Consider the following 57,671-nt stretch of genomic DNA (forward strand, 5'->3'; position numbering starts at 1 on the left):
CCAGAGCCAGAGCCAGAGCCAGAGCCAGAGCCAGAGCCAGAGCCAGAGCCAGAGCCAGAGCCAGAGCCAGAGCCAGAGCCAGAGCCAGAGCCAGAAGAAACGAAACAGGTCGAAGAGCCTGTTCAGGAGGTCATTACTGCGATCCCACGGCCTGCGCCGCCGCGGCCTGAGAAGGTTGTGCGCAAACAGCCAGCGCAGCAAGCCAAGCGGGCAGGTGCGGAGGTGAGTTCGCGACGTGGCGCCGCGACCCAGCAACACACGGGCCCTTCGAGCAGTTCATCAGGCAAGGCCTCTGCGAGTTCGGAGGCCGGAAATGCTGCACGGGACAACTACTTGGGGCGTGTGCGCCGCGAGTTAAACCGCGCTGCGCAGCGCAGTTATCCGTCGTCTGCACGGCGGCGGCGCATCGAAGGCCGGCCGCTTGTTTCGTTTGTGATTAACAAGAATGGTGGGATTTCTGGTTTGCGCTTGCTGAAAAGCAGCGGCCATAAAGCGCTGGATGAAGCTGCATTGAAGGCTGTACGCCGCGCAGCACCGTTTCCAGACTTGCCGTCTGCCTTTGGGGCTACAAGTCTGCCGTTGCGTGTGCCGATCGTCTTTCGAATCTGACCGTCAAACGCGGGAAGCTGCTCATACGTGAGCAGCTTCTCCCGATTTTACGTTGGCCTTGGAAGAGGCGAGTGGAATGTCTTCCATTTGCAACAGATACCGAATGTTGGCACGATTTTCCGCCAGTTCGGCAATGGTGCATTTGTCCAGAACGGCAAGAAACGCCTGAAGTGCTTCTGTCAGCACGCTGTTAAAGCCGCAGTGGTTCACAAGCGGGCAGTCCTGCCGCCCACTATCGAAACATTCCGCCAACAGGAATGATTCTTCGGTTGCACGTACAACCTGCCCAACCGTGATCTCGGAGGCTGGTCGAGGCAAAACAATGCCGCCATTTCGGCCGCGGATGGTTTTCATCAAATCCGCGTCAACAAGTACCTTCATGATCTTGAACAGATGCGTCTCCGACATGGAAAAGGCGGCAGCGATATCGGCCACCTTGCTTGGCTTATCCGGATTGGCGGCGCAGTACATCAAGGTACGTACGGCGTAATTGGTCTGTTGGGTTAGTCTCATAGTAGAATCTATGTGTCCTGGATGAGGTGGCGTCAACATAAAATATGCGGATTAAACTCAAGAATAAATCATTCCTAGTTTAGAGTCATTAAAAAAATGAGCCGTATCCACCTGGGCAGGTTTAAGAAGGTGGCATGGGGGGCAACGTCTCGTCGGTGGTGTGGGTCTTGCTGTAACTGGCCGAAAGCCATGAGACGTTTGCGGCGGGGCCGTCAGCTATACGGGTGGGTTTGCGTTTGTTGAATGTTTGTCAGCCTTTCAGCACTTTGGACAGGGTGTCACGGGCTGGATATTGTACGCCAAGCGGAAGCGGAAGAAGTAGCCTATCCGCCGAATTCAATCGACAACGCAATAGCTTGCGGTACGTCTTGATGTGTTTTGAGAAATATCAGCCTGCATTTCGATTTGTGTCCCGAGAACGCTTCTTGATTGAAGAAAGTTTGTGTGCGGTGCCTTGTCGCAGAGATCTGTTTCGGTTCGTATTGCTCCCTATAATCATTCTTAAAAACGCATGGTCCGTGACGTGATCTGACCTGAAACCGCCACCAAGAAGCGGAGGGATCACGTCCTAAACAAAGTTTTTGAGGATAGATCATGGACGCCCTCATCCTGTCCCGCATTCAGTTTGGTGCGAACATCTCGTTTCACATACTCTTTCCCACCATCACCATTGCGCTGGGTTGGTTGCTGCTGTTCTTCAAGCTGCGGTTCAACGCTACGGGCGATGAAAAGTGGATGGATGCCTACCGCTACTGGGTCAAGGTCTTTGCTCTGACATTTGCGCTTGGCGTGGTGTCCGGCATTACCATGTCGTTTCAGTTCGGCACGAACTGGCCGGGCTTCATGGAGGCCGTGGGCAACATCGCTGGACCCTTGCTGGCCTACGAAATCTTGACAGCGTTCTTTCTGGAAGCCGTGTTTCTGGGCATCATGCTGTTCGGGTTTTCCAAGGTTCCAAACTGGTTGCACACCACTGCAACGGTGCTGGTGGCCTTCGGCACGACCATGTCCGCCTTCTGGATCTTGGTATTGAACAGCTGGATGCACACGCCTGCCGGGTTTGAAATGCGCGATGGTGTTGCTCATGCAACGGATTGGTTGGCCATCATTTTCAACCCGTCCATGCCATATCGGTTGGGGCACACGTTGCTGGCATCCGGTCTGACCGTCGCCTTCCTCGTTGCTGGTGTTTCGGCCTTCCGCCTGCTTATTGGTGACAAGGGCCGCAGTGTGCGCGCTACCTTCGCCACCGGTGTTGGTTTGGCGGCCCTGCTGATCCCGGCGCAAATCCTGATGGGTGACATGCATGGTCTCAATACCCTTGAGCATCAACCGCAAAAGGTTGCCGCGATGGAAGGGAACTGGGAAACCCGTTCAAATGTACCACTGGTGTTGTTTGCCATTCCGGATGAGGAGGCGCGTGAAAACAAGTGGGCTGTCACCATTCCCAATGGCGCATCCCTCATTTTGAAGCATTCTGCCGATGGCGTCGTACCCGGCTTGAATGATTTTGTCGCAGAGGATGGGACAGCATTGCACCCGCCCGTGGCGCCGGTGTTCTTCAGCTTCCGCATCATGGTTGGTATTGGCTTTGCCATGCTGGCATTGAGCTGGGCGGCAACGGTCATGATGGTGCGCAAGCGCCGTGGTGTTGAAGGCGTGCCCCGTCTGGTGCTGTGGGCCTTCCTCGGCATGACCTTCTCCGGTTGGGTCGCGACCCTTGCGGGATGGTACACAACCGAGATTGGCCGCCAGCCGTGGCTGGTTGATGGTATTCTCACCACCGCTCAGGCTGTCGGCGATGTTGCGCCCGGCATGGTGATGAGCTCGCTGATTGGGTACCTCGTTGTCTATGCCGTCCTGCTGGTGGCCTATATCGGCGTCATCTTCTATCTGGCTCGCAAAGCGTCCAATCGCATGAACGAGACCTTGTGGGCTGGCTTGCGAGGCGGCGTCAACAACAAGACTGCGGAGCAAGCATCATGACATTTCTCGGCGACCCAAGCGTATCGCTGCCCATCATCTTTGCGGTGCTGCTCGGCGTTTCCATCTTGATCTATGTGGTTCTGGATGGATTTGATCTGGGAGTGGGGCTCTTGAGCCCCCTCGCAACTGACGGTCATCGCGATCGCATGGTGGCGTCCATTGGCCCGTTCTGGGATGCAAATGAAACGTGGTTGGTGTTGGCGGTTGGCTTGTTGCTGGTCGCCTTTCCGGCCGCGCACGGCGCCATTCTGACCGCCCTTTACCTGCCGGTGTTTGTACTTCTGATCGGGTTGATCCTGCGCGGTGTGGCTTTCGAGTTTCGGGCAAAGGCTCCCGTTGACAAGAAAGCCGCGTGGGACTTTGCCTTCTTTCTCGGCAGCTTGATGGCCGCAGTCTCTCAAGGGTTCATGCTTGGCCTATATATCATGGGCTTGCAGTTCACCGGTGTTGCTCTGGCGTTTGCTGCGCTCACTGCCGCCTTCCTGCCCGTCGGCTACAGCTTCATCGGAGCCTGCTGGTTGATCATGAAAACGTCGGGCGAATTGCAGGCCAAGGCTTTGCGCTGGGCACGCAAGAGCTTGTGGGGCGTGGGCTTTGGTCTTCTGTTAATCTCGTTTGCCACACCCATGGCCAGTCTGCGCATATTTGATAAGTGGTTGTCGTTCCCGGAAGCTATCCTGTTGGCGCCGCTGCCCTTGTTGTCACTGGCAATTCTGGTGCTGCTGTGGTTGGCGCTGCAGCGTCTGCCCACCAGAAATGACAGCTGGGCCTGGGCCCCGTTCGCATTTGCGACCGTTCTGTTCTTTCTGGCGTTCTGTGGGTTGGCCTATTCGTTCTACCCCTATGTGGTTCCGGAGCAATTGACGATTTATGAGGCCGCGGCCGCGCCAGAAAGCCTCTTCATCATACTGGTCGGCGCGTGCGTGGTTCTGCCCATCATTCTTGCGTACTCTGCCCTGTCGTTTTTTGTTTTCCGCGGCAAGGCAACCGAATTGCGCTACGACTGACGGAAAAAGGCGCGAGGTGGTTTGCCCCGCGCCTTCAACTCTCACGCCTGCGGTTCGGGTAGTTCAGTCTGAGTCACCGAACTTTTGATAGGTATGTTGGCCCGCAACGCGCATGGCTTCCATGCCGTCTTCAAAGCTCATCAGCGGGGTGCATTCAAACGCGCGCAACCCACCTCCAGCCATACACATCATTTCAAAGGCTTTCATGGTTACGTTGTCGGGCATCTCGATGATGGCGGTTGAATTGAACCTGCCAAAGCTCAACCACGACCCGACGAAGCGGCCACCCATCTGCTCCACCAGTGGGATCATGGTGGAAAGACGGTTTTCGGGCTTTTCGACCAACGCCTTGATGGAGTCCGCAGTAAATGCCACTTGAATGAGATAATGAGCCATCATTCAGCTCCGTTTCCGGCGTCGCGGCGCAAGGTCAGCGTGATTTCAGCATTCAGGGTATTGCTGACCGTGCACATTTCCTTGGCAAGTTTCAGAAGGCTCTGCGCCACGTCATCGTCTTCAATACCCTCCAGACCAACGGCCACGTTGAAACGGCCAAACCGGCTTGGCAGATCTTCGGCCTTGGCGGCGGTCACTGTCATGTCCACCTTGCCAAGTGTCAGTTTTTTCTGCGCAGCAGCCATTTCAAGCGAAATGCCAACACAGGAGCCAAGGGCAGCCATGATCAGATCGTAAGGTGCACTCACGTCAGGCGACGCTGGTGCCCCGCTCAGGGAAACGTGACCGGCATCCGTCGTTGTAGTGAAAGTGCCATCACCATTGGCTGTTAAAGTGAGCGGTCCAAAAGACTTTGGTTTGATTTTTATTGCCATGTGGCTTGAAGCCTCCGGTTAGAAAAAGTGCGCGGGCAAAACCAGCACGATCTGGGGAAAGAGGGTCAGAATGACCAGCGCCATCAGAAAGATCAGCCAGTACGGAATGGCGGAAAGGGCCGCGGAACCAAGCGGGACCTCGTTTTTGGTCAAAGACGACAAGACAGACAGGTTCAGCCCGACTGGAGGGGTGATCTGCCCGATTTCGATCATGATGGTGATCATCACACCGAGCCAGATCGGATGAAATCCAAGTCCCGTCAGAAGCGGAAACACAATGGGCAGTGTCATGATCATCAAGGACAGACCATCGAAGATACAGCCGAGCAGCAAATAGACCAGAACCACAAGGATCAGAATGCCATAGCGATTCAGGCCGCTGCTTGTCGCCAGTTCAAGAATATCTTGAGGTATGCCGAGCAAGGCCACGGACTGCGCGAGAATGGTAGCGCCAATGAGGACAAGGCCAATGGCAGCGTAAAGTTGAACGGCGCGATAAAACGCCTCCCAGAGCTTGCCAAATGAAAAGTCGCCCCATACGAAGGCAATAACCACCGCAGCCCCAACACCCACAGCCGCAGCTTCGGTTGGCGTTGCCCAGCCGAACGTGATGCTGCCCATGATGGCGAAGATGAGTAGCAGAATAGGCCAGATACGGAATGCACCGAGGATGATCTGCAATGGTGACTGCGTCAGGGCTTCCCGAGGATAGAGCGAGGGATCATGAAGGCAGCGCAGCAAGATGTAGCCCATGAACATGAGCGCCACCAACAAGCCAGGCAGAATGCCCGCGACGAACAATTGACCGATGGATGTTTCGGTCAGGGCACCGAAAATCAGGAACGAAAGGCTTGGCGGGATGAGCAGCCCCAATGTGCCGCCCCCGGCGAGGCTGCCAACCACCATATGCTTGTTGTAGCCGCGCCCGGTCATCTCCGGATAGGCAACGGAGCCGATTGCGGCCGCTGTTGAGAGGCTGGAGCCACTTACCGCCCCGAAAAGCGTGCATACAGCGATGTTGGTGTGCAGCAAGCCGCCCGGCACCTTTGTAAATGCGGGGCTGAGAGCGGAATAGACACGCTCGCTCAATCCGCTGCGCAGCAGTATTTCGCCAAGCACGATGAACAGCGGAATGGCACTGAGCGTGAAGGAGTTGAAGACGTTCCACACCGCATCAAGCGCCAAGGAGGTCGCCCCGCCCACGAAGAAGTGCAAGATGATGAGGCCCGTCAGACCCAGCGCTGCACCCAATGCCGCCCCGGTCGCCGCGCTGAGGGTCAGGGCCGAAAACAGAGTTGTCCAGAACATGCGTTTTGGTTTCGTCTCTCTGGAGACGCCTTTATTGTAGCTGCGGTTTTGAAAGGCTTTTTGCCAGCAAATGCAAAAACTGAACTGCCAGGATCAGTGCGGTAAGGCTGAAGGATATCGGAACCACCATCATCCACGGCACCATGGGAATTTGGGTGGCCTCCGTCTTCAGATTCAGACGCATGGCAAATTCCATCCATGGAATGGCTTCCCAGATCAGCCAGCAGAAAAAGCTGAGGGCCACCAACGCAGACAAGGCGCCCATGATGGCCTGACCGCGCGCTGCCAGACGGTTCACCACGAGTGTGACCTGTATGTGGCTGTTGCGTAACGTAACCAGCGGCAATGCGCACATCATGGTGACGCAAAGCAGCAAACCCACCAGCTCTTCGGCGAAGAACAGCGGCGAGTTGGCAACCCTGCGCATGATCACACTGACGCAGATGACACTGGTGATTGCGGCCGCAGAAATAGCGGAAATACAAGCAAGAAAGCGGGCCAGATAATCCAGCCCGCATTCCAGCTTTTCAAGCATTTTGACGATCACGAGGATCTAGCCCCTTAATCTCGGTTTACTCGCGGCCCAGTGCTTCCAGGACGCGTTCACGATACTCGGGAGCCTTCCCACCGGCTTCCTCGGTTATTTCCTTCCAGGTCTCGGAAACCGTCTCAAGGAACAGCGCCCGATCTTCCTCAGGGAAATCTTCAAGGAAGGTGACACCCTGTTGGCCCAGCTTTTCGCGTGCAGCAAGTTCACGTTCATAGTCGCTGGAGTACTCGTTGGTGCGTTCCCAAAGCGCATCTGCAGCTTGGGTCAAGGCAGCCTTTTCGTCTTCCGGCAGCGCATTCCACTTGGTGGTGGCCATGCCCAGCGTATAAGGACCAGCGGCGATCGGGTAGAGGTAGGCCGCATACTTGGCCGTTTCCTGCAGCGATGCTGTATGGGCATAAAGGGCCGGATACAGAGCGCAGTCCACCACACCAGTCTTCATGGAGATATACATCTCGTCTTGGTTGATGATCTGTGCCGATACACCCAGTTTGGTGAAGGTCATCACCTGATCACGGGTCCAAACACGCAACTTCTTGGTGCGCAGGTCATCCAGCGTTCGAACCGGCTCATCACGGCAGAAAACCGAAGCGTAAAGCATTGGAATGGCAAGGTTACCAACTGTCTTCACGCCCCATTCGTCGAACTCGGACTCGAAAATGTCGCGCACTACAGGAAGTGCGGCGGTCAATTCGTCAACGTTGCCAATGGAGCCTTGAACCAATACCGCACTCAGGGCAGGTGCGTCGCGGCCAAGATAGTTCGCCCACAGCAGGCTCATATCAACAACGCCCTTGGGCAGGGTGCGCAGCAGGTCGGCGTTTTCCAGAGTCATCGACCCGCCGTTGAAAAGCCGGATGGACAGCTCGCCATTGGAGTTTTCCTCCACGTCCTTGGCGAATTGGATCAGTTCCTGCGTTTCCGGGCGGCTCTCCGGCAGCGGATTGTTGAAACGAAGCTCTTTGGCATTTGCCGAAAAAGCGATGAGACCCGCTGCAGCAGCGGCGAAAAGATGCCTACGTACACTCATTTTTGATTTGAACTCCAACCCCTGTAATACCCCTGTTGGCCGAGGGATAACTTCCTGACGAAAAAGCGCATTCACGCTCACATCGGAAGTTGACCAACGCTTTGAAGTGTCTTTCGTATATTTTTTTTCATCTATTGGGCACGTATACTGTTCTAAATAGGAGGCGATTCCTAGTTTATTTTTCTGTTATGCTTGTGTTTGGGGAAACGTGTTGTCTATAGGCGCGACTTAAAGGGACGGTTTTCTAGAATTGTCTCGACTGAGGCCGGAAAAATAGGAAAATCTTCTGTCTCACACGTGCTGGCCGGCCGCATGGCCGGACGACCATGCCCATTGAAAATTGAAGCCGCCCAGGTGGCCTGTAATGTCTACCACCTCACCGATGAAGAACAGGCCTGGAACATCTTTCGCCTCCATTGTTTTGGAGGATAGGTTCGTGGTGTCGACGCCCCCAAGTGTAACCTCGGCTGTCCGGTAGCCTTCTGTACCAATTGGTTTGACCCGCCAGTTGTGAACGGCCTCGGCGGCACGGGTAAACACCTTGTCCGACTGATCTGCAAGGCGTCCCTGCAACTTGTGTTGTTCGCTCAAGAACGTGGCCAGCCTTTTGGGCAAGATTTCCGAGAGGCAAGTGCGCAGGTCCTGTCGGGGTGACGTGGTTCGCGCCTCTTTCAAAACAGATAGCAACTGCTGATCTGGCAACATGTTGACAGCTATGTCGTGTCCTTCGCGCCAGTACGATGAAATCTGCAGGATAGAGGGGCCAGATAGGCCGCGATGGGTAAACAGCATACCTTCTCGGAACTTGGTTTTGCCATAGGAAACAATGGCATCAACCGCAATTCCCGCAAGTTCGCTGGTACGTTGTTTCAGGGCGTCGTCAAAGGTAAGGGGCACAAGGGCCGCTCTGGGGGGTACGACCGGCAACCCAAACCGTTTGGCCACTTCATATCCGAAACCGGTTGCGCCCATTTTGGGAATTGAAGGACCTCCAGTCGCCACTACGAGCGATGTACACCGAAGTGCGCCCTTGTCGGTCGCAACACTGAAGCGTTCATCCGGTTTGTTGATATCACCAATTTTCGTGGCGAGCTGCACCTTCACGTTGGCGCGTTCGCATTCGCGCAGCAACATGGCAATGATGTCGTTGGCGCTCGTGTCGCAAAACAGCTGGCCTAGGGTTTTTTCGTGCCAAGGAATTCTATGGGAATCGACAAGCCCTATGAAATCATGCTGCGTATAGCGTTTTAAGGCGGATACGCAGAACCGAGGGTTTTCGCCCAGGAAGTTTGCTGGCGAGGCATGCAGGTTGGTAAAATTGCATCGTCCGCCACCGGAGATGCGAATTTTCTCCGCCGGTTTGGCTGAATGGTCCAGCACCAGCGTCTTGCGCCCGCGTTTGCCAGCTTCGATCGCACACATCAAACCGGCAGCGCCGGCACCCAGAACAATCACATCATAGTCTTGCATGGGCGCGTTATGGCAGGTTTTTCTGTGACGTCAAACGCAAATCACCATGAAAAAACCGGAGCCTGCGTCGTGCGGGCTCCGGCTTCCGATTCTATGTTGTTCCAACGGGCTCTATACGTCCCAAACCTTGGCTCGGTCGGTGTAAAGCTGGCCTTCCATGCCCTTTGTGTAAAGCGCACAGGCCTTTATGTAGTCCACATAGGCGTCATGGATCTTGTTGGATACGGCATCATCGCCCGGATAAGCCGCAACAACTTCCTTGGCAGCTGTCCCGAGCGCCTCGACAACATCATCAGGGAAAGCTGATATGACCGCGCCTTGCTCGATTAGGGCTGGCAGCAACATTGTGTTGTTGTAGCGGAACTCGGCGGTGGTGGATTCGGCTTGAGCCGTGGCCGCATTATCCAACACCGTTTTCAGATGAGGTGTCAGGTTCTCATAGATGTCTTGATTGACGATCATTTCCAGACCGGGACCTGGTTCATGAAAGGCCGGCAGGTAGTAGTAGGGTGCAACCTTCACAAATCCCAGCGCCATGTCGTTCCAGGGTCCGACAAACTCTGCGGCATCCACGACACCGGACTGTAAGGCGGAATAGATCTCCGGTGGTGGTGTCAAAACCGTGGTAACACCCAGTTTGCGCATGATGTCGCCGCCAAGGCCCGCAATTCGCATCTTCAGGCCGACAAGGTCGTCCAAAGAGGTGATTTGCTGCTTGAACCAGCCAGCTGCCTGCATACCCGAGTTGCCGACATAAAACGGCTTGACGCCATGCGGGGCGTACGCCTCATCCCACAGCGCCTGACCACCGCCGAATCGAATCCAGGCTGAGAGTTCCTCTGCATCCAGACCATACGGCATTGAAGTGAAATACATGGTCGAGCGCACCTGGCCGACCTGATAATAGGCGGCATTGTGTCCGATGTCGGCTGCACCACTGGAGACCGCCGAGAAAACCTCGAAAGGCGGCACCAGTTCACCACCCCCATAATAGGTGATCTCGATCTTGCCGTCAGACAACGCTTCAATGCGTCGGGCGAGTTGCTCAGCAGAGGTGCCAACACCCGGAAAACCCTTTGGAAATGCGCCAACAAGCTTCAATTTCAAAGGTGAGTTGGCCAAAGCGGGTGCTGCCAGGCCGGCAGCGCCGAGAGCCAGGCCGGACGTACCGGCTGTTTTCAAAAAGTCACGACGTTTCATAGTCTCCCCCCTAAAGTTTGATGGAGACTATCACAGGTTCTCAAGCTTGGAGATACTACTGTTCGCCTAAGCCGGTTCCGTCGGTAACTCGTTGGTTTCCAGCAGTTTCAGCATGCAATCCAGATGCGAGATGATTTGCTCCTGAGAAAAATCGAGCACGCGGAAAATCTGAATGCAGCGCAACCCCTCCGTTGCAAAATACACCATGGAGGCCAGTTTGGGGTTGTCCGATTCCGCAATGATACGAGCATAGATGTCTTCAGTGTAGACGCGGATCGGATCCAGCATTTCCGGTTGTTCTCCGATTGCAGCCAGAATGCCGAAATTTGGTTTGTGCCCTTGGCTGAACTTTGAGCGCAGTCCGATTAGATGGGCCCGGATGAGCTTGTTTGGCAGGCCATCTTCGGCCACCTCAGCCTCTGCCCGCGCTACATAGGCTTTCAGGTCCTCGATGAAATGGGCCACCATTGCGGCAATGAGATCATTCTTGGACGGGTAGTTATAAAGCAGCCCTCCTTTGGAAATGCCAGCCCGGGCTGCTACTTCATCCAGAGAGAAAGTGCTGCTGCGATGTGATGATACCACATCGATTGCCGCGTCCAGTATGAGCTTTCGGGTGTTTTGCGTACGGGGAGGGCGTCCCAATGTTGTTTCTCCAAGCCATCGTGTCTCCGACCAGAAAGCATAGTAGCTTCCGGGGCGCTCTGTAAATCCGGGGTAGGCCTAGAGCTATGGATACCAAAGGGTTTTGGCGGGACGCAGGAGATACCAGCGGTCTTTCATTGGTTAGCTGGCATGATTCAAGCATGTAGTGCACTGCGGGTTCTGCGACATTATTGATTGTAATTTGCAAGTTTCTGCCACAATTGTGGCCAGCTTCAGCCCTATTTCCAGCCTAAACAATTCGTGCATTCCGAGGCGAATGCTCGCGCTTTGTTGCGGGTCATGCCCAAGTGCACAGCTAATAGACCAAGTCGCGCTGTTCAGCGCCACAAATCAACAGTTTCACTAAAGAAACGCAGATCGGCTCAAGCCGACTGATACGGTGACGCAGGAAGTGGTTCACCTGCGTAGCACCTTCTTTGGATCGGGCAGTCAAGCCCTCCACTTGCCGGTTGTCTTCCTCCCTAGGCAACCAGCCTGCCCGAATAGCAATGGCACCGGACACTCCCATCCGGTGCCTTTTCTTTTGTCGGGACCCGATTTTGGGGCGTGAAGGTGTTTGAGCGTTTACGTGCGTTCGTTTGAAAGAAAGTGATGTATTCCGCGTGCGGCTGCGTTTGCGCTGGCAAATACACCCTGAAGCAGATAGCCGCCGGTTGGAGCCTCCCAATCCAGCATTTCACCGCAAACAAAAACACCGGCTTTCTTGCGCAGCATGAAGTGCTCGTCGATTTCGGTAAAGGCAAGGCCGCCCGCTGAGGAAATGGCGCGCTCTATTGGGCGCGGGGCAGTCAGGAGGAGGGGAAGGCACTTGATCTGGTGCGCAAGCGCCGTCGGCTCGTCGGCAACGGTCCCTGCTTCCCTCATGAGCGCCAGTGCCAGCGGGGATAACTTCAAGACCTTCCGCAGATAGGTCGAGCGGCTTTGTTTGCCGCGCGGACGCTGCAGCCGGTTGACGATCGCCTCTTTTGACAGATCCGGTTTCAGATCCAGCCACAGGGTGGTGTTGCCGTCGCGTTCTATGGCTTGGCGCAACTGTCGAGCCAGCGCATAGATCCCGCCGCCTTCAAGGCCGCTGCGATCGATCATGATTTCGCCAACCAACCGAGTGGTTTCGTGGGTCAGACCAATCTTCTTCAACGGTGCCCCGGCGAACCGGGAAACGAAGTCTTCGGACAAGGGGGCTTCAAAGCCGCAATTGGTGGGAGCGAGCGGTGCGCATGAGACGCCTTCCTGGTTCATCCAGTTGACCCACGCGCCGGTTGATCCCAATCGTGCCCAGGATCCGCCCCCCAGTGCCAGCAGAACGGCATCGCTTTCAAGCACTATGTTTTCGTGCGGTGCCTCCTTTGAGGCTATCTGCAAATGCCCGGAACTGGAAAAGCCGGTGCAAGACCAGCCGAGTTGAAAGGACACGCCTTGAGCGTCCAGTCGCCTCAACCATGCACGCAACAACGGCGAAGCCTTGAAGCTTTTGGGAAATACGCGCCCACTGGATCCGACGAAGGTCGGCTCCCCCAACTCATGACACCAGTGCCGCAATGCGGATGGCGGAAACTGGCGGATGCTCTCCAGCAGGAGAGGTTCCTGTGGGTGATAGCGCTTGAGGAAAGCGTCCAGCGGTTCGCTGTGCGTCAGGTTCAAGCCTCCGCGTCCGGCCAGCAGGAACTTGCGCGCCACGGAGGGCATGTGATCCACCACCCGGACCGAATAGCCAATGGCACTCAAGATTTCCGCAGCAAACAGGCCGCCGGGACCAGCGCCGATAACTGAAACTGATTTGGGCACTTTGAACTCATCTGACAGGAACACGTAAACTGCTGTAGGCGCTAGAGCCTTTCCTGGGAAAAATCAACGATGGAGATGGAGCGGTCGTTTCAAGGGTCTGTTCATGGCGGTGTTTTGCACTCAAATTTCTGATGTTGTGGCAAGAATATGTTCAGCTTTACGTGAGCTGATCTGGCTCTGATGCGGTTTATGCAAATTGCAAACGTTAGGTCGCTTTGCTGTAAAGCATGAAAAAAATTATATAAAACGAGATAAACACTAAAATTATAACTATAAATTATTATGTTATGGTTAATATAAAATCAAAATAATATCGACATGCTAAATAAATTCTTTATCCTTACTGAAAAATTGGAATGAACAGCTGTTGCCGTCGCGCTACCGTGACGGCTGACACAAGTTGGTAGGCAGTGACAATCCGGGGCCGTGGAATGCGGATGGTTGAAGCTGATCGGGCATCAGAAGTGGCGTGCCATGAACGCAAGAGCAAGAGGGCGTGATGTCTGAGAAGGTTGAAAGAGCAATGGGCAACAAAACGGCAGAAATGATGGAACGTGGTGTGCTGACGGAAAGTTTGACGCAACAGGATGCGGCACAGCAGGACGCGGGTTCCGTGTCTCAGGTGTCGCTCTCTCAGAAATTTGCCTCTGTACAGCTGAACAGTCTGGATCTGGAGTTCGATGATGACACCCGCGCGCTATGGGTTTTCATGAAAGGCAAGGGGCGCCCATGCTTTTCTCCGGAGCTCCTGAGTGATCTTGCAGGGGCCCAAGTGGTCATCAAGCGGCTTTATGAAACCTATCGCCGCGCCATGCCGGAGCCGATCCGCTACAACGTCATCGCATCGCGCAATCCGTTGATCTACAACTTGGGGGGTGACCTGGGCCTGTTTGTCGATCTGATCAAACAGCGGGAACGTCTTGCGCTTGAGAAATACGCCGTTGACTGCATTGATGTTGTTTATGGCAACGCCATATCGCTGAATTTGCCTTATATAACGGTCGGTTTGGTTCAGGGCGATGCGCTGGGCGGGGGGTTCGAAACGGCCCTGTCCTGTGATGTGATCATTGCCGAACGTCAGGCTAAGTTCGGATTGCCCGAAGTCTTGTTCAACCTGTTTCCGGGGATGGGGGCCTACAGCTTCCTGAGCCGGAAAGTTGACGGCCACCGCGCTGAAGAAATGATGATGAGCGGCCGAATATACACCGCAGAAGAGCTTCAGGAACTGGGGTTGGTTGATGTGGTTGTTGAGCCCGGAGAAGGCGTTGCCGCAACACAGGACTACATCCAGCGCAACATGCGCAAGTTCAACGCCCACTCCGCAATCTATCGCAGTGGTCGGGTTGTAAAGCCGGTTTCCTATCAGGAATTGCGACAGGTTGTAGATCTGTGGGTAGAGGCTGCCCTGCAACTGTCATCGTCGGACCTGCGCAAGATGGAGCGGTTGGTCAAGGCGCAGAACCGCTTTGATATTGATGCCAAGGATACATTGGCTCTTTGACGCCCTGTTAAGAGCACCGGTTCATTTGCGTAATTGCACCGGTGCTGCTTCTTCTGGTTGGCCAAGATTCAGCGCATAGGCATGCAAACCAGCTCGCGCCTTTTCGAGGGCGTCTGCGAGTTTGGTCACCATGGCATCGCCTTCGGCCATCAGGTCGGGCGCGCGTGCCGTTTCCCAGCGCTGACACAGCGCGGCCACATCTTGTGCGCCAATGTTGGCCGAGGCCGAGTTCAACGCATGAGCCTTGTCCCGAATGGCGATCGGGTCCTTGTCGTTTACCGCAGCGCTGAATTCCTCCAGCAAGGTTGCTGCATCCTCCAGATAATCTGCGATGACTCCGCTCACAAAGTCCGCTCCACCCAGATTGGCCAGATTGTCCAGACAGGTATAATCGATTGCGCCACACGGCTGCGACGGTGACGACGGGAACGCAGCCACGCTGACCAGCTTGTCTGCCGTGGCTGCGGTGTCTGTTTCCGGTGTGCGCCGTCCAAGTTCCGTTACGGTGTTGTCAATCAACGTCAACAGGACATCTGGCTCAATCGGCTTGGTTGCGCAAGCGTCCGCACCTGCTTCCAGAGCCCGCCGCGTGGCCGCGGGTGTCGCGTCGGCGGTGAGCGCAACGATGGGCAAATGCCCTTCACCATGTTCCGTAAGGCGGTGCAACTTGATGGCTTCCAAACCATTGATCACCGGCATGTTCAGATCCATCAAGGCGAGGTCAAAAACCTCTTCTTCCATGGCATCCAGCGCTTCTTCTCCGTTGTCAACAATGGTGCAGTGGTGGCCGCCGCGCTCCAAGATCTTGCTTATGACGCGCTGATTGGTCTTGTTGTCTTCGGCAACCAGAACGCTGAGGCCCTTGTGGGTTTGATAAATGCGTTCAGCAAGGGTGGGCGGTTCGGCTGCTTGCTGGGGGGGTCGAGCCCCGGTGATTTGAAGGACGCGATAAAGATCCTCCTCGGCGCGCGCGAGGTCCAACAGGCTTCGGCACCTGTTGTAGACATTCTCGACCTCCTCCAGAGGTGTCTCGGTTGTTTTCAAAAGAACCAGATGAGCGTCAATGAGACGATCTGGAGACTGGATGGCGTGCCCCAGCACTTCAATTGGCCCATGGACACATTGTTCATCGATGAACAGGATCGCTTCTCGCACGCCCTGAACTGTCAGCTCGCCCAACATGGCGATTGCCGCGCTGGGCGTTGGTGCATGCCGCGCGCTGATGCCGAACCGGGCCAGACCTTTGGCAAGGCGCTCCGCGATCTGGTCGTGCTCCGTCACAATGAAGTAAATTGCTTCGGCAAACACAAGCCGCTCCGGTCGGGTGGAAGCAACCCGCTTGACCGGTATCTCAAGGGTGAAGGTACTGCCAATCCCCACCGTACTGTCGACGCTGATGCTGCCTCCCATGCCTTCCACCACCTGTTTTACGATGGTCAGGCCCAGGCCGGTGCCGCCAAAGCGATCGACGATGGTTTCGTCTGCTTGCGTGAAGCGTTCAAAGATGCGTGTTTGAGCCTCCTCGGAAATGCCAATTCCGCTGTCGGCCACCTGAATGACGAGATGAGCATCGCTGCCACTGTTGTCGCGTTGAAAAGCGCGAATGGCCACGAAACCAGAGTGCGTGAACTTGAGTGCGTTTCCGGTCAGGTTGATGAGGACTTCATGCAGATGCCGGTGATCACCCACCAGCATGTCCTCGACTTCGGGGCTGATAAAACGGCAGAAGCGCAGGTTTCTGGCGCGCGCTTGCCCGCCCACAATCTGTGCAGTTTCGCGAAAAAGCTCATCCACACTGAACACGCCATGCTTGATGTCCAGCTCTCCTGCCTCAATGCGGGAAAAATCAAGAATGCCGTCGATCAGGGAAAGCAGGGACTGTGCTGAACTCTTGATGGTCACCGTCATCTCATGCTGGTCTTGATCCAGCTTGGTGTCCTTGAGCATTTCGCCCATGCCGATAATGGCGTTGAGCGGTGTCCTCAATTCATGACTGACGGCGGTGAGGAACTGTGTCTTGGCCTGGCTGGCGGCTTCGGCCGCGCGCTTGGCACGGGATAAATCCCGGATCAATTTCGCGGCGTAGATCGGCACAATGATCAAACAAGCCAGTAGCCCCCAACCCAACTGTGCCTGTTCCTGCCAATAAGGGGTAGTGAGCACCAGCGAAAACCCTGCCACCGACAACAGGCAGGACATGACGAGGTATTTGATGCCGAAACGAAACCCATTGCCAAAGATCACCCAAAGATAGATAGGGAAGGTGATTGCAACAAACTGCCCGCCTGCGTACATGGCGAGGGTCAACATGCCCAAATCCATGACCATGGCGCATGTGCGTCGCACGGCGTTGGGTTTTTTTGCCCGCAGCACCAGAATGAACAATACGGCCGTGCCCACCAGAAACGACAGAAGCATGGTGGTGCCGAAATTGTGTCTGTCGATGAGGAAACGGGCATCCGACATGGCATAGGGCATCAACACCAACGCAATGAGTACCCGGTTCAGGCTCATTTCCGTCTCGCCGCCTGTTGCCGCGTTAGAGCGTCTGAAGGCAGCATAAGCGTTGCTTACCAGTCGCGTCAGGCGTTCCAAGGCGGGTTTCAGAGGCGTGTCCTTGCGCATCCGCAGTCGTTTCCGTTCTCGTTATCCGGTACTGGCCACCAGTAGCGAGCTTTTGGAGTCCAAAAGCTCACGAAACTGATCTGCTGGCATGGGACGGCCATAATAGTAGCCTTGCGCATAAAGGCAGCCGGCCTCGCGCAAATAGGCAACTTGTTCGGGCGTTTCGATGCCTTCGGCAATGACCTCCAGTCCAAGGCTCTTGCCAAGACCTATTATGGCGTTGGCAATGGCGGCATCATTGGGGTCGTGCTCGAGGTTCTTGATGAAACAACGATCGATCTTCAACCCGTTGATGGAGAAGCGGCTGAGATAGGACAACGAGGAATAGCCCGTGCCGAAGTCATCTATAAAGACACGCGATCCCATGCGCTGAATCTGTTTCAGCTCCCGCTCCACCACCTCCGAACCGTGCATCACGATATGCTCGGTGATTTCGATCTCCAGAGCCGAGGCCCTGAGGCCGGAATTGTCGAGTGCCATCTCCAGAAGGCTGGGAACGTTCTGCTTGCGAAACTGAGTTGGTGACAGGTTGACCGCAACCCTGAGGTCATCATGCCCCATATCATGCCAGCGTTTTGCTTCGGCGCAGGCGGCCGTGACCACCCATTCGCTGATGGGAATGATGAGGCCGGTCTCTTCGGCCATGGGCAGGAAAACGAGCGGCGACACGACGCCGTGTCCCGGCCGGTTCCAGCGCAGCAAGGCTTCGGCGCCGACAATCTCGTTGGTTTGCAGGTTCACCTGAGGTTGGTAGTAAAGCTCGAATTGTTCGGACAAGACCGCATGGCGCAGTTCTGCTTCCAGCGCGATGCTTTGACGGGCGTCATGGTCCATCGTGGTTGAGAACAGGCGGTAGACATTGCCTCCCTCCGCCTTGGCTTGATACATGGCCATGTCCGCGTGCCGCAGCAGTTCCTCACTGCCGATGCCGTCTTCCGGATAACGGGTGATGCCGATGCTGGCGCCAGTTCGAAGTTCCTGGCCATCAATGTAAAACGGCTCTTCAAGCACGTCCACGATGCGCCGCGCTAGTGTCAATGTATCATCCGGCCCGCGAATGTCCGTTTGCAAAATGGCGAATTCGTCGCCGCCCATGCGTGCCACCAGATCCGACTGCTTCACGCAGCTTTGCAGGCGCTCGCCAACCATTTCCAGAAGTCGGTCGCCGGATCGGTGCCCCAGTGCATCGTTGATTGGCTTGAACCGGTCCAGATCCAGAAAGTGCAGGGCGAAAATCTTGCCGCTTTTTCGGCAGGCGTTGATCTGTTCTTCAATGCGCAGCGTCAGCAGTGTCCGGTTCGGCAGGTCCGTCAGGCTGTCGTGGTGGGCAATGTGCAGAAGATGGGCTTCGGCCCGTTTCCGGTCCGTGATTTCGGTGGAGGTGGTGACCACATGCGTGACATTGCCATAACCATCCAGCAATGGGCTCTTGGTGACCAGAAAAAAACGGATATGGCCCATCGGGTCAGGGATCTCCACCTCATACGGCGGCAGGGCGCGCCCGCTGGAGAAGATCTTCAAGTCCAGCCGCTTGTTGCGCTCGCGCGCGACTTCCGTCAACTGGCCATAAAAGTCCAGCCCCACCCATTCGTGGGAGGGCTTGTTCATGAACTCGCCCCAGGCCGCATTGGCAAAGGCACAGCGCCCGCCAGTGTCTACCGCAGTGACCATGGCAGGCAGGCTGTCGATGACTTGTCCCAGGCGCTCGATGGAGTTGCGCAGCTCTTCTTCGTGCTGGCGCTCCACGTTCATCAACTCGCGCTCCAGATTGGACGCGCGCGATTTGGCGGCGAGTTGTTCCTTGCGCAAGGCCAGCAAGTTGCGGGCCCGGCTCAGAAATTCGTTATGGTCAACGGGACTTTGCAGAAAATCGGTGGCCCCGGCTTCCAGCGCTTTTATGCGGAAGGTCCTGTCCGAAAACGCGGTGATGACCATGACCGGCACGTCCTGACAGTCCTCTATGGCGCGGATGTGCGTTGTCAGGTCGGCGCCGTCCATTTCCGGCATGCTGTAATCAGTCACAACCAGATCCGGCGCCTGATGCTTCATGAAGGCAATCGCTTCAGACGGAGATGCAAAACAATGTGTTTTCACATCCTGAGCGACAGCAAGAGCCAGCCTCTTCAGGATGTTTCTATTAATGGCACGGTCATCGATGATTACGATGATCGACATAAGCTTCACCAATCACTTAGAGGCTGAAGGCATGGTCGCGGTGTGGGGTCTCTACTCTTGGAAAACACCTTCGCCTGAAATTTCAAGTACGGTTTTTGAAAGCTAGATGAAAACTCTTAATGAAGATAAAAGCGTTACATAAAAGTTTATCTAGTTTCATGTCGTAGGGGATGTGCGGCAATTCAAAAACTGTATCAGATGAGAATTTCCTAAATTTCTATTCTCTGTTTGACCCTGCAATACTTTTTCTTTGCGTGGTCATAAGTATGAGAAAAAACATTTATTCTCAGAGTTTTATGGGGTTGTTATTCAAGTATACCACTTCTATGAGGCCTGCATTAGTTTGGATGTGAGACTTGGTGGAGCCTCCCCTTTGGGAAAGGTTGAAGTGCATTTTACGTAAAGGGGAGTGGTTACTTGCGCATTGCTGTTATTTTGCCCCGTCACATGAAATTCAGCCCGTTGGGGGCAACCTCCATCGATCTTTGCGCGCACGACCTTGCACTTTTTAGTCGATATAAAAACTCCACAGTAATCTATGGATGTCATTGTTCTGCCCCGTTCAGGGACGTTGCTTTCGTGCCGGTGGGAAGTGGTCATCAGGTGGACCGCGCGCAGGTCAAACAAGCGCTGAAGGACGACCGTCCCGATGTGATCGTCGTGCACCAACATCTGCGCACCGCAACTCAGATCTGTGAGGACTTTCCCTCCACGCCCGTTGTTCTGCATCGCCATGGGCGTACCAAGCAGGACAAACTGCTGCGCCGATTGTTGAACCAGCGACACTACGGCGAACTTGAAGCCATCCTGTGGGTCAGCACTGCCATTCGCACCGCCTTTCTGCAGCAATATCCGCAATTCACGGACCGCAGCTGGGTGGTGCCCAACGGCATTGATACAACCCTTTGGGTGCCCACGAAAAAGGAAAACCGCTTGGCGTATGTCGGACGCGCCCGCGACGACAAGGGCCTCTCGGACCTGTTGGAGGGCGTACGCCGTGCGGGACTGGACGGCTGGACGCTCGATATGGTGCTGGCCATTCATGATGCGGAGGAGCGCGCCACCGCATACCGGCTGAAACAAGAGGCGGTGCGCCTCGGGTTGAGCCGAATTCGGTTCTGGGAAAATCTGAGTGCTTCGCAGGTCCGTGGTGTGCTTGGCGCAGCCCGCATCGCCGTTGCGCCCTCACGCGTTCAGGAAGGGTTTGGCCGCGTGGTCATTGAAGCCATGAGCTGCGGTGCAGCGGTCGTGGCAACACCCTCCGGCGGCTTCAAGGAGGCGGGCGGTAGTCATGCGTTCTACGTTCGGCCCAACTCACCGCAAGACATCGCGGGGGCGCTGCAAGCGTTGGTCTCTGACCCGGCCCAGTGCGAGGAGCGCGGCCGGATGGGCCGTCAGCACGTCATGCGCCATTTTGATGTGAGATCGGTAGCCCGCCAATTTGATGAGATGGTGGAAACAGTGGTCCACGGAGTGGCCGCAACCCGACGGGTTACAGCGCCAGTGCCTTGATGGTTTCTTGAAACACCCGGCCAGCAAGCGTGGCGCGGACCAGAGCGCGCTTGGCCAAGGTGATATCTGCACCCGCGCGCTTGCAACGCGCCAGAATGTGACGGGCAATGCGTGGCTTCAGTGGTGCTTTCGTCCGGCCGAGCGCAGATATGACTTCGGATACCAGAAACAGCGGCAAGTCATCTGCCGGCAGGTTTTGAAACTCCATCAGATTTGCTTCCCGCCGCAAGGTATTGAGAAGCACAGCATCGGCGATCAATCTGTAGCGGCGGTCGGGGTCGGCCGTAACCTGCCCGTCGTGAATGCGATATTGGGTCAACGCTTCCGGTAACGAGCCCAATTGCCATAGCCGGCTGAGCCGAAGATACAGATCATAGTCTTCCGCTCCATCAAAACGACTGCGATATCCACCAAGCCGTTTGACGGCCTCACTTCGAAACATGATGGAGGGGTGATAAAGGCAGTTCTTCTCGTGAAGTCGCTTGGCGATTGCCTCCGGCGTGGTCGGTGACGTCAAAACCCCGCGCGGTGTGCCGATGGCGTCAATGCGCTCCACGTCCGAGCCGCACAAGACCCAGTCGCTGTTGTGCCGCAGCGCCGCTACCTGCGTGCGCAGCCGCCTTGGCATGGCCAGATCATCGGCATCCAAGCGGGCGACGAACGGACTATCAATCTGCCTGAGCCCGGTGTTCAAGGCAGCGGAAATGCCGCGACCGGCGTTCTTGAGAAGGTGAAGGCGTGGCTCATCCTTCTGATAGGCCCTCAGAATGTCCATGGTGGCGTCCGTCGACCCATCATCCACCACAACAATGATGAAGTCACGGAAGGTCTGCGCCTTCAAGCTTTCCAGCATTGGCATCAGCGTCGGGGCGGCATTGCGCACGGGAATGAGAACGGTGACTGTAAATGCCGCTGTCGCCTCCAACATGGCTATGCTCCTTTTGTGCCCGGAGATACATTTCGTAGGACTTTGCAACCCGCAGAAAGCGGGCATAGGCGTGGGTGAGAGAAACAATCACGCCCCACCAGCCGTAGCGCCAATAGCGGCGCACCAGATAGGCCTTCACGAACGCCATGGGAAACTCGGTCACGAGCCGGTACCGGGGCAAGCGTCGTCCACGCTGCGCAAGATCAGCCACCTGCGCATCCGTGTAGGTGTTCAACTTGTCGATCTGATGGGCCAGAGAGCGAAGGCTGCGATGGGCGACCGGGTGCTTGAGCTGGCCAATGGGTGCCTCATCGGGTGGGCGTACCGTATCGTGCACGGGTGACGGGGAAAACCGACCGATCGAGCGGCGATAAAGCCGGATCTGGTTGTACCCATATGCAAATGAGGCGGGCGCCTCTTCATGGGGCCAGGTGTCCTTGATCGCCATGCGCCAGAAACTGGCGCGGCTGATGCCACCACTGCGAAAAAGGTTTTGTATTTCGGTTTGCAATTCGGGCGACAGGGCTTCATCTGCATCCAGATTCAGCGTCCAGTCATGGCGGCATTGGTCCTCGCCATAGCGTTTTTGCGGGCCGTACCCCGTCCATGACCGGGTGAAGACCCGCGCGCCAAAGCGCTGGGCAATCTCCACGGTGGCATCAGTCGATCCGCTGTCCACCACCACGATGTCATCAACCCACGATGCCACACTTGCCAGCGTGGATCCGATACGATCCGCCTCGTTACAGGCAATGATGAAAACGGAGAGGGGCAAAGTGTTGGACATGGCTCCCTGACGCAAAAAACTCCCGATACAAACCGTATCGGTTTTTCCTGCGAGGGCCTATTTCCAGATTATCGCCTCTCAATAGGCAGGGGCGCTGGGCATCCGTATGTCAAAAAGGCCCCAAAGCGGGGCCTTTCTGGGCTTTGGTTCAAACCAACTCGCTGGCTGCATGCGCGGGGGTATGGTGTCCAATATCTGCGTCGAAGGCGCGTGGCAGGGCCGTGTCATCCTTGCGGAACACGTGGCACAATGAGCCGGGTACCTCCAAAGCAATGGTATCGCCGTTTTTCAGCCGAGTGTCTCCCTTGCCTTGAACCGTCACCAACGTGCCATTGGCATCGCGGACATAGAGGAAGTGGCTTTCGCCAAGGGATTCGATCACTTCCACCACGCCTGTCATCGGACCTTCGGCACTGACGCTCAGGTGCTCTGGGCGAATTCCGACTTTGACCTGATCGCCCGTTGCCACGCCGTCCGCCGCTACGCTTGCAATTACAGTTCCTCCACCAGGCAGGGCGACTTCCACCCCGCGCTCTTGCAAGCTGACAACGCTGGACTTGATGAAGTTCATCTTTGGCGAGCCGATGAACCCGGCAACAAAGGCGTTTTGGGGGCGGTGATACAACTCGAGCGGGCTGCCTACCTGCTCCACACGGCCGGCATTCAACACCACGATGCGATCGGCCAGCGTCATGGCCTCGGTCTGGTCGTGGGTCACATACACCATCGTGGCGTTCATTTCCCTGTGCAGCTTGGCAATCTCGATGCGCATCTGCACCCGCAGGGCGGCATCCAGATTGGACAGGGGCTCGTCGAACAGGAACACCTTTGGATTGCGCACGATGGCCCGGCCAATGGCTACACGCTGGCGCTGGCCGCCGGAAAGCTGCTTGGGCTTGCGGTTCAGCAACGGAGTGAGTTCAAGAATCTCGGCCGTTTCCGCCACCTTCTTGAAGATTTCCTCTTTGGAAACTTTGGAGAGCTCCAGCCCAAACGCCATGTTTTCAAACACGCTCATGTGAGGATAAAGCGCATAGGACTGGAACACCATGGCGATCTTGCGCTCCTTGGGCGAGCGCTGGTTGACCAGCGCTTCGTCAATGTAGAGCTCGCCATCGGTAATGTCCTCCAACCCGGCGATCAACCGCAAAAGGGTGGACTTTCCGCAGCCCGACGGGCCAACAAAGACGATGAACTCGCCTTTCTTGATGTCCAGATCCACGCCGTGAATAACGCGGGTAGATCCGAAGTCCTTGTAGACCCCTCTCAGGGTAACATCTGCCATCGTCTTGTCCTCCCCTTGTCACGCCTGCCGTTTGAAAAAGGCGCACTGCCATGCGGGCAATGTCACCACCTTGCCATCCAGCGTGCATGTGAACCCATGTCCGTCCAGCGGTTCTGTCACGCCCTGACCCGTCAGGCTGACGGTTTTTTCGTTGCTGCTCAAGTTGAATACGCACAGAAGGCTCTGTCCCTCGAGCGTTCTGGTAAAGCCAAGCACATCAGCCTCCAGTTGGACAAAACTCATGTCCCCCTTTATGAGGGCAGGCTGGGTGCGGCGCCAGGCAAAGAACCGACGTGCCTTGTTCAGGGTCGAGTTCGGGTCCGCGTCCTGAGCGCTGACGCTCTGCTCAATGTGGCGCGGGTCTACCGGCAGCCATGGCTTGCCGGTCGTAAAGCCGCCGTTGGGAGAGTTGGCTTCCCATGCGATAGGCGTGCGGCAACCGTCGCGGCCCTTGAAATTGGGCCAGAACTCGATCCCATACGGGTCTTGCAAGTCCTCGAAGGCCACATCAGCTTCTGCAAACGCCAGTTCTTCCCCCTGATAGATGCAGGGGCTACCGCGCAAACTGCCCACAACGGCCAGCAGCACAGCCGCAGCTTCAGGGCTTTCGCGTCCGTCTTCCAGTCGGGAGATGACGCGCGTCACATCGTGGTTGGACATGGCCCAACTGGCCCACCCGTCGTTGATGGCAGCTTCAAGCTTGCTGACCTTGTCGCGTATGTAGGCCGGGGTCTGTGCGCTCGTGAGCAGGTCAAAGCTGTAAGCCATGTGGAGCCGGTCGTTTCCGGCCGTATAGTCGGCGATGATCTGGTGCGGGTCTTCGTCGGCGCCGATCTCGCCGACCATGGTGCTGCCCGGATATTCGTCCAGAACAGCCCGCAGCTTGTTCAAAAACGCGATATTTTCGGGCCGTGTCTTGTCATAGATGTGCTGCTGATGGCTGTAGGGGTTGGTACGCGGCGTGGAGACTGTGCCGTATTCCTCCGGCTTGGGCGGGTTGTCGCGCAGGTCCTTGTCATGAAAATAGAAGTTGGCCGTGTCCAGACGGAACCCGTCAACACCGATCTTCAACCAGAAGCGCGCCGCGTCCAGAACGGCCTTTTGCACGTCTTCATTGTGGAAGTTGAGATCTGGCTGCGTGCGCAGGAAGTTGTGCAAGTAATACTGGTTGCGACGGGTGTCCCACTGCCAGGACGAGCCGCCGAATACGGATAGCCAGTTGGTGGGAGGGGTGCCGTCCGGTTTGGCATCGGCCCACACATACCAGTCGGCTTTCGCGTTGGTGCGATCCTGGCGGCTTTCCTGAAACCAGGCATGCTGATCTGACGTGTGTGAGATCACAAGGTCGATCAACACCTTCAGGCCCAGCTCATGGGCACTGGTGACCAGCGTCTTGAAGTCATCCAGCGTTCCGAACATCGGGTCCACGTCTTCATAATCGGAAACGTCATAGCCGAAGTCATCCATGGGGGATTTCATGAAAGGAGAAATCCAGACTGCATCTGCGCCCAGTTTGGCAATGTAGGGCAGCTTGGAGGTAATGCCGGGCAAGTCGCCAATGCCATCGCCATTGCTGTCCATGAAGGAGCGTGGATACACCTGATAAATCACGGCACCGCGCCACCAATCGGCATTGGTTTGTGCGTCCACGGCCTGAGGGGTTGGGGTTGGTTTGAGGGCAGTCATGGGTCTTATCCTTTAACAGCACCGGCAGTGAGCCCGGCGACGATTTTTCTCTGGAACACGAGGACGAGCACAACGATCGGCACAGTAACGACCACGGAGGCTGCCATGATGCGGCCCCACGGCAATTCGAACTCGCTGGCACCGGACATGAGCGCAATGGCTACAGGTACGGTCCGTACGTCATTGGAAAGAGTGAAGGTGAGAGCAAACAGGAACTCGTTCCATGCGGCGATGAAAGCGAGCAATCCGGTGGTGACAAGCGCAGGCCACATCAATGGCAGGAACACGCGCCGAACGATGGTCCATGATGAGGCACCATCGACCAGCGCCGCTTCTTCCAGCTCCTTGGGCAACTCCCGCATGAACGTGGTCAGCACCCAGACGGTAAACGGCAGGGTCAGCACGGTGTTGGGGATGATCAGACCCGGCAGGGAGTTGTAAACCCCCAGTGCGCGGATCAACTCGAACATGCCGGAAAGAATGGCGACCTGCGGAAACATGGAGACGGACAGGATGGTCATCAGCAACAAGCCGCGTCCCCGGAAGGAAATCCGCGCCAGCGCATAGGAGGCGGTTACGGCGATGAACAGCGACAACACCACCACAGAGGTGGCGACTATGATCGAGTTCAGGATGTTCGTCCCGAAGGGTTGTGCAGTGAAGATACCGATATAGTTGTCGATGGTGCTGAAGTCCGGCACCAACGATGAGCTGAACAGTTCCGTGCCACTGCGGAACGAAGACAGTACCGCGTAGTAGAATGGAAAGATGGACAGCACCACCACGCACAGGATCAGGGCATAGAGAACACCGGTCTGTATGCGACGTTTCATGGTCTGGGTCATGATTGCGGCCCCTCCGAAAGCTTCACGTTGCCGGCCATCAGCGTGATCGTGGTCATCACCGCGACAATCAGGAACAACAGGGTCGCGGCAGCCGAGCCGTACCCGACTTCCTGAAAATCAACCAATTGCTGGCGGGCGTAGACGGACATGGACATGGTGTCCGCGGAGTTGGAGGTCAGAACATAGATCAGGTCGAAAATGCGCAGTGCATCCAGCGCTCGGAAGATGATGGCCACCATGAGTGCAGGTTTGATCAAGGGCAGGGTGACCTTGAAAAACACCCGAACCGGATGCACGCCGTCGACCCGTGCGGCCTCGTAAATGTCTCCCGGCAGCATTTGCAGGCCGGCAAGGATCAAAAGCGCCATGAACGGCGTTGTCTTCCAGACGTCGACCATGATCACGGCCCACATGGCCGTATCTGGATCCGCAGTCCAGGCGATGGGCTGGCTGATCAAGCCTATGGTGAGAAGAATTTCATTCAGAACGCCAAACTGGTCATGCAGCATCCAGCCCCACATTTGCGCGGAGACGACGGTGGGAATGGCCCAGGGAATGAGGACTGCAGCACGCACGAAGCCGCGCCCGCGAAACTCGGCGTTGAGCACCAGAGCGATGAACATGCCGAAGATGGTTTCAAGGCCCACTGAAACAACCGTGAACCAGATCGTGTTCCAGACCGCGTTCCACCAGTCCGGATCAACGAGCAGACCATAGGCCTCGCCATCGAACGTGACGTAGTAGTTTTCAAGGCCAATGAACGTCGTTCGTGACAGGTCGGATAGATTGGCATCGGTAAAGCCGAGCCAGATAGTGCGCAACAACGGCCAGCCGGCCACGACAGCCAATGTGATCAACATCGGCGACAGAAACAGCCAGGCAGAGCGAATGCGGTCGGATGTCAGCTTGGATTTGTGCGCTGACTTCTTGCCAGCGCCTGATGCGGACAGAGCAAGCGTCATCTGTCAAAACCTCCGTGCGAAGAGGGTGGTGCTCCAATCAGGCCGCAGGCCATCAGCGGAGATGGAAGGCGCCGCAGCAGGTTGCTGCGGCGCGCTGTCTTACCAGCCTCTGCGCTTGATGCGCTTGAGGTCGCGTTCAAGATCGGCAAGGCCGGCTTCGGCGTCTGTCTTGCCGCTCAGGATCTCGTGCACGGTGTTGTAGAAGGCGTTGGACACCTTGTTGTAGTTCGCGCCGGTCGCCCGAGACGGACGAGCCACAGCGTTGCTGAAGGTGTCCTGCAGTTGACCGATGAACGGGGCTGCCTCCAGGATTTCCGGGTCATCGTAGAGCGAAACGATGGTCGGGTTGTAAGACCCCTCAATGGCGCGGCGTTTCTGCTCGTCCTTGCGGGTGAGCCACATCACCAGATCAGCGGCTTCTTCAGGGTTCTTGGTGTACTTGGAAACGGCCAATTGCCAGCCGCCCAGAGCGCCGGTCTGTTTGCCATCTTCGCCGCCCTTGGGCAGCGCCATGACGCCAACCTTGCCCTTGACCGGAGAATCTTCACTTTGGGACAGGGCCCATGCATAAGGCCAGTTGCGCATGAACACCGCATTGCCGGACTGGAAGACACCGCGGGAATCTTCTTCCTGATAGTTCAGAACCCCTTCGGGCGCGATGGTGCCGATCCAGGTTGCTGCCAGATCAAGGGCTTCCACAGCATTCGGGTTGTTGACCGTGATGTCGCCTTCCGCATTCACGATGGAGCCGCCGTTGAAGCTGTCGATCCATTCCAGTGCATCGCAGGTCAGCCCTTCATAGGCCTTGGCCTGATAAACGAAGCCCCACATTTTTTCGTTGCCGGCCTCTCGTTCAGCATCCTGAATGGTCTTGGCCGTATCCGCCAGTTCCTGCCATGTTGTAGGTTCCGGCAGATCGTACTTTTCCAGTAGGTCCTTGCGGTAGTACAACAATCCTGCATCCGTGTAGGACGGCATGGCGACCAGCTTGCCCTGATAGGTGTTGTTCTCGATGATCGCGTCGAAGTGATCCTCTTCCGCCCCATTCGTGTAGGGTGAAAGATCCAGCAAGTGGCTGCCCAGAATACCCGGCCAGATCACATCGACCTCGAACACATCAATATCGTCGGACCCCGAGCCCAGGATCTGCTGATAGAGCGCAAGCTGATCGGTGGTCGAGGTTGGTACCGAAATCACGTTGACGGTGTGGCCGGTTTTCGCCTCCCACTCGGCCACGGCTTCCTTGCAAAGCTCCTGACCTTTTCCAACCGTGCCACAGGAAATGTTGAGTTCAACTGCGGCCGCGGAGCCGAAGCTGGCAAAAGAAAGTACTGCTGTCGCAAGAAGAGTTTGACGCAATGTCATAGGGACGTCCTCCGTTTCGTCCTGGCGGCAGATGAACGGAGTATCCCCCATCCGATCTCTGCCTGTTTCATCTCTCCACAATGAAAGGAGAGAGCGGAAAAGCACTATTTGTAATATATATCCAAAGCGCTTTGGATTAGAAGCGTGACCCAGCACCTGCTTTCTGTCAATAGTATATCAATGAAAAATTATAAGCTATGCCTGTTTTGCGCCGCAGAAATCAGCCGTTTTATCGAGAAAAATCAAGTGTCTATGGTCAATTACTTAAGTCTAATTGGGAGGGCGGATCCAGCTCGGGGTCGAGCGGATGGGGTTGTCAATCCAAAGCGCTTTGGTAATCTGGTGCCTGTGATATCTTTCGTGGGCGCTGGCGGGTCGAGATCAGTCGCGCTACCAGAGCAAGAACAGGATCGATGACAACGGGATGCTGTATTTGACGGCTAACCGATGACCTGAGGGAAACAGGTGGGGAGACAGCCATGAACTTGAAGACGCTCTCCGAGCATTTGGGTCTTTCCCCAACTACTGTGAGTCGCGCGCTGAATGGATATTCCGATGTGGCGCGGGAAACCCGCGAGCGGGTCGAACGCGCTGCGAGCGAGCTGGGATATCGTCCCAATGCCAATGCCAAACGGTTGGCTACCGGTCGTTCCAGCATCATTGGTGTTTCGTTCCCCACCGGGCGCAACATGCTGGTCGACCCGCACTTCATCGACTTCCTGGCAGGGTTGTCCGAAGAAGCCGCAGCTCTGGATCACGATATCCTGATTTCGGCCATCAAGGATGATGTTGGTGAAGCGTACAAGCGAATGGCGGCCAAGGGCACCGTGGATGCGCTGGTGCTGCTCGGGCTGCATCTGAACAATGATGTTTTGGAACTGATGCAAGGCCTCAAGCTGCCCTTCATTGTCCACGGCCGCATTCCTTCCGACTTTGCCTACGCTTATCTGGACATCGACAATCACGGCGCGCTGGTGCAGGCCACCCGGTTAATGCTGCAACTGGGACATACGCGCATTGCCAATCTGGATGGCCCTGTCAATCAGAGCTTTTCAAAGGCGCGGGCAGAAGGCTGGCGGGAGGCCTTGCAAGGTGCGGGCATCACGCCGGAGCCCGCCTATCTGCGACACGGCCAGATGACGGAGGAAAACGGCTACATCTTTGCCCGTGAACTGATGGCATTGCCGACGCCGCCGACCGCGTTGATCTGTTCGAGCGTGATCATGGCCAGCGGGGTGTATCGGGCTTGCCGCGAGTTGGGGCTGTCCATCGGGTCGGATGTGTCCGTCATGGCTCATGATGATGACCTGCCCTTGTTCTATCCGGAAAGAATGGATCCGCCTCTTACCGTGACCCGATCGCCCATTCGCGCGGCTGGCTGTGAAATGGCGCGCATGGTGATCAACCTCATCAACGGCGCCAGCATTCAGGACTGCCAACAGGTATGGCCTGTGGATTTGATATTCAGAGCCTCTACGGCGCCTCCGATCAGCAAACCGGGCTCGGCTGTTGGTGGAGCGGAAAAAAACTCCTGAAAGGCGGCGATCCAGGGACATTCTCCCTCAAATGACGGGATCAGGGATGCAAGGCAAACAGGCATTTCTCAACGGCCGTTTTTGCTTGAGCCGGGCCTCCATCGGCACCCGCGTAAAACATGAGGCAGCTTAAACCTACGTATTATTGCGCCTGCGAGAGGAGGGTGGAACGATCCCGGCATTGACGCAGCGGCCCGCGGGAGTAGAGGGGCGCCGCCAAGCCAGTCAGGGAGACACTCATGGCCGCCATTATTGGATGGGCTCACTTGCCGTTTGGCAAGTTGGCCGACGAAACCGTTGAAACACTCATCACCAAGGTTGCCACGGATGCAATTGCCGATGCCGGGCTGCATCCAGAAGACATCGACGAGATCGTGTTGGGGCATTTCAACGCCGGATTTTCGGCGCAGGATTTCACGGCCAGTCTGGTGCTTCAAGCCAGCGACAAGCTCCGCTTCAAACCCACCACGCGGGTGGAAAATGCGTGTGCAACCGGGTCGGCAGCCGTGCATCAGGGCGTGAAAGCCATTGCCGCGGGAAGCGCCAAAAAGGTTTTGGTTGTGGGTGTGGAGCAGATGACGACCACGCCGGGACCGGAAATTGGCAAGAACCTTCTCAAGGCGTCCTACCTTCCCGAAGATGGTGACACGCCCGGCGGCTTCGCCGGTGTGTTTGGCAAAATCGCCGGCATGTATTTCCAAAAATACGGCGATCAAAGCGAAGCCTTGGCCCATATTGCTGCCAAGAACCACAAGAACGGTGTCGACAATCCTTACGCCCAGATGCGCAAGGATCTGGGGGTGGAGTTCTGTCTTAATGAATCCGAGAAAAATCCGTTCGTGGCTGGTCCGTTGAAACGCACGGACTGTTCTCTGGTCTCGGATGGGGCGGCGGCGCTGGTAATCACGGACACGGAAACGGCGCTGGGCGCGAACAAGGCCGTCGCGTTTCGCAGTATGGCTCATGTTCAGGACTTTTTGCCCATGTCGAAACGCGACATCCTGAAGTTTGAAGGCTGTGCGGAAGGATGGCGGCAAGCATTGGAGCGCGCCGGGATCACAATTGAAGATCTTGATTTCGTTGAAACCCACGACTGTTTCACGATTGCGGAGCTGATCGAGTATGAAGCCATGGGGTTGGTGCCGGAAGGCCAGGGCGCAACCGCCATTCTGGAGGGCTGGACACAGAAGGGCGGCAAGCTGCCGGTTAATCCATCCGGAGGCTTGAAGGCCAAGGGGCATCCCATTGGCGCAACAGGTGTGTCCATGCACGCCCTCACTGCCATGCAACTCACGGGCTCCGCTGGCGGCATTCAGGTCGAGGGGGCCGAACTGGGCGGTATCTTCAACATGGGCGGCGCCGCGGTGGCCAACTACGTTTCTGTCATGCAGCGCCTCAAGTAATGCCTTTTGCCATTCGAGATTGGTCATGAACCATCTCTTGAGTGCGAACATTTTCAGCGGACCTTGGGTTTCCCGGGTCCGCTTTCTCGTTTTTCTGACAAAAACGCATAGGTTTTCTTGAAGAAGGCGCGCTGGTTGGATTCATGTCCTGCGTTAAAGCGCGGTCGGGCAATGGAAATCCTTTTCTAAGATCCTGCTCGCCTTTGAAATGCCGTGCCCGGCCTCTTCGCGATCAAAGCCGTAGTCTGCCCCAAACGAAACACAGGCACCGGAGAAGAGCGGGATGCGGGCTGAAACCACTCCACAAAGCGCACAAGAGCGCAAATTGGCGGTCTTCCCCACCTTTCAAAAGGTGGCCGGGCGCACAGTTGTTGTTGTCGGGTCGGGGGGAGAAGCCGCACCGAAGGTAAGGCTGTTGGCACAAACACAGGCGCATATTCTGGTCATTGCGTCAGAGGAACCAGAGCCTGACCTGCTTGCAGCGGTCGACATGGCGGGAGCGGAACTCCGCCACGAACCCTTCCATGCAGATCACCTGAAGGGCGCTGCGCTCGTGTTTGGTGCCTCGGGCGAAGAGGAACAGGATCGAGCTGTCGTGGACGCGGGGCGGGCGGCCGGAATCCCTTCAAATGCCGTGGATCGCCCGGAACTCTGTGATTTTTATGTGGGTGCCTTGGTAAATCGCGCACCGGTAGCGGTCGCCATCACCTCGACAGGCGTCGGGCCTGTATACGCGCGTCATATCCGGGCAGCAATTGAAGCCATGCTGCCGCTGGAAGCGGGGCGTCTGGCCACATTGGCGGAAAACCTGCGCGATGCGGTTGCCACCGTAATCTCATCTGGTCGTTTGCGCCGCCGTTTTTGGGCGCGTTTTTTTTCGGGCAGTGTTGCGGCCCATGTGTTCAAGGGCGATGAGCAAAAAGCAAGACTGCAAATTCAGCGATTACTTCATGATGTTCGCGAGGAGACCGGCTATGTGTGGCTCGTCGGGGCCGGGCCGGGCGCTGAAGATCTCCTGACCTTGCGCGCCCAGCGGGTCTTGCAAGAGGCCGACGTGATCTACTACGACGCGCTGGTCCCGGAAGCCGTTGTCTCCATGGGGCGGCGAGATGCAGAGCGCATCAGTGTTGGCAAACGCAAGGGCCAGCATTCCGTCTCTCAAAAGGACATCAATGACCATCTTGTAGGCGCTGCGCGTCAGGGGAAACGTGTTGTTCGGTTGAAAGCTGGAGACCCGTTGATTTTTGGCCGCGCAGGAGAAGAAATGGCTGCCCTGCGCGAAGCTGAGATCGATTTTGAAGTTGTACCCGGGGTCACTGCGGCTTTTGCTGCCGCCGCATCAACACAACTGCCGCTGACATTGCGCGGTGTGGCGTCCTCGCTGGTTTTCGCCACGGGGCATGATCAGGACGGTCAGACGCTGCCTGGTTGGGCTCAACTTGCCCTGTCCGGCAGCACCACCGCAGTTTACATGGGCCGCACGGTGGCGGGCAAGATTGCCGCTCGCCTGCTGGCTGCAGGCCTGAAGGCAGAAACTCCCGTGTTGGCCGTGGAAAATGCTGCCCATCCCGATGAAAGGGTGTTTGCAGGCACCTTGCGTGAAATGACCCAACTTGCTGCGCGGGACGACATTTCAGGTCCGGTATTGATTGTGATTGGCGATGTGGTTGCTGAGGCGGACCTGTCTACCGCCTTGCCTCTTGCCCAAAAGACGGCGGATCGATTGCTGACGCCGGCTGCTGCCTGAGGAGATGTGCGATGAAAGTCATTACTGCAAACAGACTGCTGGATGGTGAGGTGGTTTGGCTTGGGCCGGACGGCAAGTGGGTGGAGGTTGTGGGCGACGCTCGCGTTTTCGAGGAGGCGAGCGAACTACAACAGGTTTTGCAATCAGAAACCGTTTCTGAAGAGCGTCAGGAAGTCGTTGGCGTTTACGAGATCGAGGTCGCCTACAAGGATGGTCGGCTGACACCAACGCGCTTGAGGGAGGCCATTCGCGCCCTTGGCCCAACCACCCATCCCTATCTTGGCAAGCAGGCCCGCCCCGAAAGTCCGGCTGCGTAAGGAGCATATGTCATGTACCGCTACGATGAGTTTGATCAGGAGTTTGTCAACGAACGCGTGGCCCAGTTCAAGGATCAGGTGCGACGCCGGCTCTCCGGAGATCTGACAGAGGAGCAGTTCAAGCCTCTGCGTTTGATGAATGGGCTCTATTTGCAGCTTCACGCCTACATGCTGCGCGTTGCCATCCCTTATGGCACGCTCAATGCCCGCCAGATGCGCAAGCTGGCCCATATTGCTCGTAGTTACGACCGCGGGTATGGGCATTTCACCACGCGCCAGAATATCCAGTTCAATTGGCCAACACTGGCGGATACGCCGAAAATACTTGAAGAGCTGGCAGAGGTGCAGATGCATGCCATCCAGACCTCTGGCAACTGCATAAGAAACGTGACATCAGACCAGTTCGCTGGTGCTGCGGATGATGAGTTCGCCGATCCTCGCGTTTATGCCGAAATTCTGCGGCAGTGGTCCTCTTTGCACCCTGAATTTTTGTTCTTGCCGCGCAAGTTCAAGATTGCCATCACGGGCGCGCCGCAGGACCGGGCAGCGGTGCAAGTGCACGATATTGGCTTGCAGCTGACCCAGAATGCTCAAGGTGAGGTTGGCTTTGTGGTCTTTGTTGGCGGCGGGCTGGGGCGCACGCCCATGGTTGGGCGCAAGGTGCGAGATTTCCTGCCGGAAAAGGATCTGCTGTCATACTGCGAAGCCATCTTGCGGGTCTATAATCGGTATGGTCGCCGCGACAACAAGTACAAGGCCCGGATCAAGATCTTGATGCATGAAACCGGCCTTGATGCCCTGAAGCAGGAGATCGAGACCGAGTTTGAAGCCGTCAAGCACACCTTCCTTGACTTGCCGCGCGAGGAGGTGGAGCGGATCAACGCCTATTTCGCGCCCCCCGCGTTTGAAACGTTGCCAGCTGTCAGCGAGAATTTCGAGGCTGAGAAACGCGCGACCCCGGTCTTTGCGGATTTCGTGCACCGCAATCTGAATGGCCACAAGGCCCCGGGGTATGCCAGTCTGACGATATCGTTGAAGCCTATCGGCGGCGCGCCAGGAGACGCTTCGGATGAACAAATGGAGGTGATAGCGGATCTTGCCGAGCGCTTCGGACATGATGAGATCCGTGTCTCCCATGAGCAGAACCTTGTTTTGCCGCACGTGAAACTGGATGATCTTCCGACGGTCTTCAAGATCTTGCAGGCAAATGGTCTTGCAACGCCAAACGCCGGTCTCGTGACCGACATGATCGCGTGCCCCGGGATGGATTATTGTGCGCTTGCCAATGCCCGGTCCATTCCCATTGCCCAGGAGATCTCACAGCGGTTTCACGACATAAAGCGTCAGCAAGATGTGGGGGACTTGAAGATCAAGATCTCTGGCTGCATCAATGCCTGCGGGCATCATCACGTTGGCCATATCGGCATTCTCGGTGTCGACCGCAAAGGCGAAGAATTCTATCAGATCACGCTGGGTGGATCGGCTGATCAGAACACGTCGATCGGCAAGATCATTGGACGTGGGTTCCCGGCAAACGAGATTGCTGACGCTGTGGAGACGGTTGTCGAGGCTTACCTTCAGAACCGCGTGGGGCCGGAGGAAACCTTTATCGAAACCTATCGCAGAGTGGGGGATGCCCCTTTCAAGGAGGCTCTTTATGGCACTGTCTGATGACGTGGTCACCTTGAGTGAGGAGGACCTTTTGGCTGTTGAGGCGGCGAGCTATGATCGTCGGTTTGGTCGCCGCGGTGCCAAGGAGATCCTGCGTATTGCCATTCGCGACCTCTTCGAGGGTGAGATTGCTCTGGTCTCGAGTTTCGGCGCGGATTCTTCCGTGTTGCTGCATCTGGTTTCGCAGATTGATCGCAATACACCGGTTGTGTTCGTCGATACTGGCAAGCTGTTTGGAGAGACGAAGCGCTATCGCGACGATCTGAGTGACCGGCTTGGCCTCACAGATGTGAGATCGGTATCACCTGCTGCGGAAGATCTGGCCGTTCATGATCCAAAGGGCCACCTTTGGGTCAGTGACAACGACCAGTGCTGTCACATTCGCAAGGTCCTGCCCCTGCAGCGGGCGCTGGGCGTGTTCAGTGCATGGATTTCCGGGCGCAAGCGCCACCAATCTGCCACGCGCGCAAGCCTGCCGTTTTTTGAGGTGGATGAGGGACGGATCAAGGTCAACCCACTGGCAGATTGGAGAGCCTCAGACATCCTTCAGTATGCCAGAGACCATGATTTGCCCCCGCACCCACTCGTCGCGGAAGGGTATCCGTCCATCGGCTGCATGCCGTGCACGGACAAGGTAGCTCCGGGTGAGGATCCGCGCGCGGGTCGCTGGCGGGGCATGGGCAAGGTGGAATGTGGCATTCATCTGCCCAACCACGGCAAGCAAATTGATGGCAGCGGCATTTGAGGGTGAGATGACATCAGAAGTGTACAAAGACGGCAAGATCCAGCCAGACGACTGGGTGGTTTTGAAGGAAGAGGATGCCTTTCCCTCTGAAGGCAAGTGGATCGTTCCGCTTGATCGTCTGGTGGAAAATGCGGCTGCCATGGCGCAAACAAAGGCCCGCATCGGGGCGCTTGTTCCTGCCGGGGGGGACGTCAGTCGTCTCGCGTCGCTCCTGGATCATTTGGATCTGGTGGCCATCGAGTTTCCCTCTTTCGCAGATGGACGCGGTTTTTCCGCAGCCCGGCTCCTGGCGGAGCGCTATCAATTCAAACGCGAAATTCGAGCCGTCGGCCCCTTTATCCTTGACCAGATCGGGTTCATGCAGCGCTGTGGCATCAACGCATTTGCACTGGATAATCCCAAGCTGCGCAAGGATCTGGAAGCTGGAAATCTCAACACCATTGACGTGTATACCCAGCCCGTTGGAACCCGCTCCGAGGTGCCGGTGGGAACCCGGCCGTGGTTGCGCCGAGCCTCATCACAACCCTGAGCCACCTATCAATTAGGCGAGGCCGGGGCCATTAATCGGTATACGCGCTATCCTCTACGTTGCTCTCCCTATTGGCTTCCTCTAAGGTTGAGGCCATGACCTAGGGTATTCGCGGCAATCGGGGAGGATGCTGTGATGACTTTCAAGACACGCGAAGGGGATACTCACCTGACCGCTTATGGTGCTTACGTGAATGGCACCATGTGTGCCGGATCATCCGGCGAGGTATTGGAGGTGCTTTCCCCGTCTGATGGCAAGGCCTTTGCCACGATTCCGCGTTGTACCGGGGCGGATGTGGGCCGTGCGGTCAAGGTAGCGCGGCAAGCCTATCAGGCGGACAGCTGGGCGGCGTTGACAGCCGCCGAGCGCGGGCGGATGCTCCTGAGGCTGGCGGATCTAATTCGCGACTATCATGAGGAGCTGGCAGCGCTGGAGGCGCGGGACACGGGAAAGCCGGTGTCTCAAGCTCGGGCTGATGCTGCGGCTGCGGCACGCTACTTCGAATTTTACGGTGGCGGCGCGGACAAGATTGGCGGCGAAACCATACCGGCAGCCAACGGGTTCCTCGCTGTGACCCTGCGCGAACCGCATGGTGTTGTTGGCGCCGTTATTCCCTGGAATTACCCCCTTCAAATATTCTCGCGCGTTGCCGGCGCTGCTTTGGCAATGGGCAATGCATTGGTGATCAAACCCGCAGAACATGCCTGTCTTTCCGTATTGCGTCTGGCTGAATTGGCCACAGAGGCGGGTATCCCTGACGGCATATTGAATGTTGTGACGGGATTTGGCGATGAGGTCGGCGCAGCGTTGGCTCATCATCCGGGCATTGATTTCTTGACCTTCACAGGCTCTCCGCAGGTCGGAACCCTGATTCAGGCAGCGGCGGCACGCAACCATATCGGGTGTACGCTGGAGCTTGGCGGCAAGTCGCCTCAAATCTTGTTTGAGGACGCGGATCTGGATCAGGCTCTACCCGTGGTTCGGAATGCCATCATTCAAAACGGGGGACAGACCTGCTCGGCGGGCAGCCGTGTGCTGGTGCATCAGCCGATTTATGATGAGGTGGTTGAGCGATTGCGCAACAAGTTCCGCGCTCTTGTCACTGGACCGCATGACAAGGATCTGGACATCGGCCCGTTGATCAATGCAGCACAGGCCCGGCGGGTCTCCGCGTTTTGCGAGCGCGCGAAAAGCGAGGGCATTCCGCTGATTGCAGAAGGGTCGATCGCCCCTGATGCCCCGAAGGACGGATTTTATACCACTGCGAAAATTTACGGGCCTGTGCCGCCAAACAGTGCCTTGGCTCAGGAGGAGGTGTTCGGGCCTGTACTTGCCGTCATTCCGTTCAGGGATGAAGCCGAGGCCGTTCATATTGCCAATGACACACCCTATGGGCTCGTTGCCGGTGTGTGGACCCGTGATGGTGCGCGGGGCCTCCGGGTGGCGCGCCAGATCCGTTCCGGTCAGGTCTTCATCAATGCCTACGGGGCTGGAGGGGGCGTGGAGCTTCCATTTGGCGGAGTAAAGAAGTCAGGTCATGGACGCGAAAAGGGGTTTGAGGCTCTGCGGGAGTTCTCGGTTCTCAAAACTCTGATCATCAATCACGGCTGACCAAAGATCGACTGGGAGGGGAAATGTCACCACGCCTTGAGGGAAAGTGCGCCATCGTCACGGGGGCCGGGTCTGGTTTTGGTGAAGGGATCGCCAAGCGTTTCGCGGAAGAGGGCGCCAGTGTGGTGGTCGCTGATCTGAACAGCGAAGCTGCGCGGCGTGTGGCGGCTGAAATCGGCGAGAACGCTGTTGCTTTGGCTGCAGACGTTGCGTTGGAAAAGGACGTGGCAGCCATGATGGAAGCCGCGCTCGCGATTGGTGGAAAGCTCGATATTCTCGTCAACAACGCTGGCTATACGCACCGCAACCAATCGCTTCTGGAGGTTGACGAGGAGGCATTCGACAGGATCTTTCAGGTAAATGCTAAGGCGATCTATCTTGCGACGTTGCAAGCCGTGCCTCTTATGGCCAAAAATGGCGGCGGAAGCATCATCACGACGGCGTCCACGGCAGGATTGAGACCCCGTCCGGGCTTGACCTGGTACAATGCTTCCAAAGGTTGGGCGATCACGGCGACCAAGTCCATGGCAGTGGAGTTGGCTCCCGACAACATTCGCGTCAATGCGCTATGTCCTGTGGCTGGCGAGACCGGCATGCTTGGCCTGTTCATGGGTGAAGACACGCCGGAAAAACGCGCGCAGTTCCGCAACTCCATACCGCTTGGTCGTCTTTCCACCCCACTGGATATTGCCAATGCGGCCTTGTGGTTGGCCTCGGACGAAGCGGCGTTCATTACTGGTGTGGCACTGGAAGTGGACGGCGGGCGCTGCGTTTGAGTGCAGGTGGGTCAGGCCGCGATGATGCGGTTGCGGCCAGATTCTTTGGCCTCATACAGACACCTGTCTGCAGTGCGCAAGGCATCGGACAAGGTGGCATCTGCCCCCGATGACAAGCCTACACTGATGGTGGAGTTGAAGACTTGCTCATCATGGCCGGGCAGCGTGATGGGCATGGAACTTCGCAGTTCACTCAGGAAGGCCCGGCAGGTCAACTCGTCAATATCGGGAAAGGCGACACAAAACTCATCCCCACCGATGCGCACGGCCTTGGCGCCTTTTGGCAGAAAGTCGCGAATGCGGTCAGCAATCGCGATGATCAGCTTGTCGCCGGTCTCATGCCCAAACTGATCGTTGATCTGCTTGAACTTGTCGATATCAATCATGGCATAGCGCATGGACAGACCCTGCTGCGCCATCTCTTGATGCTGCTTGTCAATCTCGTCGTGCAAATAGCGGCGGTTGAACAGTCCGGTCATCGGATCCTTGTTCGCCAGTTCCTTGAGTTCGCGGATACGTTCAAGACTTTCCAGGTTCTGAGAGATCCGCAGGATCAATTCTTCCGGTGTGCAGCTTTTGGCAACAAAGTCACTCGCGCCGCACTTTAAGAACTTGGCGGTAAGTTCAGCACTTGGCGTTGCGGAAATCCCAACAATGGCCAGTTCGTCGAAATTACGGAACCTGCGTGCTCGTTTCAGGGCTTCAAATCCGCTTATATCCGGCAATCCGTGATCAAGGATCAACAGCTGGATCTGCGGGTTGGCCTCAAGCAACCTGAGACCCTCCTCCCCACAGTCGGCCGTATGAACCTGAAGGCAGTAACGTTCGAGCCTTTCCTTCAAGATGGCTCGCTGCGCCCGCGCATCATCAACAACAAGAACGTGGGTGCGCATGTTCTTCTCAATTCGCTGAACAAGCTCCACCAGATAACTGAGGCTTGCCGGCGAGTCCTTCAGAACGTAATCAACGATACCCTTTTGAAGAATGGTTGCCCGCGTCTGCTCGTCAAAGCGCGCTGAAAAGACAATGGTGGGCAAACCGGCCTGAATGGCCAGATCAACCACCTCGCCATCCTGTGCGTCCGGCAAGGTCAGGTCCACCAAGGCCAGAAAAGGTTCGAAATCCGACCGCGCCAACAGCTCCTGCGCCTCAGCCAGAGTGCCGGCCGTTGTGACATCAAACAAGCCGCACTTGTCCAGTTCCGACTGGATGATACGGGCAAAGAAGTGCGCGTCCTCTACGAGCAAGATGGGCCGTTTGTGCGCCCCTTTCTTCGCGACCATCTGACTTTGCATTGATATATCCAACATAGCGGGAAAACGGCCCTAGAATCACATTGTGAAAATATTACCATCTTATTTAAAATTTCGATAAATTTTATCGAGGTGATGCATTCTGCATTATCAACGACTCGCCCGCCAGAGTAGAATGGGTGACGTAGCGGTTGCAGACTGCAAGGCAAAAAGAAACCTTCGTGAGTGTATTCAAATACTCACGAAGGTTGTATAAAACTAAAGTTCTAGAATGAGAAAAATTAAACGTTCATCAGCAAGTATTCCCGTTCCCACGGGCTGATGACTGACATGAATATTTCATGCTCTTCCAGTTTTATTGCTCGATAAGTCGAAACGAACTTCTCTCCAAAAACGCTGATGATGTCTTCGTTGTTTTCGAATGCCGCGACGGCATCAAGCAGAGAGCGCGGGATCGAACTGATCTGGTTCGAGCTGCTGTAGTCGCGAGGCGAGTCAGGCTCGATCTGTTTTTTGATGCCCAAGTATCCTGCCGCCATTGTAGCGGCAATCGCAAGGTAGGGGTTGGCATCAGAGCCGGGCAGTCGGTTCTCGATGCGCCGGGCTTCTGGAGAAGAGTTTGGTACCCGCAACCCGACCGTTCGGTTGTCTGCCCCCCAGAACAGGTTGCAAGGTGAAGTGCTGTTGCGGACAAACCGTCGATAAGAGTTGACGTAAGGTGCCACAATCGGTGTCAGTGCTGGCAAATAGGTTTGCAAGCCGCCTACGAAATGCCGGAATGTGTCGGTCATCTCGCCATCATCGTCGGAAAAGATGTTTCGTTGCGTGGCTCTGTCGATGATCGATTGATGAATGTGCATCGCCGATCCCGGCTGGCTCGACATGGGTTTTGCCATGAACGTGGCATACATGTCATGGCGCAACGCAGCCTCACGAAGCGTGCGCTTGAACAGGAAAACCTGATCTGCAAGCTCAAGTGGGTCACCGTGCCGCAGGTTGATTTCCATCTGCGCCGCGCCTTCCTCGTGAATCAGGGTGTCGATTTCCAGTCCCTGAGCCTCGGAGAGGTCATAAATGTCGTCGATCAGCTCGTCGAATTCGTTGAGGGCAGAGATGGAATAGCTCTGCCGGCCCACTTCGGGACGACCGGAACGGCCTATAGGGGGCTCCAGCGGGTAGTCGGGGTCCGTGTTGGGTTTCAGAAGATAGAACTCGACCTCCGGAGCCACGACGGCCGACCAGCCTTCATCCGAGTAAAGCTTCATGACATTCTTCAGCACGTTGCGGGGAGCCACATCATAGGCGCTTCCATCCTGAGTGCATGTGTCATGAATAATCTGCGCCGTTGGATCGGATTCCCACGGCACAATGGTCAGCGTTCGGTAGTCCGGAAAGAAAGCCAGATCTCCGTCTGTCGGATGATGCTGGAAACGGTGGTCATCTTCCGGGTAGTCGCCAGAAATGGTCTGCGCAAAAATGGAAGAGGGCATGGTCAGGGTCGACCCGGCAAAGAACTTTTCGGTCGGCATCATCTTGCCCCGTGCAACGCCGGCAATGTCGGGCACAATGCATTCAATGTCTTGAATGTTACGCTCCCGCAGCCAGGTGCGGGCTGCCTCAATGTCCTTTACGCCGCGTATCGCAGCTTCCTCATGATCGTCGTTATGTGCCTGTTGGTCCATGAGAGGGTCTCAAACCTGTGTTCGTCTACTATTCGTTCATACTTGAAAGAGGGGCGGCAGCAAAGATGGAACCCGTGTTTCCGGGGCGCATCTCGGTCTTGGCATCAAAAATCAGGGCAATATCGGCTCCGCTGAGAAAGAGGTAGGCAACTCACCCTCGCATAGCAGATGGCGGTACGCAATGGTGGCGGGCCGTGTCGTCTGGGCAGGGGAGGGCACGCCTTGAGACGGCTCTGTATTTCCATGAAAGGGAGGGGCAGATTCGGAGTAAATCCGTAAAGTTGGAATGAAACCCTGTCATATTCTCGAAGATGTGGTGTGAAATCGTTTCACATATATTCGTATTGGTCTGAAAAAGAAAAGAGATCGTGCGTCCGTTGATATTTTTCCCAAGTAAAGGTTGACGTTAAGAGCAATACCTTGAACTGTGGTTCCTGTTGAAACACACCGAAACCGAATAGGAGGTAGAACGAATTGAAAAACATACTGGCGATGGCCGCATCCGCTGTGGTGATGACAACCACGATGGTGCACGCACAGGAGCGAACCGTCTATGTTTACAATTGGTCCGACTACATCGACGAACAAATTCTCGAAGACTTTACGGAAGAAACCGGCATCAACGTTGTTTATGACGTCTTTGACTCCAACGAACTGCTGGAAACCAAACTCCTGACAGGCGGTAGCGGTTATGATGTTGTCGTGCCGACAGCGTCTTTCATGGCTCGCCAGATCGACGCCGGCGTTTTTGCCAAGCTCGACAAGTCAAAACTCCCCAACGCGCAATACCTTTGGGACGTGGTGCTGGATCGCACGGAGCGCTACGATCCCGGCAATGCTTATTCCATCAACTACATGTGGGGCACGACCGGCTTTGGTATGAACAAGGCCAAGATTGCGCAGGTCATGGATGAGGCGCCCCTCAACAGTTGGGACTTGCTGTTCAAGCCGGAAAATCTGGAAAAGGTTTCCAAGTGCGGCGTTTATGTTCTCAATGCGCCCGCGGAAATGTTCCCGGCGGCCTTGAATTATCTCGGGTACGAGGCGGATTCCAAGGATCCGGAGCAACTTGAGGAAGCAGGCGCGCTGCTTGAAAAGATGCGTCCTCACGTCCGTAAGTTCCATTCCTCCGAATACATCAACGCGCTGGCCAATGGTGACATCTGTCTGGCAGTTGGTTGGTCTGGTGATATTCTGCAAGCCCGTGATCGGGCCGCGGAAGCCGATAATGGTGTGACGGTTGATTATGTGGTGCCCAAGGAAGGCTCCATGATGTGGTTCGACCAGATGGCAATTCCGGCAGATGCACCACACATGGATGAGGCCCATGCCTTCCTGAACTACATCATGAAACCCGAGGTTATGGCCAAGGCATCCAACTATATTTACTACGCCAACGGTGTTGAAGCGTCGAAAGAATTCCTTCTGGATGAGGTGAAGAACGACCCGGCGATCTATCCAGATCAGGAGACCATCGAAAACCTGTATACAACTACGGCATATCCGCCAAAAGTGCAGCGTTTGGTCACTCGCCTATGGACACAGGTCACCACTGGGCAGTAAGGCAAGCCGTCGGCCCGCACCGGATTCGGTAGGCGGGCCGATTTCGTCTCATCCTTGAAGACAAACCGGATCCAGTGGGTTTCGGGGAATGGCGGCGCTTGGTTTATAGTTTTCCGTCACAAGAAGGATATCGCATGGTTGTATTGCGTAGATAGACACCGGCACAAACAGGAAAGCTGGAAGGTCCGTCTGCGTTCGTTCTCTATGGAGTGCTTGACAATGATAAGAAAGACCCTGCTCGCGGGAGTTGCTGTGTTTGCAGTTGGCATGGGTGCCGCTGCGGCTCAGGACCGGACTGTAAATATTTACAACTGGTCAGACTACATTGATGACGAGGTCCTCGCTCAGTTCGAGGAAGAAACGGGCATCGCCGTAAAATACGATGTATTCGACTCCAACGAAGTCTTGGAAACAAAGCTCCTGACTGGTGGCACCGGGTATGATGTCGTTGCACCCACAGCGCAGTTTCTGAGCCGTCAGATTCAGGCGGGTGTGTTCCAGAAGCTGGACCGTGATCAACTGCCCAATCTCAAGCACATGGACAAGCAGCTTATGGAGCGCTTGTCAAAGCTGGATCCAGAGAACGCTTACTCCATCAATTACATGTGGGGTACCTCGGGCCTTGGCATGAACACCGCCAAGATCAAGGAGGTCGCACCGGACGCGCCGCTGGATAGCTGGGCCATCCTGTTTGATCCGGAAATCCTCAAGCAGGTGTCCGAATGTGGTGTCCACGTCATGGACGAGCCGGACGAAATGTTCCCGGCTGCTTTGCATTATCTCGGCATGGACCCGGATTCCAATGATCCGGAAGACATTCGCAAGGCCGGTGAGTTGCTGGAAACCATCCGCCCGTACGTGCTCAAGTTCCACAACTCCGAGTTCGTGAATGCTCTGGCGAACGGCGACATCTGCCTGGCCTACGGTTGGTCCGGCGATGTGATGCAGGCGGCGGATCGAGCCGCCGAAGCCGGCAATGGTGTTGAGCTTGAATATGTGTTGCCGAAAGAAGGCGGACAGATGTGGTTTGACCAGATGGCAATCCCGGCAGACGCTCCGCACCCGGAAGAAGCGCATGAGTTCCTGAACTTTATCATGCGTCCGGAAATCGCTGCCAAGCTCACCAACTACATTTACTATGCGAACGGTAACGAAGCGGCGACCGATCTGGTTGATGATGAGATCAAGGGTGATCCAAGCATCTACCCGACCAAGGACGTCAAGGAAAAGCTTTACACCGTTTCTGCCAAGCCGCTGAAGACACAACGCGTGATGAACCGCGTTTGGACGGCGGTCAAGTCCGGTCAATAAACCGGTCAGGCCTTTCAGTTCGTTTCGGGGGCGAGGCCACGCGTCTCGCCCCTGTTTAATTGCTCTGAACATACCCCTTTCATGAGGGGACTGGCAGGAAAGGATTTCGGTCTTGGCTAAGAAACCGATTGGTCCAGTTCGCCGGGCTTTTGCTCCTTGGGAAGACCCCAACGCAATACCGTTTATCGAATTCAGGAATGTTACGAAGCGTTTCGGTGATTTTGTCGCCGTCGACAACTTGTCATTGAGCATCTACGAACGTGAGTTCCATGCCCTGCTCGGGGGATCAGGCTGTGGCAAAACCACGATGATGCGCATGCTGGCTGGCTTCGAGACGCCGACAGAAGGCCAGATTTTGCTGGACGGGCAGGATCTTGCGGGCATCCCGCCCTACAAGCGTCCCGTCAACATGATGTTCCAGTCCTATGCGTTGTTTCCGCACATGACGGTGGAAGCGAACATCGCTTTCGGGTTGAAACAGGACGGCATGCCCGCATCGGAGATCAAGTCCCGAGTTGACGAGATGCTGCGCCTCGTCAAGCTGGAGCCCTTTGCCAAGCGCAAACCGCATCAGCTTTCCGGCGGGCAACGTCAGCGTGTCGCTCTGGCGCGCTCACTTGCCAAGCGGCCCAAGGTGTTGCTGCTCGACGAGCCTCTGGCCGCGCTTGACAAGAAACTGCGCGAGGAAACGCAGCTTGAGCTGATGACGTTGCAGGAAGACCTGCGCATGACCTTCCTGATTGTGACCCATGATCAGGAAGAAGCGATGACCGTCGCCGACCGTATTTCCGTCATGGATCACGGGCACATCCGGCAGGTGGCAACGCCCGGCGAAATCTACGAAACACCCAACTCGCGGTTCGTGGCCGAATTCATCGGTGACATCAACCTGTTCTCCGGTCAGATCTCCGAGGTCAATGAGAACGATGCCCGCCTGTTCTGTACGGTTCTGGGCCAACACATTGACATTCAGGGAGCAGGGAAGGTGACTGCCGGCTCCAATGCCGCGTTTGCCATTCGGCCTGAAAAGGTGCGTATTTCGCTGGACAAGCCAGAACCGTCCAATGCCAATGTGATTCCGGGTGAGGTGTGGGACATCGCCTATATGGGTGATGTATCCATCTATCACATCAAGATCGCGGAAACAGAAACCGTACGCGCCGTTGTTGCCAATACAACCCGACTTGTGGAGCGCCCGATCACATGGGATGACAAGATCTGGTTGTCTTGGGACCGCGATGCCGGTGTCATCCTGACCAAGTAACAGGAGGGACTGCGTGATGGACCGCGAGGTACACTCACAAGCCTATACCAAGAGCCGTCTCGGTCGGTGGGCACTTATTGCGGTGCCCTATGCCTGGCTGCTGCTCTTCTTCCTGGCGCCATTTGTTATCGTCTTCAAGATCTCGCTCTCCGAGGTCGTGGTGTCCATTCCGCCGTATCAGCCAGTCATCGACTGGGCGAACGGTCTTGCTGGTGTGCTCGATACAGCGCGTCAGTGGTCATTCGACAATTACATCTGGCTCACGCAGGATGCCATTTACTTCAAAGCGTATCTGTCCAGTCTGCAGATTGCCTTGATCGCCACCGCGATTACGCTGGTGGTGGGCTATCCCATCGCCTACGGCATGGCCCGCGCGCCCAAGGCATGGCAGCCAACCTTGCTGATGCTGATCATCCTGCCGTTCTGGACCAGCTTTCTCATTCGCGTCTATGCGTGGATCGGGATCTTGAAGAATGAAGGCCTGCTGAATCAGGTCCTCATGTCATTGGGGCTGATCAGTGATCCGCTGATTATCCTGAATACCAATGCGGCGGTCTATATTGGCATTGTCTACTCCTATCTGCCGTTCATGGTGCTCCCGCTGTATTCTTCGCTGGAGAAAATGGACGGATCATTGATTGAGGCGGCAGAAGATCTCGGGTGTCCGCCCATGAAAGCATTCTGGCAGGTCACCATTCCCCTTTCGGTGCCGGGGATCATTGCCGGGTGTTTTCTCGTATTCATTCCGGCTGTAGGGGAGTTCGTCATTCCGGATATTCTGGGGGGCTCCGAAACTCTCATGATCGGCAAGACCTTGTGGGTCGAGTTCTTCCGCAACCGTGATTGGCCGGTGGCGTCGGCGGTCGCCGTTGTCCTGCTTCTCATCCTGGTCATTCCCATCGTCCTGTTCCAACGCCAGCAGGAAAAACAGAGGGAGGCGGCCTGATGGAACAACGCAAGATATCCTGGTTCAATATCACCTCACTGGTTCTGGGCTTTTCCTTCTTGTATCTGCCCATCGTGATTCTGGTGATTTACTCCTTCAATGCCTCGCGCCTTGTCACGGTTTGGGGGGGATTTTCCACCAAGTGGTACGTCAGTCTGCTCAACAATGAGCAAATGCTGGATGCTGCTTGGGTGACCCTGCGCATCGGGTTTACCTCTGCCACGCTTGCGACCATTCTCGGAACACTGGCGGCCATGGTCTTGGCCCGGCAAGGCCGTTTCTTCGGCCGGACCCTGTTTTCCGGCATGATCTACGCACCGCTGGTCATGCCGGAGGTCATTCTCGGTCTGTCGCTGTTGTTGTTGTTCGTGGCAATGGATCAGGCCCGTGGCTTTTGGACCATCATGATCGCTCACACCACGTTTGCCATGTGTTATGTGGCGGTTGTGGTGCAGTCCCGGCTGGCCGGCTTCGACAAGTCCCTGGAAGAAGCCGCCATGGATTTGGGCTGCCCACCGGTCAAAACCTTTTTCCATGTCACCCTGCCGCAAATCCTGCCGGGCGTTGCTGCGGGTTGGATGTTGGCCTTCACCCTCTCGCTGGATGATCTGGTGATTGCCAGCTTCACCACCGGGCCGGGCGCCACGACGTTGCCGATGAAGATCTACAGTCAGGTCCGTCTAGGGGTGACGCCAGAAATCAACGCGGTCTGCACGATTCTTGTCGGCATTGTAACGGTGGGCGTTATCACCGCGTCCCTGATTACCAAACGCCAGCAACTGCAGCGCGAGCGGGATGAACGCATGGCCTTTGCTGCCAATCAGCATTGAATGAAGGCTTTTCTCCACATTTGCTTGAAACGAGCCGGGGGCATTGCTCCCGGCTTTTTCATGGGGCGTAACGGAAGGTCAACCGACGAAGGTCGTGAGTGTGCGCCGCAAAAGCTGCGCGTATAGTATTTTTATATAGATTCCGGGGTTCCGGACTTGGCACTTGATCAAAACATAGGTATCAAGACGTAGACTGGCGGGCGAGCCTATTTGACCACATAGGACGGGAGGCACGCCAGCAAGCGCCGCAATATAGGGGCGCAAAACGAATTGAGCTGCGGCAGGATTGATGGGCTTAAGCATTGAAATGCAAAGCTAATCGGGAATGCTGCACAGGTCTGGGAGATCGTGATGAAGAAAGTTTTCCCAACGGCAGCCGCTGCTTTGGAGGGATTGACCTTCGACGGCATGACCGTCATGGCAGGGGGATTTGGCCTCTGCGGGATTCCTGAAAACCTGATTGTTGCATTGCGGGATACCGGCGTTCAGAACGTGACCGCCATCTCGAACAATGCCGGCGTGGATGATTTTGGGCTCGGGTTGATGCTGCAAACCCGTCAGATCAAGAAGATGGTTTCGTCCTATGTTGGCGAAAATGCCACCTTTGCAGAACAGTATCTGAACGGTGAGTTGGAGCTGGAGTTCAATCCGCAGGGCACGCTGGCCGAGCGCTGCCGGGCAGGTGGCGCCGGCATCCCCGGTTTTTATACCAAAACCGGTGTGGGCACCCTTGTTGCTGAAGGCAAAGAGCACAAGGAATTCAACGGCGAAACCTACATTATGGAAACCGGCCTCGTGGCCGATCTGTCCATCGTCAAGGCGTGGAAGGGCGACAAGGAAGGCAACCTGATCTATCGCAAGACCGCGCGCAACTTCAACCCGATGATGGCCACAGCCGGCAAGGTTACGGTTGCCGAGGTTGAGGAGCTGGTCGAGGTTGGCGAACTGGACCCGGACCAGATCCACACACCGGGCATTTATGTTGACCGTATCGTTGAAGGCACTTTTGAAAAGCGCATCGAAAAGCGCACGATCCGGGAGGCTTGATCATGGCTTGGACACGTGACCAAATGGCCGAACGGGCGGCCCAGGAACTTCAGGACGGTTTCTACGTCAATCTCGGGATCGGGATCCCCACTCTTGTGGCCAACTACATCCCCGAGGGCATGGACGTTACCCTGCAATCCGAGAACGGTATGCTCGGTATGGGACCGTTCCCGACGGAAGACGAGATCGATGCCGATCTGATCAATGCAGGCAAGCAGACCATTACAGAGTTGCCTCGTACGAGCTACTTTTCCAATGCTGACAGTTTTGCCATGATCCGTGGCGGGCACATTGATCTGTCCATTCTTGGCGCAATGGAAGTTGCTGAAAATGGCGATCTGGCGAACTGGATGATCCCCGGAAAGCTGGTCAAGGGCATGGGCGGGGCCATGGATCTGGTGGCAGGCGTCAAGCGTGTGGTTGTGATCATGGATCATACCAGCAAGGCTGGTGAGCCGAAGCTTTTGAAAAAGTGCACGCTGCCCCTCACCGGTGTCCACTGCGTCAGCCGCATCATCACCAACCTCGGTGTTTTTGATGTTGTTGAGGGCGGCTTGAAGGTCGTTGAAATGGCACCGGATGTCACCATCGACGAAATTCGCGAGAAGACGGATGCAGCATTGGTTGAGTAAGCCAGCGCCGTAGTCTTGGAGAACAAAAGGGCGGCCCCAAGGCCGCCCTTTCTCTTTTGGGCAGCGCTGAGGGTGCGAGGTCGACTGGATCCCGCATCACGTGCGGGATGACGTTCGTGCGGTAAGGCGACGCTGGTTTGTTACACGGGCGCTGGATGGTCACATGGTGCACATCCCACTCACCAAGAAGTCATCCCGGACCAGCGCAGCGCAGATCCGGGATCCAGAGCCACCAAGCATTGATGATTTGACTGACGCCCGACTAGACCCCGGCTCGGGGGCCGGGTGACGGCGGAATGGAATGCGGAGGTGCTCGGCAACGCGGCTGCTGGGAGTGGCAAAATGGCGGGGAAGCATTGCGATTTCGACAGTGGGGCAGTGCAAATGCCTCAAGACCAGGCGGCTTCTCGATCGTAAGAGCCTCCGACTCCTTAGGAGGTCATCCCGGACCAGCGCAGCGCAGATCCGGGATCCAGCAGGGCTGCTGCGCACTCTTGTGGTCAGGCTTGAGGCGATGGCTTTCCCGTGCCGCTTTGGATCCCGCATCAAGTGCGGGAAGACGTTCGTGCGGTAAGGCTGCGCTTGTATGTTACATTGGCGCTGGATGGTCACATGGTGCGTATCTCACTCCCCAAGAGGTCATCCCGGACCAGCGCAGCGCAGATCCGGGATCCAGCAGGGCTGCAGCGCGCTCTTTTGGTCAGGCGTGAGGCGATGGCTTTCCCGTGCCGCTTTGGATCCCACATCACGTGCGGGATGACGTTCGTGCGGTAAGGCGACGCTGGTATGTTACACGGGCGCTGGATGGTCACATGGTGCGTATCTCACTCCCCAAGAAGTCATCCCGGACGTTGAGCGGTAAGCGAAACGCAGATCCGGGATCCAGAGCCACCAAGCATTGATGATTTGACTGACGTCCGACTAGACCCCGGCTCGGGGGCCGGGGTGACGGCGGAATGGAATGCGGAGATGCTCGGCAACGCGGCTGCTGGGAGTGGCAAAATGGCCGGGAAGCATGGCGATTTCGACAGTGGGGCAGTGCAAATTCCTCAAGACCAGGCGGCTTCTCGATCGTAAGAGCCTCCGACCCCTTAGGAGGTCATCCCGGACGAGCGCAGCGCAGATCCGGGATCCAGCAGGGCTGCAGCGCGCTTTTCTGGTCAGGCTTAAGGCGATGGCTTTCCCGTATCGATCTGGATCCCGCATCAAGTGCGGGATGACGTTCGTGCGGTAAGGCGACGCTGGTATGTTACACGGGCGCTGGACGGTCACATGGTGCGTATCTCACTCCCCAAGAGGTCATCCCGGACCAGCGCAGCGCAGATCCGGGATCCAGAGCCACACAGTATTACGGGCGCGAAGGGGGACTGGGCTTTCGCTCGGCAGTCACAGGGACAGCACTCGCAATAAGATCGTTTATATGATTGCGCAGGCTTGGGCGGTGTTTTAAATTCCTTTTCCGGCCCAAGTGCCGGATTTTCTTGGCGATTCGGCTGTTGGGGGGCAACGCAGATGAATCTTCAGCGCAAAAGCTATCCATTTCTGCCAGAGGCAGCTGGGCCATATGCCCACGCTGTGAAACACGGCAGTACCTTGTACATCTCCGGCCTGACAGCATTTGGCACGCCTTCGCAGTCGGGAACAGCTCAGGAACAGGCTGAAGAGATCCTGCATCAGATTGCATCCATCGCCGTTGAGGAAGGCAGCGATCTGCGTAACCTCGTCAAGGTCACCATTTTCGTGACTGACCTGAAGGGTCTGACCAACCTCCGTCAGCTTCTTTCCCAAGCGTATGGTGTGCATCTGCCAGCCAGTTCGCTGATTGAGGTCAAGAGTCTGTTCAATCCGGACCTGAAAGTTGAAATAGAAGCGATCCTTGCGATCTGAAAACTCAACGAGTAAAGCCTTGCATTGAAGGGCGGGGGCAAGCCATGCTCCGGCTCCAAGCAACTGTCGAATCTGGAGCCGTGTTGTGATCCCCGTTGAAACGCTGTCCGCCTTTTTTGCCGTGGTCGTTCTGTTGGCGCTAACCCCGGGGCCAGACAATTTGTTCGTACTCACGCAATCTGCGGTCTCAGGGCGGATGGCGGGTATCGCCGTGACGTTCGGTTTGTCTACAGGGGTGATTGCGCATACGGTGGCCGTGGCCCTTGGGGTTGCCGCGATTTTCCAGACATCGGCGCTTGCCTTCTCCATTCTCAAGTATGTCGGTGCAGCGTATCTGCTGTACTTGGCGTGGGGCGCTTTTCGCGCCAAAGCAGCGCCAATCGGCATTGGCGGCGGTCCAAAGCTGAGCTATGGGGCCCTGTATCGGCGTGGCGTGATCATGAATATCACCAACCCCAAAGTGTCGATCTTCTTCTTGTCGTTCCTGCCGCAGTTTGTCGATCCCGCAGTTGGGCCACTCATTCCCCAGTTCCTGCAGTTGGGCTTCGTGTTCATCCTGTGCACGATATTGGTGTTTGGCGGCATTGCGATGCTGGCCGGGATGATTGGCGAAAAATTCGGCAAATCTGCCAGCGCTCAATCCATCCTGAACAAGATTGCGGGCACGGTATTTGTGGGGCTGGCCTTGAAACTGGCAACGACAACCCGTTGATCCCTCAAGTGCCCTTGCAGCATCGGTGCGAGTGCTGATCCCTTCGCTTGCGGAACTGGCCTAAGGTCGCAGTTCTGTCTGTCTTTATGTGAGTCGGTTCCGTGGATCCCATATTCGTACAAGCGCTGGGGCTTGCGGCTCTGGCCATCAATCTGTTCTCGTTTTCTACAGTAAATGACCGCCGTCTGCGCGCGTTGCTGTTCGGATCCTGCTCGCTGTTTGCCATTCACTATGTGCTGCTCGGCGCGGCTGTTGCAGGCGTCAATCTGGTTATCAACGCGGTGCGGGCTTTCGTGTCCTTGCGGTTCACCGGTGTTGGCTGGTTTGTTTTGTTTGCGGCACTGCAAACGGTCATGAGTGCAGTGCTCTATGCCACGCCGTTGGACATCGTACCGTGGGTGGCCTCGCTCATCACCGGCTTTGCCTTGTTTTGCTTGTCTGGCATCAAGCTGCGCATCGCCATGTTGCTTGGCACACTCACATGGATGATCAACTCAGTTCTGGTGGGCTCATGGGGTGGTATGCTCAATGATGCCATCAACGGTACCGCCTTGTTGTTGACCATCTGGCGGCTACACCGGCAACCGGCTGTGTCCTAATCCCAAGGTTGGTGTGGTCGTCAGGCTTTTTCTGCCTCTGCTGTCAGGGGCGGCGCCATGGCAAGAGACCGTGTGCTTTGTTTTTGGCGGAAAGTTTTCACCGTTGTTCGGGCCAGCAAGGCGACCGGCACGATGCCAACCAGCACAATGAACAGAGCCGGGAAAGCAGCTTCTTCAAAAGCTTCACGGGAGGCGGCATTGTAGACTGTGGTTGCCAGAGTCTCAAAGTTGAATGGGCGCAACAGCAGCGTGGCTGGCAACTCCTTCATCACTTCCACAAAGGCCAGCAGCATGGCCGAGGACAACACCGGTTTCAGCAACGGCATGTGAATGCGCCGCAATGTGCCCAAAGCATTTTCGCCAAGTGTACGGGATGCCATGTCCAGGTTGGGCGAAATCTTGCCAAAGCCGCTATCGATTTGCCCGTAGGAGACTGCCAGAAAGCGAACAACATAGGCGTACACCAAGGCGGTGCCGGAGCCGATCAGTATAAGGCCGGTGGAAACGCCGAACATGTCGCGCATGGCGTTTGCCACCACATTGTCCAGCGCGGCGACAGGAAACAGAATTCCGACGGCGAGGATCGTGCCGGGAACAGCATAACCGATGGAGGCAAGCCGCCCCAGGGTTGATGTCAAGGGTGTTGGTGAAATGCGTCGGTTGTAAGCCAGTGCCAGACTGACTCCGATGGAGACAACTGCGGCAATCACTGCCAGCCAGATGGTGTTTTGAGCCGCTTGCCACAGCGCGGGATTGAAGAATTCTTCCGTTCTACGCAGTGCGCGGCTGGCCAGCAGCAGAGCAGGAAAAACAAAGCCCAGTAAAATCGGGAGGGCGCACGCGGCAATGGCAAGCCACGCCCGTGTGCCCACCAGCGTGTAGCTGGGAAGCGCGCGAGTTTCGCTGCCGTTGGATTGATAAAAGCGTTGGCGCCGGCGCGCATAGTGCTCCAGCCAGATCAGGCCGAACACAATCAGCAGCATTACGCTGGCCAATTGGGCGGCGCCCGTCAAACTGGATCGGTTAAGCCAAGTCTCGTAAACGGAAAAAGTCAGGGTCTTTACGCCAAAAAACGTGACTGCGCCAATGTCGTTCAGAGTTTCCATCAGCGCCAGCGTGACACCAACCGCAATGGCCGGGCGTGCCAGTGGGAGGGCGACACGGAAGAACAACCGCAGCGGCCCTGCACCCAAGGTACGCGAAACGTCCAGCGTGCCGGCGGACTGGATGAGAAAACTGGCTCGTGCGGTGAGATAGACATACGGGTAAAGCACGAACCCCATGACGAAGATCGCACCACCGAGGGAGCGGATCTCAGGAAACCAGTAGTCACGCGAGGTCTGAAAGCCAAAAAGGTCGCGCAACGTGGACTGCACAATACCCGTGTAATCCAGGATCTCAACGTAGGAAAACGCGATGATGTAAGTCGGTACGGCGAGGGGGATCAACAACGCCACATCGAAGAAGCGCTGACCCGGAAACCGGCACATGGTGACAAGCCATGCGGTTGTCACTCCGACGCTGAGAGTCAACAGGCCAACGCCTAGCAGTAAAAGAATGGTTGTCCAGACGGCGCCGGGCAAAACCGTTTCGATCAGATGCTGCCAGTTGTCACCCGCCAAACCAGTGGCCAGATAAAGCACGGTCAGCACCGGCAGTACGGCCAGCGCTGTCAAGGCAAGGGTTCCAAACGCGAGAACCCGCTCCCCTTTCGACAGGGGAGCGGGCGCTGCGTACACATGCTTTACATGCGTCGGTTCAGCGTTGACTGACATTCATACCTCAGCTGGCAGGTCCGTCATCAAAAGCCACACGGTCAACCAGCTCACTGGCAATCTTGCGGTTCTTTGCAATGACATCCAGAGAAATCGGGTCTGGGTTCAAGTCGCCCCAACCTTTGACGCGCTCGGATGCTTCAGCGGTTTCAAGGACCGGATACTCGAAATTCTTTGCTGCGTAAATCTCCTGGGCTTCACCGGAAGACAGGAATTCCATCAGCTTCAGGGCGTTGTCATGGTTCGGCGCATGCTTGGCCAGCACCATGCCGGAAATGTTGACGTGGGTGCCCCGATCATCAGAGTTCGGGAACAGGATGCGCACGGACTCGGCCCATTCCTTTTGCTCGGGATCCTTCTCGTTGGTCTGCATCTTGCCCATGTAATAGGTGTTGCCCAGCGAGATGTCGCATTCACCGGCATAGATGGACTTGACCTGTGCGCGGTCATTGCCGGTTGGCTTGCGCGCGAGGTTGTCGCGAACGGCCGTCAACCACTGTTCAGTTTCTTCTTCGCCGTGGTGCGCCACCATGGAAGCGAACAGGCCAATGGAATAAACATGCTGTCCGGAACGGGTGCAGATGCGGCCCTTCCACTTTTCATCCGCCAGTTCTTCGTAGGTGATGCTGTCTTGATCAACCCGGTCCTTGGAGGCGTAAATCACGCGTGCACGGGTTGTCAGGCCAAACCAGTGACCTTCGGGATCACGAAGGTTTTCAGGAATGTTGGCATTGATGGTGTCATTGTCCACCGACTGGGTTACGCCAAGGTCCTTGGCACCCTGTAGACGGCCAATGTCAACGGTCATGAGCAGGTCTGCCGGAGAGTTTTCGCCTTCAGCCTTCATGCGTTCGGCCAAACCTTTTGAGGCAAACACAACGTTGGTTTTAATTCCTGTTTCTTGTGTGAATGCATCAAGCAGTGGCTTGATAAGTTCGGGCTGGCGATAGGAGTAGATATTGACCTCCTCTGCAGCACTAACGGCTGGCGTAAGACTAACAACTCCGGCGATTGTTGCCGCCGCTGCTGCTGCACTCAGTCGTACCGAACGCTTGGTGAATACCATTGAACCCTTGCCTTTCGTGTAAGAGTTTTTCTTTACGGTGAAACTCATAATCTCCGCGGCAATATCTAAAAGTGGAATTTGAATGTCAACAATAACTGGAAGTGAAATCAATAAGATGGAACTATTCTAAACTATATATGACGGCTGGTTTTGTTGTATCTATCTGCAATTGCGAATGATTTTCAACTGCTGCTTTGCCAGCTGCACGTTGTCACATTGTCGATTATTCACAGGTTGGAACTGGAAAAACTCACGCTGAAGGCGCTCTCATAAAGGAAGTTGATTCTCGGGTAAACCCCGAGGTCGCTGCCCGCTGGCCAAGGCACAAGAGCGCCCTGCATTCCGCCGGCAATTGATGGCGTTTCGCAGCAAATCAGTGAGAAGGGTTCATGCGGTGGGTGTGCGTCCGGCAAGTATGTCACGCATCGCCCGCCGTTCAATGTTCTGGCCGCACAAGATCACGGCGACCCTTTTGCCGGCCCACTCGTCTTGTTCCTTGCGCAATCCGGCCAAGGCGGCCGCACCTGCACCCTCGGCCACGTTGTGGGTGGTGCGAAACAGGAGACGGATTGCCTCTGCCACCTCATCATCACTGACTTCCACCAGATGGTCCACGCCCGCACGAATAGTGGCCAGCGCTTCTGCGTCCGGCACGGTGACGTTCAGGCCTTCGGCAAAAGTAGGCAAGCCGGGCTCAGCTGGCATCGCTTGCCCCATTAACGTGCGCGCGTAAACCGGAGCGCGATCCGATACCACGCCGATAACGCGGGTTGGTGCGCGAAAAACGGCCCGTGCGGCAAGAACCCCGCACAAACCGTTGCCAAGGCCAATGGGTACGAAGATGGCGTCCGGAGCAGGCCCGGCGCGAAACAGTTCCAGCGCGTAGGTGCCGCATCCGCGCACGAGATCGGTATGGAACGCCGGCACGGGGGCGTGGCGCCCCTCAGCGGCCAAAGCATGCGCATGAGCCTGCGCGTCTTCGAACCGCATCCCGTGTTCAATGACAAAGGCGCCGTGTGCCTGGGCCATGGCAACCTTTTCCGGCGATACACCTTGCGGCATCACCAGCGCCATTTGAAAGCCAAACAACTGCGCGGCCCATGCCAGACTCAGGCCGTGGTTACCGCGTGTTGCCGTGATGAAGCTGCTGCCAGCGGGATGGATGCGCCTCATCGCCTCCATGAAAACCAGCGCGCTCCGAGCCTTGAACGACCCGGTTGGGGCATGGTTTTCGTGTTTGACCATGACTTGACACCCCGTGTGCTGGTCCAGAAGTGGCCAGTGATACAGCGGCGTAGGAGCCATGTGGTTGTACACAACGGTGGCGGCGTCTTCCAAGGCGGCAAGAGTCAGCATGGCAGTCCAAACCCTTTTGCATATAGGGTGCAGGCAAACCCGCCGCGCCGGAGCTTGAAATCAGTCGGTCAGCACCCGTTGCGGCGGGAAGGTGATCTCGGCAAGTGTACCCACGCCTTCTTCAGATTCTATTGAAAAGACCGCTCGATTTGCTTCGGCCAGGGCTTTGGTCAACGGCAGACCCAGTCCGCTGCCCTGTACATCCGGCGATGGGTTGATCTGCCGAAACGGCTGCATGGCAGCTTCAAGATCCGCCGGGCTCATGCCCCGGCCGGTATCCCGTACCCGCAACATCACTTCGCCGGTGGGTTCAAGGGCCAGCGAAACGATGACTTGCCCGCCGGGCTTGTTGAACTTGATGGCGTTGGACAAAAGGTTCAGCGTGATCTGACGCAAAGCCCGCGGATCTGACACGATCCGTGGCACCGAGGTGGGCAGGCTGGCGCGAATGATGACCTTCTCCCGGTTGGCCTGCGGCTGTAGCAACGCAACGCACTCGCGAATGGTTTCGCCGGCGGAAACGGCCTCGAACGACAGCTCCATGTGGCCGGCCTCGATCTTGGCCAGATCCAGCAGGTCGTTGAGCAGGCTGAGTATGTGCGAGCCGGAGCGGTGGATGTCGGAAAGATACTCCTTGTAACGCTCACTGCCCAAGGTGCCAAACCGTTCTTCCTGCATGACCTCCGCAAACCCGATGATCGCGTTCAGCGGTGTGCGGATTTCGTGGCTGATCTTGGCAAGAAAATCGGATTTCTGCGCGTTCGAGCTTTCAGCTTCCTTGCGTGCGGA

Annotated in this window: 50 protein-coding genes (1 of these 50 running past the window's edge); 25 read left to right on the top strand and 25 right to left on the bottom strand. The window is 56.4% G+C overall.

Annotated elements, in window-relative coordinates; all coding sequences use genetic code 11:
- The coding region (locus G512_RS22815) for an energy transducer TonB family protein (protein ID WP_036489797.1) at window positions 1-609 on the top strand (609 nt) is incomplete at its 5' end.
- A 21-nt stretch (window positions 610-630) separates the two neighbouring features.
- On the opposite strand, the gene rirA is transcribed toward G512_RS22815, so the two are convergent.
- Window positions 631-1,122, bottom strand: coding sequence for an iron-responsive transcriptional regulator RirA (gene rirA / locus G512_RS21105; protein WP_028482122.1), 492 nt, complete (start codon window positions 1,120-1,122; stop codon window positions 631-633).
- 594 nt (window positions 1,123-1,716) lie between these two features.
- On the opposite strand from rirA, the gene G512_RS21110 reads away from it, so the two are divergent.
- Together G512_RS21110 and G512_RS0113155 are read left to right on the top strand one after the other, a co-directional pair.
- The gene (locus G512_RS21110; protein ID WP_051269332.1) at window positions 1,717-3,108 is read left to right on the top strand and encodes a cytochrome ubiquinol oxidase subunit I; all 1,392 of its coding nucleotides are present in this window, start codon (window positions 1,717-1,719) and stop codon (window positions 3,106-3,108) included.
- Window positions 3,105-4,115 carry a cytochrome d ubiquinol oxidase subunit II gene (locus G512_RS0113155; protein ID WP_028482123.1) on the top strand — a complete coding sequence of 337 codons (1,011 nt, stop codon included), beginning with the start codon at window positions 3,105-3,107 and terminating at the stop codon, window positions 4,113-4,115. Before G512_RS21110 ends, G512_RS0113155 begins: the two co-directional genes overlap by 4 nt.
- A 63-nt stretch (window positions 4,116-4,178) precedes the next feature.
- Here the strand turns inward: G512_RS0113155 and G512_RS0113160 are convergent, their stop codons facing one another.
- The 9 genes from G512_RS0113160 to G512_RS0113205 form a co-directional block, all read right to left on the bottom strand.
- Complete coding sequence (locus G512_RS0113160) at window positions 4,179-4,514, bottom strand: GYD domain-containing protein (protein ID WP_081657484.1); 336 nt, start codon at window positions 4,512-4,514, stop codon at window positions 4,179-4,181.
- A complete protein-coding gene (locus G512_RS0113165; RefSeq protein WP_028482125.1) occupies window positions 4,511-4,945 on the bottom strand; it encodes an OsmC family protein in 435 nt (144 codons plus the stop codon). The genes G512_RS0113160 and G512_RS0113165 overlap by 4 nt, the downstream gene beginning before the upstream one ends.
- An 18-nt stretch (window positions 4,946-4,963) precedes the next feature.
- Window positions 4,964-6,253, bottom strand: a complete 1,290-nt coding sequence (locus tag G512_RS0113170; RefSeq protein ID WP_028482126.1) for a TRAP transporter large permease — start codon at window positions 6,251-6,253, stop codon at window positions 4,964-4,966.
- Window positions 6,254-6,284: 31 nt separating this feature from the next.
- The gene (locus G512_RS0113175; protein WP_028482127.1) at window positions 6,285-6,800 is read right to left on the bottom strand and encodes a TRAP transporter small permease; all 516 of its coding nucleotides are present in this window, start codon (window positions 6,798-6,800) and stop codon (window positions 6,285-6,287) included.
- A 25-nt stretch (window positions 6,801-6,825) separates the two neighbouring features.
- Complete coding sequence (dctP, locus tag G512_RS0113180) at window positions 6,826-7,833, bottom strand: TRAP transporter substrate-binding protein DctP (protein ID WP_028482128.1); 1,008 nt, start codon at window positions 7,831-7,833, stop codon at window positions 6,826-6,828.
- A gap of 291 nt (window positions 7,834-8,124) precedes the next feature.
- The gene (locus tag G512_RS0113185; RefSeq protein WP_028482129.1) at window positions 8,125-9,303 is read right to left on the bottom strand and encodes a BaiN/RdsA family NAD(P)/FAD-dependent oxidoreductase; all 1,179 of its coding nucleotides are present in this window, start codon (window positions 9,301-9,303) and stop codon (window positions 8,125-8,127) included.
- 111 nt (window positions 9,304-9,414) lie between these two features.
- Window positions 9,415-10,503 carry a TRAP transporter substrate-binding protein gene (locus tag G512_RS0113190; RefSeq protein WP_028482130.1) on the bottom strand — a complete coding sequence of 363 codons (1,089 nt, stop codon included), beginning with the start codon at window positions 10,501-10,503 and terminating at the stop codon, window positions 9,415-9,417.
- 66 nt (window positions 10,504-10,569) lie between these two features.
- On the bottom strand, window positions 10,570-11,148 hold the full coding sequence (locus G512_RS0113195) for a TetR/AcrR family transcriptional regulator (protein WP_028482131.1): 579 nt from the start codon (window positions 11,146-11,148) through the stop codon (window positions 10,570-10,572).
- A gap of 585 nt (window positions 11,149-11,733) precedes the next feature.
- The gene (locus tag G512_RS0113205) at window positions 11,734-12,954 is read right to left on the bottom strand and encodes a TIGR03862 family flavoprotein (protein ID WP_028482133.1); all 1,221 of its coding nucleotides are present in this window, start codon (window positions 12,952-12,954) and stop codon (window positions 11,734-11,736) included.
- Window positions 12,955-13,453: 499 nt separating this feature from the next.
- Between G512_RS0113205 and G512_RS21115 the strand changes: the two genes are divergently transcribed.
- The gene (locus G512_RS21115) at window positions 13,454-14,455 is read left to right on the top strand and encodes a crotonase/enoyl-CoA hydratase family protein (protein WP_051269334.1); all 1,002 of its coding nucleotides are present in this window, start codon (window positions 13,454-13,456) and stop codon (window positions 14,453-14,455) included.
- Window positions 14,456-14,476: 21 nt separating this feature from the next.
- Here the strand turns inward: G512_RS21115 and G512_RS21120 are convergent, their stop codons facing one another.
- Both G512_RS21120 and G512_RS0113220 read right to left on the bottom strand, forming a co-directional pair.
- Window positions 14,477-17,080, bottom strand: a complete 2,604-nt coding sequence (locus G512_RS21120) for an ATP-binding protein (protein ID WP_051269336.1) — start codon at window positions 17,078-17,080, stop codon at window positions 14,477-14,479.
- A 21-nt stretch (window positions 17,081-17,101) separates the two neighbouring features.
- Window positions 17,102-19,255, bottom strand: coding sequence for a two-component system response regulator (locus tag G512_RS0113220; protein WP_028482134.1), 2,154 nt, complete (start codon window positions 19,253-19,255; stop codon window positions 17,102-17,104).
- Window positions 19,256-19,834: 579 nt separating this feature from the next.
- Between G512_RS0113220 and G512_RS0113225 the strand changes: the two genes are divergently transcribed.
- Window positions 19,835-20,767 carry a glycosyltransferase family 4 protein gene (locus G512_RS0113225; protein ID WP_051269338.1) on the top strand — a complete coding sequence of 311 codons (933 nt, stop codon included), beginning with the start codon at window positions 19,835-19,837 and terminating at the stop codon, window positions 20,765-20,767.
- On the opposite strand, the gene G512_RS21125 is transcribed toward G512_RS0113225, so the two are convergent.
- From G512_RS21125 to G512_RS0113260, 7 genes are all read right to left on the bottom strand, one after another.
- The gene (locus tag G512_RS21125; protein WP_073833458.1) at window positions 20,748-21,695 is read right to left on the bottom strand and encodes a glycosyltransferase family 2 protein; all 948 of its coding nucleotides are present in this window, start codon (window positions 21,693-21,695) and stop codon (window positions 20,748-20,750) included. The genes G512_RS0113225 and G512_RS21125 overlap by 20 nt on opposite strands.
- Window positions 21,586-22,482 (bottom strand): glycosyltransferase family 2 protein, encoded by an 897-nt coding sequence (locus G512_RS21130; RefSeq protein WP_073833461.1) that lies wholly within the window; start codon window positions 22,480-22,482, stop codon window positions 21,586-21,588. Before G512_RS21130 ends, G512_RS21125 begins: the two co-directional genes overlap by 110 nt.
- Window positions 22,483-22,630: 148 nt before the next feature.
- A complete protein-coding gene (locus tag G512_RS0113240; protein WP_028482136.1) occupies window positions 22,631-23,767 on the bottom strand; it encodes an ABC transporter ATP-binding protein in 1,137 nt (378 codons plus the stop codon).
- An 18-nt stretch (window positions 23,768-23,785) separates the two neighbouring features.
- Window positions 23,786-25,453 carry an alpha-glucosidase family protein gene (locus G512_RS0113245; protein ID WP_051269342.1) on the bottom strand — a complete coding sequence of 556 codons (1,668 nt, stop codon included), beginning with the start codon at window positions 25,451-25,453 and terminating at the stop codon, window positions 23,786-23,788.
- 5 nt (window positions 25,454-25,458) lie between these two features.
- Window positions 25,459-26,286, bottom strand: a complete 828-nt coding sequence (locus G512_RS0113250) for a carbohydrate ABC transporter permease (RefSeq protein ID WP_028482138.1) — start codon at window positions 26,284-26,286, stop codon at window positions 25,459-25,461.
- 8 nt (window positions 26,287-26,294) lie between these two features.
- On the bottom strand, window positions 26,295-27,260 hold the full coding sequence (locus G512_RS0113255; RefSeq protein WP_028482139.1) for a carbohydrate ABC transporter permease: 966 nt from the start codon (window positions 27,258-27,260) through the stop codon (window positions 26,295-26,297).
- Window positions 27,261-27,359: 99 nt separating this feature from the next.
- The gene (locus G512_RS0113260) at window positions 27,360-28,625 is read right to left on the bottom strand and encodes an ABC transporter substrate-binding protein (protein WP_028482140.1); all 1,266 of its coding nucleotides are present in this window, start codon (window positions 28,623-28,625) and stop codon (window positions 27,360-27,362) included.
- A gap of 479 nt (window positions 28,626-29,104) precedes the next feature.
- On the opposite strand from G512_RS0113260, the gene G512_RS0113265 reads away from it, so the two are divergent.
- The 9 genes from G512_RS0113265 (at window position 29,105) to G512_RS0113310 (ending at window position 38,959) form a co-directional block, all read left to right on the top strand.
- Window positions 29,105-30,160, top strand: a complete 1,056-nt coding sequence (locus tag G512_RS0113265; protein ID WP_028482141.1) for a LacI family DNA-binding transcriptional regulator — start codon at window positions 29,105-29,107, stop codon at window positions 30,158-30,160.
- Between the two features lie 239 nt (window positions 30,161-30,399).
- Window positions 30,400-31,563, top strand: a complete 1,164-nt coding sequence (locus tag G512_RS0113275) for an acetyl-CoA acetyltransferase (RefSeq protein WP_028482142.1) — start codon at window positions 30,400-30,402, stop codon at window positions 31,561-31,563.
- 283 nt (window positions 31,564-31,846) lie between these two features.
- The gene (cysG, locus tag G512_RS0113280) at window positions 31,847-33,310 is read left to right on the top strand and encodes a siroheme synthase CysG (protein ID WP_051269343.1); all 1,464 of its coding nucleotides are present in this window, start codon (window positions 31,847-31,849) and stop codon (window positions 33,308-33,310) included.
- Window positions 33,311-33,321: 11 nt separating this feature from the next.
- Complete coding sequence (locus G512_RS0113285) at window positions 33,322-33,627, top strand: DUF2849 domain-containing protein (protein ID WP_028482144.1); 306 nt, start codon at window positions 33,322-33,324, stop codon at window positions 33,625-33,627.
- 12 nt (window positions 33,628-33,639) lie between these two features.
- Window positions 33,640-35,298, top strand: a complete 1,659-nt coding sequence (locus G512_RS0113290) for a nitrite/sulfite reductase (RefSeq protein WP_028482145.1) — start codon at window positions 33,640-33,642, stop codon at window positions 35,296-35,298.
- Window positions 35,285-36,043 (top strand): phosphoadenylyl-sulfate reductase, encoded by a 759-nt coding sequence (locus G512_RS0113295; RefSeq protein ID WP_028482146.1) that lies wholly within the window; start codon window positions 35,285-35,287, stop codon window positions 36,041-36,043. The genes G512_RS0113290 and G512_RS0113295 overlap by 14 nt, the downstream gene beginning before the upstream one ends.
- A 7-nt stretch (window positions 36,044-36,050) precedes the next feature.
- A complete protein-coding gene (locus tag G512_RS21135) occupies window positions 36,051-36,572 on the top strand; it encodes a DUF934 domain-containing protein (RefSeq protein WP_036489807.1) in 522 nt (173 codons plus the stop codon).
- 135 nt (window positions 36,573-36,707) lie between these two features.
- A complete protein-coding gene (locus tag G512_RS0113305; RefSeq protein ID WP_051269347.1) occupies window positions 36,708-38,183 on the top strand; it encodes an aldehyde dehydrogenase family protein in 1,476 nt (491 codons plus the stop codon).
- A gap of 23 nt (window positions 38,184-38,206) precedes the next feature.
- Window positions 38,207-38,959, top strand: coding sequence for an SDR family oxidoreductase (locus G512_RS0113310; RefSeq protein ID WP_028482148.1), 753 nt, complete (start codon window positions 38,207-38,209; stop codon window positions 38,957-38,959).
- 11 nt (window positions 38,960-38,970) lie between these two features.
- On the opposite strand, the gene G512_RS0113315 is transcribed toward G512_RS0113310, so the two are convergent.
- Window positions 38,971-40,254, bottom strand: a complete 1,284-nt coding sequence (locus G512_RS0113315; RefSeq protein WP_208975018.1) for a diguanylate cyclase domain-containing protein — start codon at window positions 40,252-40,254, stop codon at window positions 38,971-38,973.
- Between the two features lie 239 nt (window positions 40,255-40,493).
- Window positions 40,494-41,894, bottom strand: a complete 1,401-nt coding sequence (locus tag G512_RS0113320; protein WP_028482150.1) for a glutamine synthetase family protein — start codon at window positions 41,892-41,894, stop codon at window positions 40,494-40,496.
- A 492-nt stretch (window positions 41,895-42,386) separates the two neighbouring features.
- On the opposite strand from G512_RS0113320, the gene G512_RS0113325 reads away from it, so the two are divergent.
- The 11 genes from G512_RS0113325 to G512_RS0113375 all read left to right on the top strand — a co-directional run bounded on the left by G512_RS0113325 (window position 42,387) and on the right by G512_RS0113375 (window position 52,685).
- Window positions 42,387-43,457 (top strand): polyamine ABC transporter substrate-binding protein, encoded by a 1,071-nt coding sequence (locus G512_RS0113325; protein ID WP_051269350.1) that lies wholly within the window; start codon window positions 42,387-42,389, stop codon window positions 43,455-43,457.
- Window positions 43,458-43,676: 219 nt separating this feature from the next.
- Window positions 43,677-44,768 (top strand): polyamine ABC transporter substrate-binding protein, encoded by a 1,092-nt coding sequence (locus tag G512_RS0113330; RefSeq protein WP_028482152.1) that lies wholly within the window; start codon window positions 43,677-43,679, stop codon window positions 44,766-44,768.
- Window positions 44,769-44,880: 112 nt separating this feature from the next.
- A complete protein-coding gene (locus G512_RS0113335; protein WP_028482153.1) occupies window positions 44,881-46,032 on the top strand; it encodes an ABC transporter ATP-binding protein in 1,152 nt (383 codons plus the stop codon).
- Window positions 46,033-46,048: 16 nt separating this feature from the next.
- Window positions 46,049-46,978 (top strand): ABC transporter permease subunit, encoded by a 930-nt coding sequence (locus G512_RS0113340; protein WP_028482154.1) that lies wholly within the window; start codon window positions 46,049-46,051, stop codon window positions 46,976-46,978.
- Entirely contained in the window at window positions 46,978-47,808 is an 831-nt protein-coding gene (locus tag G512_RS0113345) for an ABC transporter permease (RefSeq protein ID WP_036489798.1), read from the top strand. The genes G512_RS0113340 and G512_RS0113345 overlap by 1 nt, the downstream gene beginning before the upstream one ends.
- 351 nt (window positions 47,809-48,159) lie before the next feature.
- Window positions 48,160-48,855: a CoA transferase subunit A gene (locus G512_RS0113350; protein ID WP_028482156.1), complete on the top strand. Its 696-nt coding sequence runs from the start codon at window positions 48,160-48,162 to the stop codon at window positions 48,853-48,855.
- A 2-nt stretch (window positions 48,856-48,857) separates the two neighbouring features.
- The gene (locus G512_RS0113355) at window positions 48,858-49,487 is read left to right on the top strand and encodes a CoA transferase subunit B (protein ID WP_028482157.1); all 630 of its coding nucleotides are present in this window, start codon (window positions 48,858-48,860) and stop codon (window positions 49,485-49,487) included.
- Window positions 49,488-49,587: 100 nt separating this feature from the next.
- The gene (locus G512_RS22595) at window positions 49,588-49,776 is read left to right on the top strand and encodes a hypothetical protein (protein ID WP_143181462.1); all 189 of its coding nucleotides are present in this window, start codon (window positions 49,588-49,590) and stop codon (window positions 49,774-49,776) included.
- A 1,223-nt stretch (window positions 49,777-50,999) separates the two neighbouring features.
- On the top strand, window positions 51,000-51,374 hold the full coding sequence (locus G512_RS0113365; RefSeq protein ID WP_028482158.1) for a RidA family protein: 375 nt from the start codon (window positions 51,000-51,002) through the stop codon (window positions 51,372-51,374).
- Between the two features lie 85 nt (window positions 51,375-51,459).
- A complete protein-coding gene (locus G512_RS0113370; RefSeq protein ID WP_028482159.1) occupies window positions 51,460-52,086 on the top strand; it encodes a LysE family translocator in 627 nt (208 codons plus the stop codon).
- Window positions 52,087-52,187: 101 nt separating this feature from the next.
- Complete coding sequence (locus G512_RS0113375; protein ID WP_028482160.1) at window positions 52,188-52,685, top strand: YgjV family protein; 498 nt, start codon at window positions 52,188-52,190, stop codon at window positions 52,683-52,685.
- A 20-nt stretch (window positions 52,686-52,705) separates the two neighbouring features.
- On the opposite strand, the gene G512_RS0113380 is transcribed toward G512_RS0113375, so the two are convergent.
- From G512_RS0113380 to G512_RS0113395, 4 genes are all read right to left on the bottom strand, one after another.
- Window positions 52,706-54,460 (bottom strand): ABC transporter permease, encoded by a 1,755-nt coding sequence (locus G512_RS0113380; protein ID WP_081657487.1) that lies wholly within the window; start codon window positions 54,458-54,460, stop codon window positions 52,706-52,708.
- 7 nt (window positions 54,461-54,467) lie between these two features.
- The gene (locus G512_RS0113385; protein ID WP_081657489.1) at window positions 54,468-55,526 is read right to left on the bottom strand and encodes a Fe(3+) ABC transporter substrate-binding protein; all 1,059 of its coding nucleotides are present in this window, start codon (window positions 55,524-55,526) and stop codon (window positions 54,468-54,470) included.
- A gap of 387 nt (window positions 55,527-55,913) precedes the next feature.
- The gene (locus tag G512_RS0113390; RefSeq protein ID WP_028482163.1) at window positions 55,914-56,882 is read right to left on the bottom strand and encodes a threonine dehydratase; all 969 of its coding nucleotides are present in this window, start codon (window positions 56,880-56,882) and stop codon (window positions 55,914-55,916) included.
- Window positions 56,883-56,942: 60 nt separating this feature from the next.
- Window positions 56,943-57,671: the end of a PAS domain-containing sensor histidine kinase gene (locus G512_RS0113395; protein ID WP_028482164.1), read on the bottom strand. Its footprint extends 2,103 nt past the window's final position; only the last 729 of its 2,832 coding nucleotides appear in the window; its start codon lies beyond the right edge, outside the window; it ends in the stop codon at window positions 56,943-56,945.

It is taken from the genome of Pseudovibrio exalbescens DSM 16456 (genome assembly GCF_000422785.1).
In the GTDB taxonomy this organism is placed as follows: domain Bacteria; phylum Pseudomonadota; class Alphaproteobacteria; order Rhizobiales; family Stappiaceae; genus Pseudovibrio; species Pseudovibrio exalbescens.

Coding starts and splice junctions, on each gene's coding strand:
- rirA (WP_028482122.1), bottom strand. CDS start 1,122: ATGAGACTAACCCAACAGACCAATTACGCCGTACGTACCTTGATGTAC.
- G512_RS21110 (WP_051269332.1), top strand. CDS start 1,717: ATGGACGCCCTCATCCTGTCCCGCATTCAGTTTGGTGCGAACATCTCG.
- G512_RS0113155 (WP_028482123.1), top strand. CDS start 3,105: ATGACATTTCTCGGCGACCCAAGCGTATCGCTGCCCATCATCTTTGCG.
- G512_RS0113160 (WP_081657484.1), bottom strand. CDS start 4,514: ATGATGGCTCATTATCTCATTCAAGTGGCATTTACTGCGGACTCCATC.
- G512_RS0113165 (WP_028482125.1), bottom strand. CDS start 4,945: ATGGCAATAAAAATCAAACCAAAGTCTTTTGGACCGCTCACTTTAACA.
- G512_RS0113170 (WP_028482126.1), bottom strand. CDS start 6,253: ATGTTCTGGACAACTCTGTTTTCGGCCCTGACCCTCAGCGCGGCGACC.
- dctP (WP_028482128.1), bottom strand. CDS start 7,833: ATGAGTGTACGTAGGCATCTTTTCGCCGCTGCTGCAGCGGGTCTCATC.
- G512_RS0113185 (WP_028482129.1), bottom strand. CDS start 9,303: ATGCAAGACTATGATGTGATTGTTCTGGGTGCCGGCGCTGCCGGTTTG.
- G512_RS0113190 (WP_028482130.1), bottom strand. CDS start 10,503: ATGAAACGTCGTGACTTTTTGAAAACAGCCGGTACGTCCGGCCTGGCT.
- G512_RS21115 (WP_051269334.1), top strand. CDS start 13,454: ATGTCTGAGAAGGTTGAAAGAGCAATGGGCAACAAAACGGCAGAAATG.
- G512_RS21120 (WP_051269336.1), bottom strand. CDS start 17,080: ATGCGCAAGGACACGCCTCTGAAACCCGCCTTGGAACGCCTGACGCGA.
- G512_RS0113220 (WP_028482134.1), bottom strand. CDS start 19,255: ATGTCGATCATCGTAATCATCGATGACCGTGCCATTAATAGAAACATC.
- G512_RS21125 (WP_073833458.1), bottom strand. CDS start 21,695: ATGTTGGAGGCGACAGCGGCATTTACAGTCACCGTTCTCATTCCCGTG.
- G512_RS21130 (WP_073833461.1), bottom strand. CDS start 22,482: ATGTCCAACACTTTGCCCCTCTCCGTTTTCATCATTGCCTGTAACGAG.
- G512_RS0113240 (WP_028482136.1), bottom strand. CDS start 23,767: ATGGCAGATGTTACCCTGAGAGGGGTCTACAAGGACTTCGGATCTACC.
- G512_RS0113245 (WP_051269342.1), bottom strand. CDS start 25,453: ATGACTGCCCTCAAACCAACCCCAACCCCTCAGGCCGTGGACGCACAA.
- G512_RS0113250 (WP_028482138.1), bottom strand. CDS start 26,286: ATGAAACGTCGCATACAGACCGGTGTTCTCTATGCCCTGATCCTGTGC.
- G512_RS0113255 (WP_028482139.1), bottom strand. CDS start 27,260: ATGACGCTTGCTCTGTCCGCATCAGGCGCTGGCAAGAAGTCAGCGCAC.
- G512_RS0113260 (WP_028482140.1), bottom strand. CDS start 28,625: ATGACATTGCGTCAAACTCTTCTTGCGACAGCAGTACTTTCTTTTGCC.
- G512_RS0113265 (WP_028482141.1), top strand. CDS start 29,105: ATGAACTTGAAGACGCTCTCCGAGCATTTGGGTCTTTCCCCAACTACT.
- G512_RS0113275 (WP_028482142.1), top strand. CDS start 30,400: ATGGCCGCCATTATTGGATGGGCTCACTTGCCGTTTGGCAAGTTGGCC.
- cysG (WP_051269343.1), top strand. CDS start 31,847: ATGCGGGCTGAAACCACTCCACAAAGCGCACAAGAGCGCAAATTGGCG.
- G512_RS0113285 (WP_028482144.1), top strand. CDS start 33,322: ATGAAAGTCATTACTGCAAACAGACTGCTGGATGGTGAGGTGGTTTGG.
- G512_RS0113290 (WP_028482145.1), top strand. CDS start 33,640: ATGTACCGCTACGATGAGTTTGATCAGGAGTTTGTCAACGAACGCGTG.
- G512_RS0113295 (WP_028482146.1), top strand. CDS start 35,285: ATGGCACTGTCTGATGACGTGGTCACCTTGAGTGAGGAGGACCTTTTG.
- G512_RS21135 (WP_036489807.1), top strand. CDS start 36,051: ATGACATCAGAAGTGTACAAAGACGGCAAGATCCAGCCAGACGACTGG.
- G512_RS0113305 (WP_051269347.1), top strand. CDS start 36,708: ATGACTTTCAAGACACGCGAAGGGGATACTCACCTGACCGCTTATGGT.
- G512_RS0113310 (WP_028482148.1), top strand. CDS start 38,207: ATGTCACCACGCCTTGAGGGAAAGTGCGCCATCGTCACGGGGGCCGGG.
- G512_RS0113315 (WP_208975018.1), bottom strand. CDS start 40,254: ATGCAAAGTCAGATGGTCGCGAAGAAAGGGGCGCACAAACGGCCCATC.
- G512_RS0113320 (WP_028482150.1), bottom strand. CDS start 41,894: ATGGACCAACAGGCACATAACGACGATCATGAGGAAGCTGCGATACGC.
- G512_RS0113325 (WP_051269350.1), top strand. CDS start 42,387: ATGGCCGCATCCGCTGTGGTGATGACAACCACGATGGTGCACGCACAG.
- G512_RS0113330 (WP_028482152.1), top strand. CDS start 43,677: ATGATAAGAAAGACCCTGCTCGCGGGAGTTGCTGTGTTTGCAGTTGGC.
- G512_RS0113340 (WP_028482154.1), top strand. CDS start 46,049: ATGGACCGCGAGGTACACTCACAAGCCTATACCAAGAGCCGTCTCGGT.
- G512_RS0113345 (WP_036489798.1), top strand. CDS start 46,978: ATGGAACAACGCAAGATATCCTGGTTCAATATCACCTCACTGGTTCTG.
- G512_RS0113350 (WP_028482156.1), top strand. CDS start 48,160: ATGAAGAAAGTTTTCCCAACGGCAGCCGCTGCTTTGGAGGGATTGACC.
- G512_RS0113355 (WP_028482157.1), top strand. CDS start 48,858: ATGGCTTGGACACGTGACCAAATGGCCGAACGGGCGGCCCAGGAACTT.
- G512_RS0113365 (WP_028482158.1), top strand. CDS start 51,000: ATGAATCTTCAGCGCAAAAGCTATCCATTTCTGCCAGAGGCAGCTGGG.
- G512_RS0113380 (WP_081657487.1), bottom strand. CDS start 54,460: ATGTCAGTCAACGCTGAACCGACGCATGTAAAGCATGTGTACGCAGCG.
- G512_RS0113385 (WP_081657489.1), bottom strand. CDS start 55,526: ATGGTATTCACCAAGCGTTCGGTACGACTGAGTGCAGCAGCAGCGGCG.
- G512_RS0113390 (WP_028482163.1), bottom strand. CDS start 56,882: ATGCTGACTCTTGCCGCCTTGGAAGACGCCGCCACCGTTGTGTACAAC.